Genomic DNA, 57,671 nt, shown 5'->3' on the forward strand with positions numbered 1-57,671 from the left:
CAGTGCCGTTTCCCTACAATATTATTTTGGGTAGGGAAACGGCACTGCCGTGTCCTCGGTATCATGTCTGAGTGCAGCCGGAATTGAGATTACACGAATATGAAACTATCAGGGGTAAAGGCGCCTTGAATTACTGCTATTTGGTCAGATGTACCAGCTAAATTGATGGAGTTACCAACAATATTGTAGTTGGAAATACTCCCATGTAACTGAATGCGATCGATTCCCTGTTGGAAATCCTGAATGAGTGCAACTCCTGTTCCTTGATAGTAGCTAATTGCGGCATCACCGAGAACAAAAACATCTCTACCCCTACCACCAATCAGTAAATCTGTTTCATTACTCCCTGGTGTAGCACTCGATGGATTGACTCCAATCAGCGTATCATTGCCACGTCCACCCGAAAGTGTGTCGTTACCCGCTCCTCCTATTAAATAATTGTCTAGGTTATTGCCGGTAATCACATCTACATTGGGCGTGCCCGTGACATTCGCGAAATTCTCTACAGTAAAATTCAGAGTGCCGATACCGGGTAAATTGTTAACTGCTAAACTATTCTGCGACAAATTTGCATTAATAGAAGCTGTGCCGCTACCTGTGGAAGCATCGATGGTGTTAATCTGCCCCAAAGGAGCAATAATTTGCTCGATGCTTTGAAGGCTGTCTGTGCCGGCTGCGCCTTTGTCTACAATGCCTTTAGCCTCAAGGGTAATGCCATTGCTGAGGGAAAGATAGCTGATTGTATCCGTGCCTAATCCTCCAAGGATGCTATCAGTGCCGCTACTCCCTAGGATGAAGTTGTCTAAACTATCTCCGGTAATATTGTCGTTTCCTGTTGTGGTGTTGATACTGTTGGCTGGCGGTGCGGGTGGAGTTGGGTTTTGGGGAGGTAGAGCAGAATTGGTAAGTTGTCCGCCTTGATTTGGAGGTGGAGGATTGCCCGGTGCGCCTTGATTTGGAGGTGGAGGATTGCCCGGTGCATTAATTGAATTAGGATTGGGAAATAGTGGTGGCATGGTGTAATTACCTCGATTATTTTTCTAAGTTGAAAGCAGTTGTCAGGCTCAAGAAATGAATTCTCGATCGCCTTTTGCTTTGGTCGCTACAATCATTAAGCTGGTTCAACATGACATTTATCTCTGTGCTGGGATTACAGTTTTGTAATCTGCAAAATTACCGTTTTTCTGAATTGTCAGGTATGTTACGATCGCCCGATGGACGCGGTGGAATGCCCAAAATTTTGATTAGCTGTGCTTCGGTGACTCCCAACTTTTTCGCTGCACCGGCAATATCTAAACGAGGAGGGGGCGGTGGGCCCGGCGGGCGATTATTTTCAGGTGGTTCGGGCGGTTTGGCTGGTAGCCCCAATGCTTCGATTAACTCGGCTTCGGTGATTCCTAATTGTTTCGCCGCAGCGGCAAAATCTATACGGGGCGGATGTCTGCGCTCTTGATTGGGTTCGGGCTGGCTCTGGGCTAGTACAGTATTAGAATTAGCTGTAGTTCGATCGGGAAAAGTCAAGCTGCTAAATCCCAGCAGCAAAGCTGTAGCGGGTAACGCGAGTAGTGAAGCAATTTTCATGAGAGTTACGATCGCCAATCCAAAAATGTTGACAGCTAAATTAAACTCCCAAAACATTACCTGCCACACTGTGGATGGATTACAGTTTTGTAATTTAGTTCAATCAATGATGACGGTATAATCACCACTGAAAAAGAAACTATGCCCAATCCCTCCGCTTCGCGCTCGCCCAATCCCTCCGCTTCGCTCCGCCCAATGCCCTGCGCGGGCCAATCCCTCCGCTTCGCTCCGCCCAATGCCCAACTCGATCTAAATCTATGAATGTTCTATACGTTGAAGATGAAGAAAAAATCGCTAATTTTGTTTGTATCGGCTTGAAAGAACAAGGCTTTGTTGTGGATTATTGCGATAATGGCAACGATGGCTACGGGCGGGCGATGGATAATCAGTACGATGCGATCGTGCTTGATATTGTTTTACCGGGAAAAGATGGATTGTCTATCCTCAAACTGCTGCGAAAAGCGGGGCGCAATGTACCTGTGATTTTATTGACGGCTCGCAATGAATTAGACGATCGCATTGAAGGCTTGCATCTCGGTGCTGATGATTATTTGGCTAAACCGTTTTTTGTTGAGGAGTTAGTTGCTCGGATTTATGCTGTTGTGCGGCGTGCTTCTGGAAGCGGGCAAAATATTTTGAGTGTTGGCCCAGTTAAGCTCGATCGCATTCTCCGAGAAGTTACTTGCGATTCCCATACAGTCGAACTGACAACCCGCGAGTTTAATCTGTTGGAATATCTGATGCGATCGCCTGGTAGGGTACTCACCCGCACGCAAATTCTCGAACATATCTGGGGCTATGATTTTAATCCAAATACGAATGTGGTAGATGTCTGTATTCAACGCATTCGCAAAAAACTTGAACCCATCGGCGGTACGGGATGGGTTGAGAGCGTGCGCGGTGTTGGCTATCGGTTTCGCAAACCAGATTCCCAATCATGAAATTGCAATCTTTTCGCTTTCGGATTACTCTATTCTCTGCTGTTCTGGCAAGTATTTCTATAATTGGCTTTAGTATTGTTTCGTGGTGGTTGATTTACGATGCTAAGGTAAAACGTCTTGATGCTGAAATTAAGAATCAGTTAATCCAATCTACTCGCCCGCAATCAGCTCAATGGGATAATTATGCTAATTCTTTGCCATCAGTTTTGGGCATGAATGATGGGGAAACAACCGCGGCTTTGCTGGTGAATGACAGAGATGGTAATTTGCTCTACCGATCGCGCCAGTGGCAAGATGGACTTGATCCTAATTCATTATGGCGATCGCTGCCCCAACCCCCTCCCGATCCTGCCAGAATACCTTTTGAATTAGAACCTCCCCCTCCACCACATTCACTCTATCCACCACCTCCCCATCAACCACCTCCCGATCGACCCGATTCATTCTTACCGAGAGAAAGAAGACCCCCGCGCGATCGGCCTCCTCAATTCGATCAACCGGATTTTCCTCGAGTTTTCAAAGCTAAGCTAGCAACCCAGCGTACTAGCACGGCTGTTTGGCGTGTAGGCGCGATTCATTCTCCTCAGACTCAAATAGCGATCGCTGTTAACTTACAAGCGATCGATCGGGAAATGGCATCGATTGGCAATATCTTTCTAATTTCTATTCCCGTAGTGCTGTTATTCGTAGGAGGTGGAGCGTGGTTGATATCGCGGAGTATTCTGTATCCCATTGGGCGACTCACGATGGCTATTCGCAATGTCACCGTACAAGGGCTCGATCGGCGCGTCCCTGTTGGTTCGACGGATATTGAATTTTTAGAATTAATTTCTGTGTTCAATCAGATGTTAGAACGTCTGGAACGGAGTTTTAAACAAGCTTCTCGTTTTAGTGGAGATGCGGCTCACGAATTAAAGACTCCGCTGGCAATTTTGCAAGGGCAAATAGAGCTTGCTTTGCATCAAGTTGAATCTGGTTCTCAAGTGCAGCAAACTCTGAGTAATTTATTGGATGAAGTGCACCGCTTGAGTGAAATTACCCGCAAACTTCTTTTACTTTCTCTAGCCGATGCCGGACGTATGGGTTTACATTTGGTTGAGGTGAATGTGTCGGCTTTGCTATCGGAAATTTCCGAAGATATGGAACTGTTAGCAACACATTTAGATGTGGAAATGGAAATTGCTCCCAAGTTATTTATACAGGGCGATCGCGATTTGCTGGTGCAGGTTTTGCAAAATCTAGTTGGGAATGCTATTAAATATAATTTACCGAAGGGTTGGCTCCGATTACAAGCCCAGCGTCACGAAAAAATAGTAATTGTGAAAATTGTCAATAGTTCTCAAGATATTTCTTTAAGCGAGCGCAAGCTAATTTTTGAGCGCTTCCATCGCGGTGACTCCAGTCAAATCCAAAAAATAGAAGGATCGGGATTGGGGCTGAGTTTAGCAAGGGAAATCGCACGGGCCCACGGCGGCGATATTCAACTAGATGCTGCCATACTTGGTCAAACAGGGTTTATACTGAGTTTACCTGTGGGCGATCGCGATTAACCCGATCGATAATATGGTTGCGGTTGTTTTGACTTGAACTGAGCGATCGGGTTAACTTAGAATTGAGAGTTTTTAGGAGTTGAAGTGGGAGCTATATTTGCGCGATCTCGCCACAGCAACAACGGAATGCTTAACGTTCCTAAAATCATCACAACTCCCGTCAGAATCCAAACTAGCACGCGATTAGGGCGATAATCACTTCGCTCGATTTGCCAGAAAACTCGATTGTAACGCCATGCTGCTAAGGCTATGACCGCAATGCCAAAAACGACTAAACTCAGCCCTAAAGTTTCGGAGTTGAAGAAGGGAGGGGAAGAAACTTCTTGTTGAGTCACTGTAGCTTGAAATTGACGGAGAAATAAACTGAACCGAGCGATCGCAAATCCAAAACCAATTAAAGCGAGTGAAGTTCGCAACCATGCAAGAAAGGTGCGTTCATTTGCCTGATGTTCGCGCTGTCGGTCTATTTTAGCACCCTTGTTCATCAACCCTACCTTTATAAAAAAATATTAAGCTTTCCCTCGTTGATTATTGTGTCATTTCTGGTTGCGGAGGGAAGTATCAGTATGGCGATCGCGATTCATCATTACCCAAAAATATACTATCAGTAAATCGACTAAAAAGCGATCGCCTCCTTCTCTACCAACACAAAAAAGCGGGACACAGCACTGCTGTGTCCCTACCAATACGGAATTTAAAAGCCTGTTTAAAAAGACTTAAACCCGCCTCCAGATTGAGTTTTTTTGCTCAGCCAATCGTGACCCAATCTGATTGTCACGTCCGACTGCAAAGAACCCGTACTCTCAACCAGCACATCTCCAAAACCCAAAGACTGTTGAATCGCTCGGGCACCTTTAATATCGCCGTCTTGAGCGACAATCGTAGTCTCTTCTAGCGGTTCTGGCCAAGCTTTATACACCTGAACATTCCGATAGCCGGCGCGAGTCAGAGTATTGACAAAATCTTCAACAGCCGATTGGTCGCCCGTACTGTCTTGAACCGCCACCTTCAGAAAAGTCGCATCAGCATTCTCAATTGTCCAAGTATTTTGACCGAAGTCAAAATGCTCTGCCACCATAGTTTCGATCGCATTTTGGTCTGGCAACCAAAAACTTGCCTTATAGTCTCTAGGATCGCTGAATTTGCCGGGAACCATCAACATTTGCACGCTGGCGCGATCGGTTTGAGTAGCAAAACCAGCCAAAGCTACCAATTCTTCTATACTCAAATTCGTGTCAATGTGAGACTGAATCACCGACAAAATCTTCGGCAAACGAGAAAGCAAACCTACATTAACTTCCTGTTCCACAAAAGCCCGCATCAACAATTGCTGGCGCTGCACCCGCCCAATATCGCCCAAATCGTCATGCCGGTAAAGCAAATATTGCACGATTTGTTCGCCGTTGAGAAGCTGCTTGCCAGCCTTTAAATCTATATATAAATGTTGGCTTTCATCGGTATACTTCATGTCTTTAGGGACATTAATAGTAATGCCGCCCAGTGCATCTACCAAGCTTTTGATGCCTTGAATATTGACTGTGACATAACGGTCAATTCCCACGCCTCCCAGGAGTCCGCTAACTGACTTAGCTGACGAAGCCGGGCCGCCGTAGTAATTAGCTTCGTTGATTTTCACTTCACCCCTACCTTCAACATAGGTGCGGGTGTCACGGGGAATCGAAAGCACGCTTAATCTTTTATTTTGAGGGTCAAACCTCACCAATAGCATGGTATCGGTTAACCCCTTAAAAGAGTTTTGCCAGACATCGTATCCCTGTTCCTTGTCGGGATGGCCGTCGAGGTCTGAACTCAGAACCTTAAGTCCTAAAACTAAAATATTAACTGGGCGAGTCAGTTCTGGCATCTTCATGTTGAGCTTTGCCATGTCGCCTTGAGAAAACACCGCCGCTTCTTCGGGAGTCAACTTTTGTTGCTGAAGCGGTGTTGTGGAAAGCGAGACGGCTAGCAGCGCTCCGGCGGTGGCTGAGAGCATGGCTACTCCAGCCAAACCAAAACCAAAGCCCAACCAACGGCCTCGATGCGGCTGGTTCGATTTTTTGGTTGCAGGTTGAGCGGTTGATTGTTGGATAGGGTCTTGATTAGGAGTTTTTTGAACTGGCACTGGCTTCCTCACAGACAACAAAAATAAAAAAACATCGCGGAAATATGTAGTATCAAGCGGAAACTGCACTCAATCAATAGGGTCGGGCTTCAAAGAACCCTAAATTATGATAAATGTTTGCCGACCACTTGCTCGGCTACGCGGCTTATTCCGGGCAACCATAGCGGTTGACGCTTCCACAGACGAACCATCAGTCCCAGAGAAACAATAAAATAACTGGTTGTTAGCAGGCTACTCATTAATAACATGGTAAGTGTCGGAGATTCCGCAGAAATCGCTGCACCTTCTAAAAGAATATGTCCTAGGAGCCAACTAACAGCAAGGGCAATTGCCAAGCGGCTGACGGCTTTGCGTTCGGGGGTTCCCTGACGCCGGTAAAGATTCCACAGGGCGGGGAAAAAGCCGATGACTGGGATCATTAATACAAACAGACTTGCCCGATCGAGTTCAGGATTGTCTAAGGGATGTGTATTTTTCATAATTTGCATTCAAAATTTACAGGAGGTCTAGTTTTGCACAAAATTTATTGGTTTGACAGAAAATTGAGCTCGCAGACCAAAATTCGCAGCAGGGCTGGTTTTGCACAAACGTTGTCTGTCAGAGGCAAAATTTTTCGGTGATTGCTGGCGGTCGATCGCCCGCGAGCAACTTTTCGACCCGGAGAGCCGTATTTTGATAAACTGGATACAGCACCGCAGACAGGAGAACAGACTTAGCCATGACCAAATCTCAAAAACCGATCGTTATTTCTCCATCAATATTATCAGCCGATTTTAGCCGTCTCGGAGAAGAGATTCAGGCGGTCGATCGAGCTGGGGCTGACTGGATTCACGTAGATGTGATGGACGGTCGCTTTGTTCCTAATATTACTATCGGGCCGATGATTGTCGAAGCAATTCGTCCCGTTACTACCAAGATAATAGATGTCCACCTGATGATTGTGGAGCCGGAGAAATACGTCGAAGACTTTGCTAAGGCTGGTGCGGACATTATTTCCGTTCACGCCGAGCACAATGCTTCGCCTCACTTGCACCGCACCCTAGGTCAAATTCGGGAATTGGGCAAGCAGGCTGGTGTGGTTCTGAATCCTTCGACACCCCTAGAGTTGATCGAGTACGTGCTGGAACTTTGCGATTTGGTGCTGATTATGAGCGTGAATCCGGGCTTTGGCGGTCAAAGTTTTATCCCGGCGGTGCTGCCGAAAATTCGCCAGTTGCGCCAAATGTGCGATGAGAAGGGCCTCGATCCTTGGATTGAGGTGGATGGCGGTTTGAAGACGAACAATACTTGGCAGGTTCTGGAAGCGGGCGCAAATGCGATCGTCGCGGGTTCTGCTGTGTTTAAGGCGAAGGATTACGCAAGCGCGATCGAGGGTATCCGCAACAGCAAGCGCCCGACTCCTGAGTTGGCTGCTGTTTAGTTGAAAATGCGATCGTTTCCGGCGAATTACCCAGAATAAAACTGGTTCGCAGTCAGGACTTTAGTCCTTAGTGGCTAAAAGATTTAAGAAAGGACTGAAGTCCTCACTACAAACTGTTGCATGACTTTTTAGCTAAACAGACGGGAATCCCCACACTATACCGATCGAGGTTAGTGTGGGATGAAAAGGGTTAAACTCAACGATATACACTCTGAATTAAAGAAACACTACGAGGCTGATGTAATTCTTCACCCAAATTCAGCATTCGGTTGCGCTCTAACAAAACTTCAATTCGTCGATCTGGTTGCCCATCTAAAATCAGATAACGTAATTTTTGATTGATTTCTAATGCAGAAATGAGCGCTTTTTTTCCCAAATTGCCAATTCCATTTCGACAAAGATTGAGTTTCAATAAGGTTTGGTTACGTGCGATCGAATGGGCGATCGCACTTGCACCGATATCTCCAATCTGATTGGGCTGCGATCCCAACACTCCTGTAGAAGGACTATAACCTAAATCCAGATTACTAAGTTTGGGATGGGTTGCCACTGCTGCTAATAATGGATTGCACCCTGCTACCCCAATTCCATTGCTAGCTAGTCCTAAATCAACCAGTGTTTTATTTTCTGCCAATCCATCCACTAAAACTGTAACACCTCGATCGCCAAGATGATTGACATTAAGAAATAAGCCAGTAATCACAGGATTATCAGCTAAAAGATTAGCCAGTAAAGCAGCATGGTTTTCCTGAATTTGATTGCCGCCCAAGTACAGCCGTTCAACAGTACGATTGGTGTAAGTCAAAACCTCTAAAATGGCGGCTAATCCCTCATCTCCTATTTGAGTATTGACCAAATCTAGCGTGCGGATACTTGTATTGTGACGCAACATTTCCGCTAGACTATCTGCACCTCCTACGCCAATCGGATTGCGTTTTAACCACAAACCAGTTATGGATTGATTCTGCGTCAGCGCTTCGGCAAGTGCAGCAATACCTGTCGATGAAATCGCATTGCAACCTAAATAGACAATCTCTAAACGGTTGTTACGTTGAATCAATCGCGCCACATCCTTAGCACCCCGATCGCCAATACCATTGGTTCCCAATAATAAGCTAGCGATCGCATCATTGTTTGCCAATGCTTCAGTCACTAAATGACATCCCATTACACCTAAATCTTGCTTGCACAAATCAAGTCGTCCATCGGGCATGACTGTGCCGCGCGGGAAGACTATTTTTTGAGCGATCGGTCGATCGGTTTGGAGATAATCGATTAACGATTTGAGTTCGATTACAACTTCGGAGGAAGACTCTATAGGATTGGGTAACGGACAGTGAAGAGCGGTATTTATCATCATTTGCTACCAGGGATAGGGGGCGTAGTCTTTAAGAAAATGACCGTAAATTGGAGGTTCGGGGTTTTCAATACCTTGAACGATCGGATCGTAAATTCTTGCCATCCCATCAATCGCATCTAATGGTGTGTAAAAGCCTTGTTCTCCTTGAACTCGTATTTTCTTAGGATCGGGATTTTCATTAGTAATCCAACCCGTATCGACGCTGTTCATGAAAATATTATATCGAGCATAATCAACCGCCGAGGTTCGCGTCATCATATTCAAAGCTGCTTTTGCCATATTGGTATGGGGATGATAGGGTGTTTTACTGTCGCGGTTGAATTGTCCTTCCATTGCTGAAACGTTGATGATAAATCGTCTTTCAAAGGATGAACGAAGTAGTAATGGTTTGAGTTGACTGTTAAGAATGAAGGGTGCGATCGCGTTCACCACCTGTACTTCAAGTAACTCAATCGTATTTACCTCATCCAGTTTTAGCAACCAGCTATTCTCGGGGCGAAGATCCAGTTGTTGTCCGTCAGCATCGAAGCAATCGCGCGGGAAGTAATCAGCGATCGCACCCGGTAGGCGAGCTTTGTAATTCGGTTGACTTTCGAGTAAAATAGATTGATGTCGAGGTAATTGCTCCTTTAATAGATTGCTATCGCTCGGGATTAATGCTTGCGCGTTGTTGCTGAGTATTTGTGATGCTTCTTCTTCTCGCTCTAAGAGATGCTGATAAAATGCCAATGGACGCTTGATAGTTTGAGCTGCATTGTTGATAATCAGATCGAGAGCTGATTCAGTATGGAATAAATCCCGTACAAATGTTTCTAATGCTGGAATATTTCGCAGATCAAGTCCGCGAATTTGCAGGCGATCGCGCCACTGCTCGAAATCGGGTTCTAGACTATAGCGATTAGCACAGTCATAGGGGAATCTTGTGGTGAGAATCACCCTAGCACCATCTTGTAACAGTCGCAATCCCATCTGATAGCCAATCTTGATGCGTCCGCCTGTCACTAATGCAGTTCGCCCAACTAAATGGGTTCGCTGTTGTCGTTTTTGGTAATTAAATTGAGCACATTTTGGGCAGAGTGAATGATAAAAAAAATGAATTTCTGTATAGCGTGTTTTGCAAATGTAACAAAGGATGGGCTTGTGCAAATGCTGCGATCGGGTTGTTGATTCTGGTAACGCAGCGCATGACTGTTGTTTGTGCTGATGCTGCACCATGACGGTTGATGCTTTGAGTTGGCTATCTTCAATTCGTCGTTGTTGTTGTTGAGTTTGACGCCAACCTTTGCGTCCCTGTTTGTAGATTTTGGCAATCAAACTTTTGAAGCGATCGTGTTCGCCAATGACCGCTGGATCTTCTGAAATTTGTTGCAGAACATTGAGGCAAATTTCTAATTGGTCTGGTGGGAGATTCATCTTGACCAACCCTTGAGAAATTGAGCGCGAAAACCCCTTCATATATCCAGATTTGATATTGATGGGTGGGGCTAAGAGGATTTGAACCTCTAACTTCTTTCCTGCAGAGAAAGCGCTCTTCCATTGAGCTATAGCCCCCAAAAAGGTGGAACTGAGGGAGACTCGAACTCCCAACCTCTGCGATGATGTCGCTAGTGCTCTTCCAATTGCGCTACCAGTCCCAAATCTTAGAAATCGCTGATACTACATTATAGTTATATCAATTCCGGTAGCATCGGAATAATTATTGACCGGAATGAGGAGACTATTGTTGTGCAACTCAAGCTGTTTTACGATCGCACCCGCAACGTCAGGCGCACTGTATCCCCAATAAAGTGAGGAATGCGCCAGCTAAAGAGCCATTTTTTAATCGTTTTCAGCAACTCCACATCCGCCAAAGTCGAAGCATCAGCATCCACAACTATGCGGCTGGCGCGCACCTTATCGAAAACAATTTCTAACACCAATTCGCCGTTGATACCGGGCGGCACAGTCAGAGTTTCCAAGTGTTCGTTTAAACTATCGATCGCCACTTCATCCAACCCCGCAGCGCTAACGACTTCTACAGGTGATGTGCCGTGTGGGCCTTTTGCGCGCCTTCTGCGCGCCTTTGACGGTGCACTTGGGGCGCTGCCGGGGGCTGGTGCGGACAATGGATATATTATCTCTTCCTCCATGCAGTCAAATGAGAAGCCGTGTGCACCCCCTGCGGGTTCTCCAAAGCAGGCCCGCAACCTCATAAACTCCGCAACAGGTTCGGAGCTTAGGCTATTCCTTGCCAGCAGCGTTTTGCCAAATACACCTCCATATTCCACCGCTTCCGGCATTTCTACAGGCACGTTCATCGCGATCGATTCCGTACCCGGTTCGACGCGCACATCATCGCTGACGGCGACAAAAGCCGTGTATTGCGACAGAAGCTGATAGGTTAGCGCCGTTTCTGTCACTGTTTCCACCTCCACCTTAGTTTCGTACTGCACCATCTGATTCATCAAATCTTTGATGCGGTGCCGCCCCCAAAGCTGGGCAACTGCCGGATTTCCAGGATCGGTAAAGTTCATTTCGTAGGTTTGGACGTACTGGTGTCCGCCTGCACTAACCCCTTTTATCTGAAGCGTTCCAGCTTCGCGATCGCCCTTTTTCCCAAACAGAACCAGCGGTTGTTCGGCAAATAAATCCGGCGCAACTGACGGATAAATTACCGGATTTTCGCCCTCTCCCTGCCAAGTAATTTCTAGATTTATTAACACCGGATTGTTGATTTGCCGGAAGAACTTTTCCACAAATTCGTTAACAGGTTCGTCGTGCCGGATAATCCGCGAGATTCCCCGCCCGATTTCGGCAATGCGATCGAGCAAAAAGCGATTGACGGAACTCCCCGCACCGAAACTGTACAGGCGATTCCCCGATTTGAGATGTTGCTGCACTTCGGCGAGAACTTGGTTTTCGTTGCCGATGTAACCGTCGCTGAGGAATACCACCGTTCGCAAGCGCCCGGATGGTGCGGGAAAATCGATCGCCGCCCGAATCCCGCCCAACATTTCCGTACTATTGTCAGCGCGCAGTTTGTTGATATATTCGATCGCCTGTTGTCGATTTTCTGCTGTATTCGGTAGCGGTTGTTGGGAAAGTCGCCGCACTTTGTCGGAAAAATCCAGAATCGAGAAAGTATCCGCTGGATTCAATCCGTTAATAAATTGCCGCAACAATGCCTGACATTGCTGCAAAGGCGCACCGGATTGCGAACCGGAAGTATCGACTAAAAATACGACATCTTTCGGCACAATTTCATCGGTTTTGTACTCGATCGCCGGAATCAAGTAAACTGCAAAATGCCCGCCGCGATCGTCCGAATGAGTTAATACCGTCGATTGAGTTTCTCGACCCGCAACTTGATAGCGCACAATCAAATCTTTGTTAGGAATTGTATCTTGATTTCCCAACTGAACGCGCACCCTTAGCCCGTTTTTCTGCTCGCTTGCTAAGGAAGTTTTAGGTGAGTCAAAATATTCAATTTGCAGTTGGTGGGATGGGGAATTGACATTGCGAATCGGTACGCCCGCCTCAATTTCCAGCGTCACGCCGATCTCGTGTCCCGATCGCATTCCCGGTGGCAAAATCGGGGCATTAAGCCGCGACGCATCGGGGACAATATCGGTAGACGAATTGACTGTCATTGGGGCTGGGGCGCTACCGCTAGCAGCCGTTTCATCCAGCGGCGTACCGGGAATATATCGCGGCCCGACAACCATCGGAAAAATGAATTCGTAATCGCCAGCTAAAAATTTCAAACTGTCAGTGTAGCGAATCGTGACATCGATTGATTCACCCGGTTTGATGTTGGCGAGGGACTGGGTGAAAATATTATCTCGCTCCTGTTCCAGCAAACCCGCAGTCCGCCCTTCTTGTTTGGCTTTTTCGTAAATTTGTTGTGCTTCTTCGCGTTTTTTGATGCTGCCTTTAATAGTGCGATCGCCAATTTTAATTTCCATCTCATCAACCGCTGCTTCGGCTGGTAGCGGAAAAATATAGACGGCTTCCAGCGGCTTGGTGAAAGGATTTTCAAATGTTTGCGAGACTTCAACTCGCGATAGATTTCCGGCTATTTGGGCTAGGACTTCTGTATGTTTCAGGGGAAAAACAAGTTGTTTTCCCTCTGGGGAACGCACGTATAATCCACTGGTTCGATCGGTTGGAGATATCAAGGGTGTCATGAGGTTGTTCCTCCATCACTGATATATAGCGGTTATCAAAAAAGTGAGGTGTGTCCTATGCCCTATGCCCGATCCCGGATAGTACCTCATCTTTCCGAGAAAGGCTATATTATAACATCATACAAACAGTAATGCTCAATTGCGATCGACTTAAACTGCCAGTCAAACCGCAGTATTAATGCTGGCTGGTGCGATCGTATAATTCCAATTTGCCAAATTCAATAGCAGCGTTTCTGTCAACTCCGGTTGCACTTTTTTGCGATATAGAGGAGACGGCAATGCCCTGTCCCTACTGAGATTAATTGTAGGGACACCGCAGGTGCAGTGTCCTCATTTCGGATAATATTAATTCCGATGCAACCGGAAATGAGATTGATTATTTCGAGACATTCGCGAGAATTTTTTCCATCTCAGAAAGCTCGACAGCCCCGGAGAAAGTTTGACCGTTCATGATAAAGAACGGAGTGCCTTCAATGCCAAGTTGTTTAGCCAGTTGCACGTCTTTCCCAATGGCGGCTTCGGCGGCGGGACTGTTGCGATCGGTGTTGAATTTATCTAATTTTAGATTGAGCTTTTGGGCGATCGATCCGTAAAATTCTTCGCCTAAGTCTTTCTGCCCTTCAAACAAAGCGTTGTAATATTCCCAGAATTTGCCCTGCTGCCCAGCAGCCCAAGCTGCTTTAGCCGCTGGCAGCGCTTGAGGGTGAATTGAAGTCAAGGGAAAATGTTTGTAAGCTAAAGTAACTTTGTCCTGGTGTTTTGCCATAAACTGCTTGATAGTCTCGTGAGCGCGGGCGCAAAACGGACATTGAAAGTCAGAGAATTCTAAAAGTACAATCTGCTGCGCCGCCGAGCCCGTGGTAGGAGCATCCCCGATCGCAGATTTGGGATTAGTTTTCATCGCCTGCAAAAAAGACTCCTGTGCAGCTTTGAGAGACTGCTGCTGCTCTTGCTGGTACGCTTGTACCGAATCTAAAATTGCTTGCGGGTTTTCGCGGATCACCTGCAAGACTTGCTCTTTAAACTTGGGATCGACTGAATTGCCAGCCGCTGACTGGGCGGGGGAACAACCGATAAATACCAGGCAACCTGCCAGCAGTGCAGCGAAGCAGAAGGCTTGCTGGCTGCGGAGTTTTCGCCAAATAGTGGATAAGTTCATCTTTTTTTTTCTGATTCAAGGCAACACTTAATCCTACATTCTATTTTGCGGAGTGTCAGGTGTACCTAAGTTTACTGCTGTGCAGCTATTTTTATATGTGAGGAATAATTAGTAATATCAATTCCGGTACCTGCATCGTAATTAATATTACCCGAAATCAGGACACGGCTGTGCCGTTTCCCTACAATTAATCGCGGTAGGGAAACGGCACTGCCGTGTCCTCTATATCATTCCGGCGCAGCCGGAATAGATATAATTGTCATCAAAAAGATTTGCAGTCAAGAGTGCAAGTGTTTGCTCGATTATTTCCGGTTGTTGAGCCATTTAGCAGCAACTATTCCCAAAATACCCACCACAACTGGATTCCCCAAAAACTTCATCAAACTAGGTTCTTGGGCGAGCACATCTCGGAAAATATCCGGGTGATTGTGATAGGTAAACGAGGCCAGCTTGGTAACATCGTCAGCAGTCATGCGGCTGGCGTGGTGAGTAGAAAGTCCTAATTGCTTTTCCAATTGGCGATCGTTCAATCCTCTCTTGTCCAACTGCTTGAGGAATTCGCGGGCCACGCTATCGAGTTCCTTTGGCTTAATTTGGGCGATCGCCTTTTGCAATTCTGGTTCCAACTGCGCCGGCGGTAGCGAGTCGTGATTCAGAGAACGCCCGAATAATTGTTTGCGCTGATCCGGCGAAGTTCTCTGAGCAAAATCGTCAAAATTTTCGTACTCTTCACCGGTTGTTTCCGGCATCACTTCTTTATTCCCCTGAGCCAAATCCTTCATGATTTGACTCTTATAATTATCGCTGCTACTCATGGTATTTTTTTCCAAATCTACACAACTGTTATGTTTCAAATTTCGATGATTTCGCCAGCCAAAAATTACAAAATGTTATTAAAGCTACGCGCTCATTCAAACTTTGTTGCCAAATCAAGAATTGTATTCAATTTGATTTGATTGCTGGTCGTACTTCGCCGTCAAAATTAGCTTTTTATCAGGAGCATAAATCAAAACACTTACATCCTGTTTGGGAAAATTGCGGTGAAAACCTTGAGCTAAAGACTTCGCCAAATCTTTCACTTCGTTAGGGCGGACTTGCGGAGTAATTACAACTCCCAACTTATTATTGTCACGCACGTAAGCATCCTGAACTAAGCCTTGAGCAGTCTTTGTTACCCATTGACCAAAATCTTGACCTGCAGCAGTATTGCCGCGTTCTAGCTGCGCGTAATAACCCTGACTGCCGCCAATTGCTACAGGTACATTAGTCGGCTTTTGGGCGGAAACGCTGGGGGCGCAGGAAGTCGTAACAACTAGCATTAAAACCAAGAGTACGCCCGCAATTATTTTTCGACTCTGCTGCAATAAACTCACCTTTTTTCCTCCGGTATGAAAACAGTTTTAATATTTGAGAGGGTCAGCTTTATAGACCCTCTCAATTAGTATTAGAATCAGTCTAATTTCTTTTTGACTTCATCTTTCACATCTTCGACTGCGTGACGAGCTTGTGCTTCTGCTTGCTTCGCTTTGCCTTCAGCTTTGTCCTTGGGGTCGCCAGTAACATTGCCTAGGGCTTCTTGAGCTTTGCCTTCGATGTTTTTGCCAGTTGCCTTTGCTTTATCTTCAAGACTCATTTGTTTTTCCTTATCTGTATCTAGTTTTACACTTTCTACTTATTATCATAGGGAACAAGAAGTTCAGTTGCACTCTACCTGTAGGAAGAAAGTTTGGTGTACTCGGAGTGTACAGAATCTCATGGAGGTCAGGAATAGGGAATAGGGAATTAGGAATAGGGAATTAGGAAAAATTATTCTTGAATTGAGGATAGACTGCGACTTTGCTGCTGACAGTTTTTTGACCTAAATTGCGAGCTGCAACAAGCGAAGTGTAGTGTCGCACAAAAAGCTCGGTGCTAACCTATTTGTACACCGAGAACAGGATTTTTTTTAACTCAAAAAATGGAAAGTTTTAAATTTATCTTGAATTGTACCGACTTTTATCTAACTTCAAAAAGCGGGTGCGGGCAAGACCGTATCTTACCCACACCCTCTAAATATTGGCATTAGTTTTAATCGGGCGTATGGTGACATTCTGTATCTATTTTGTGCTGCAGTTCTTCTTTTAACTGTTCGACAGCGCGCATAGTTTCAGCATTGTGTTGTTTCTGCTCGCCGAGGGCTTTTTCTGTTTCCTCGCCGAGCAATGTTTCTCTGGATTTTGGTAGCGTGACTTGTAGGTCGCTGACCCTGTTGGTTGCGTTTGGTTCAATATTCATTAGTTTTCACCCAACTATTTGCAAAATTTATTTTTAATAAGGCTACTTAAGGGTTAACCTTAGATTTATCCTAAGCGCGATCGCAGAGACTTTCCTCTGCCTGAAGGGAGATTAGGGCTGGGGAATAGTTTTTAGTTTTTATTTCTTAATCTAATAGTTAGACAAATCAGGGAAACTTGAATCTGCCGGAAGAGAGATATAGCCTTTCGAGTTCTCCTCTGAGGTACTATCCGGCATAGGGTAAACCTCACCACGCTTGAAAACCGCGATATAGCAGTTAGAACTCTCATAGGAGGTATCGAAAATCGCCCAATTGCCCAATCTCCTAATCTATAATCTAAAATCTAAAACTCGTACTGAGCGACTTGTGAGCCAGCGTAGCCGAAGCAAGCCGAAGTATCTAAAATCGATCGCTCTTCACCTTTTTGAGAAAGGCTATAGGGGAAGGGGAATAGTGCTTGAGTGCGTGAGATTGCTTAGTGCCGGGAGTGTGGGGGAGTGCGGGGGAGTGCGGGAAGAATTTTTGGGGTATGGCGCATTTATGGACTTGTGTCGTTTGTTTGATGAGGCGGTTTCGACATCGGTACAAAATGAAGAGAGAAATAGGCGACAGATTGGTGCAGACTGAGGTCAAGGCGATCGAGTTTGACCGTTAAAATCAACAGGGTGCGGCAATTCCCAAGTTTTGTGGCGATCGCCCGAACAAATCTGCTAAACAGGAGTTAGCATCAAGGCTGACTTCCAGCAGGATCGAACTAAAATTTCTGTTATTAGTAAAAAGTATCTAAAACCCTATGGGAGCAAGCAGCAGTAACCCTCTCGAAGCAGCAGGCCTAATTCGTGAGCCGATAAAAATAGGCGTGCTGCATTCGCTCACGGGCACGATGTCCATCAGCGAAATTTCTGTTAAAGACGCGACGCTGTTGGCCGTTGAGGAAATTAACGCTGCTGGAGGAGTGCTCGGACGCCCCTTGGAAGCGGTGATAGAAGATGGAGCCAGCGATTTGCAAACTTTTGCTCAAAAAGCTAAGCAATTGCTCCTAGAAGCGCAGGTGGCGGTGGTATTTGGCTGTTGGACTTCGGCGAGTCGGAAAGCTGTACTGCCGGCTTTTGAGCAATATGGCGGGTTGCTGTTTTATCCAGTGCAGTATGAAGGGCTAGAACAGTGTCCGAATGTTTTTTATACTGGTGCTGCGCCAAACCAACAGATTGTACCTGGGGTGAATTACTTACTCGCACAGGGGAAGCGGAAAATTTTTCTGTTGGGTTCGGATTATATATTTCCCCGCACGGCAAATATGATTGTGAAAGCTCAACTGGCGGCACTCGGGGGAGAGTTGGCGGGGGAAGTGTATCTGCCGCTTGGTTCGAGGAAGGTGGATGAGGCGATCGCACATATCTTAGCAGTGAAACCGGATGCGATTCTCAATACTCTTAACGGCGACAGCAATGTGGCTTTTTTCCAAAAGTTGCGGGAAGCTGGCTTGAAACCAGAAAACTTGCTGGTGATGTCGGCGAGCATAGCAGAAGAGGAAGTGCGGGCGATTGGGTATCAAAATATTGCCGGACATTTGGTAGTTTGGAATTATTTTCAAACCGTAGATACACCCAAAAATCAGCAATTTGTCAAGGCTTATAAAGCTCGATACGGAAAAAATAGAGTGACGGACGATCCGATAGAAGCGGCTTATTTTGGCGTTTATCTCTGGAAACAAGCAGTAGAAAAAGCTGGTTCGATAGATGCAGTTAAAGTCAGGGAGGCTGCTAAAAATATTGAGTTTGCCGCGCCTTCGGGCAAGGTAAAAATAGATGCCAAAACTCAGCATACCTGGAAAACTGCTCGGATTGGCAAGGTGCGATCGGACGGTCAAATTGAGGAAATTTGGAATTCCGGCGCGCCGCTGATGCCCGATCCTTTTCTGAAAGACTATCCTTGGGCAGCGGCCCTTGCTCCGAGGCGGATTTCTGTGGGAACTCGGGCTTCTTTGATCGGACTGTTTGCGATCTTGGTGCTGATAACTTGGATGGCGGCGGGAGTCGGGTGGATGGGGGCCGTGCAGATGAAGAACTATCTGGTGGTAATAGAGGCTGCCTCAGTAGAGGCGGCGGGGGTTTCCCCAGCAGCAATGGCGGTGCTGGTAGAGCAAACTCTGTTGGTGGCGAGCCGCACTCAGCACTGGCTGCTGGGGACTTTGGTTTTGAGTTCGATCGCGGGGATAGCTGCTTGTGTGTCGGTGTCGGGGATTATTCGGAATCTGGGCTTGCTCCGGAAAACTGCCCAACTGATGGCGAGCGGTGATTTGACGGCTCGATCGCCTGTGGTGTCTAATGATGCGATCGGGGTGCTATCTTCTACTCTCAATACAATGGCTCAGCAAATTAACAGTTTGCTCAAAGGTTTGGAGGTGCGGCAGCGGCAGCTAGAGGAGCGATCGCGCGAATTGGAAGTTGCTAAGAACGCTGCGGAAGCTGCCAACCGGGCGAAAAGCACATTTTTAGCAAATATGACTCACGAGTTGCGGACGCCTTTGAATGCGATTATTGGCTACAGCGAGCTGCTGCAAGAAGAGGCGATCGAACTAGGCGAAGAAGAGTTTGTGATGGATTTGGCAAGCATTAATCTTGCAGGCAAACAGTTGCTAAATATTATTAGCGATATCCTTGATATTTCTAAAATTGAAGCAGGAAAGATGACTCTTTTTCTGGAAACTTTCGATGTGTGGAAGTTGATCGAGCAGGTTGTGACTACGGTTCAACCGCTGGTGGGGAAAAATGGCAACACTTTGATCGTCAATTGCGATCGCGATATTGGCACGATATATTCTGATTCCTCGAAGCTGCGACAAGCGCTGTTGAATTTGACGAGCAATGCTGCTAAGTTTACCGATCGAGGGAAAATTACGATTAATGTTTGGAAGGAAGAAGAATGGGAAGTTTTGCCTCCTGATAATTCTGAAGGACTTTCTATCGTGAACTCTGGGTGTCAAAATTCTGCGATCGTGTTTCAAGTCACCGATACTGGCATCGGGCTGACTGACGATCAGTTGTCGAGGCTGTTCGGGGCTTTCTCCCAAGCCGATGATTCTACTACTCGCAGGTACGGTGGCACCGGTTTGGGGCTGACTATTAGCCAGAGGTTTTGCCAGATGATGGGCGGCGACATTACGGTTGAGAGCGAGTTTGATTGCGGTTCTACTTTTACAATCCGGTTGCCCGTTGCGGTTAAAAGTCAGAAAGAAGCCCAAGGCGATGAATCGCTGCCGGAAACAACGGACAAATTGGGGCCGCAACCCTTGGAATTGCCAGATGCTGCTATGGTGTTGGTGATTGACGACGATCCCGACGCCCGGGATTTAATCACTCGCTGTTTGTCGAAAGAGGGATTTGAGGTGCGATCGTCAGCTAGCGGTGAAGCTGGGCTTGAGTTGGCAAAGGAGTTGCTACCGGATGCGATTACTCTGGACGTAATGATGCCGAGTATGGACGGCTGGGCGGTGCTGTCTGCATTAAAAGCAGATCCGGATTTAGCGGATATTCCGGTGATTATGTTGACTTTTTTGGACGACAAAAATCAGGGTTTGGAATTAGGAGCGGCGGAGTATTTAAGGAAGCCTGTAGATTACAAGCACTTTGCTGATTTGTTGAACAAATATCAACGTCCGTGAAATTAGCGAGCGGTCAATCGATTTTAGATTTTAGATTTTAGATTGAAGCATTGACCCCACGGATAAATTCGGGGGGCAAGTTTCATCGGATACAGGTTTTTTATTTCTCCACGGATGAATGCGGGGGCTTGTATCCTGGATGCTTTCGGTCATATCATGCCTGATGGATTACCATAATAAAAACGGTTCGCAGTGCGGACTTGCACAGGCTCCAATTTGCGGACTCCAGAACGCCATCACAAAAACCGTTGAACCTGAATTATCACAGTTAATCGATCGGAAAACGAGAAATTAAAGATATGACTGATAGAACTGCATTGCTTAAAAGGATTACTCAAACACCTGGTAAATGTGGCGGTCGCCCCTGTATTCGCGGCATGAGAATTCGCGTTAGCGACATTTTAGAAACTCTAGCAGATAATGTAACAGCTAGCGAGATTCTAGCTGATTTCCCCGATTTGGAACCAGAAGACATTCAAGCGTGTCTGCTTTTTGCATCTCTCAGCATAGATTTCCCCAGGATCGCAGTATGATTTTCTGGTTAAATGCTCAATTCCCTCCAAGTTTGGCGAAATGGTTAACCCAAACATTCGGTGTTAACGCTGTTACATTGCAAGAGCTCGGGCTGCAGGATGCTCAGGATATTGAGATATTTAATGCGGCTCGTACCAACGGCTTAGGTACAGTTATCATAACTAAGGATCGAGATTTTGTGGATTTATTAATTCGCCTTGGTAGTCCACCACAAATTCTTTGGCTAACCTGCGGTAACATTACGAATAGAGATTTGCAACGCATTTTCACTGGTGCTTTTCCTGATGCAGTCGATCTACTTAAAAATGGCGAAAATATTGTGGAAATTTGCCGGGTTAAATAAATCATTTTCGATGATTTAATTGCTCAATAGCGATCGCGCTCAATTTCCCTACAAATGTTTTATTAGTCATTAGTTAACAGTAAAAAACCAATGACCAATAACTAATGACTAATGACTGATTAATCTAAGAAGCCCATTAAAGTCGAGCTGTCGTCAATTTCATTTGAAGCAATGGGGCGGTCTCCTCCCATTGTAGAGTAAATTTCGTCAATGTGCAGAGTACCTACTCCAATTGGGCGAGCACCGGACATACTGAACATTTCGCTGACTTGAATGGCGCTGGAGCCGATCGGGCGTCTCCCCATTGTACCAACTACTTCCAAGTCGCTGGCTTCCACCGGGCGATTGCCTACAATGCCGTAGGTTTCGCTGATGTGCAGGGTGCTGGTGCCGATCGGGCGATTCCCCGAGATCGAGACTGTCTCGCTGATGGTAAAATCGTCAGGGCCGACGGGGCGGTTATCATGCATGAGTTGCGGGCGATAAAGTTGGATGCCCGCTGATTGACCTTCGCTGGTGGCTGGTAGGGCCTTGGTAGTGCCTTTGTTGCGGGCGCTCGCTTTGACTTTATCTTTGGGTGTGAGAGCCATAATTTTTTTCCTTGCTAATTGCTGGGGGTTGATTGCTGGGTTCGGACAACTGCTTTTCTGGGCTTTCTGCTTTCTATTGCGGCCGATGATTAAAATAGTATTACAAAGTCTAACTATTTTCTGAACGAAATTGCAGAATCCCTATATTTTTGTTAAGATTTATTGGTAATAGCTACATTTTCCTATGGTAACTGCGGCAGCATCTTTTCAATTGCAAGCGCCCTTCCAGCCCACAGGCGACCAACCGCTAGCGATCGAGCAACTCGTCAAAGGCATCCAAGCGGGCGATCGATTTCAAACCTTACTCGGTGCTACAGGTACCGGCAAAACCTTCTCCATTGCTTCGGTTATTCAAAAAATCGGCAGGCCAACCTTAGTTCTAGCACACAACAAAACCTTGGCAGCTCAACTGTGCAACGAACTCCGCAATTTTTTTCCCAACAATGCAGTCGAATATTTTGTCAGTTATTACGACTACTACCAACCTGAAGCATACATCGCCGTCACCGATACATTCATAGAAAAAACCGCAGCAATTAACGATGAAATCGATATGCTGCGACACTCCGCCACGCGATCGCTCTTTGAACGCCGCGACGTAATTGTCGTAGCATCAATTAGCTGCATCTACGGTTTGGGAATGCCCGCCGAATACCTAAAAGCTGCTATTCCTTTGCAAGTAGGAATGGAAGTCAACCAGCGGCAAGTTTTGCGCGATTTAGTCAACGTCCAATACAGTCGCAACGACATCGATTTAGGCAGAGGCAAATTTCGCGTCAAAGGCGACGTTGTAGAAATCGGCCCCGCCTACGAAGATAGAATTATTCGCGTCGAATTCTTCGGCGACGAAATCGATGCCATTCGCTATGTTGACCCCGTAACTGGTAAAATCCTGGCAAGTACAACCGCTTTAAATATTTATCCAGCCCGCCACTTTGTGACTGCTGATGATAAATTAGAAGCTGCTTGTCAAGGAATAGAACTCGAATTAGAAGACCGACTGGCAGAATTTGAAAAAGAGGGTAAACTATTAGAAGCTCAGCGAATAGAACAGCGCACTCGCTACGATTTGGAAATGCTGCGCGAGGTAGGATACTGCAACGGAGTTGAGAATTATTCGCGGCATTTAGCAGGCAGAAATGCGGGGGAACCGCCAGAATGTTTGATTGATTATTTCCCTAAAGATTGGATGTTGGTGATAGATGAATCCCACGTTACAGTCCCGCAAATCCGGGGGATGTACAACGGCGATCAAGCGCGGAAAAAAGTGTTGATCGAACACGGTTTTAGGTTGCCCAGCGCGGCCGATAACCGCCCTTTGAAAGCTGAGGAATTCTGGGCAAAAGAGAATCAGTGCATTTTTGTTTCTGCTACGCCTGGTGATTGGGAAATGGAAAGATCGGAAGGCAGGGTTGCGGAGCAAGTTATTCGCCCTACGGGAGTAATCGATCCGACTATTTTCGTGCGTCCGACGGAAGGACAAATTGATGATTTGTTGGGGGAAATTAAGGAGAGAGTCACTAGGGACGAGCGAGTTTTGGTGACGACTTTAACGAAGCGGATGGCGGAAGATTTAACCGAATATTTGCAGGAAAGGGGAATTAGAGTGCGGTATTTGCACTCGGAAATTCAGTCGATTCAACGCATTGAAATTATCCAAGATTTGCAGGATGGTAAGTTTGATGTATTGATTGGTGTGAACTTGCTGCGGGAAGGTTTGGATTTGCCGGAAGTGTCGCTGGTGGTGATTTTGGATGCGGATAAGGAGGGGTTTTTGCGTTCGGGACGTTCGTTGATTCAAACGATTGGAAGGGCGGCGCGGCACGTACAGGGACAGGCTATTTTGTATGCGGATAATTTGACTGACAGCATGGTTAAGGCGATCGATGAAACCGATCGCCGCCGGGGGATTCAGCTAGCGTACAATAAGATGCACGGGATTACGCCGCAGCCGATCGCGAAAAAGCGATCGACTAATGCGATTTTGGCGTTTCTGGATGTGTCGCGCAAGCTGAACTCCCAGCAGTTGGAGGAGGTTTACGAACAGGTAAACGAGTTATCTTTGGATGAGATTCCTCAGTTAATCGGGCGGCTGGAAGCGCAGATGAAGGCGGCGGCGAAGAAGTTGGAGTTTGAGGAGGCTGGTAAGTTGCGCGATCGGATTAAGCATTTGCGGGATAAGCTATTGGGACATTAAGCTTTTTGTCAGGGCATTGAGGGGAGTTTTTAACCGCAGATGCACGCAGATAAACGCTGATGAATTGCAGAAGTCGGGGACTTTGCAGAGTTTTTGCAGGAAAAACAGCAAAAAGTGCGATCGCCCCAAACACCTGCAAGATAAACTGCTAGGACATGAGGATTGAAACTGAGTAAGTTACTAATTTCAACCTCCCTGTCCGGGACGGCGTGCCCGAGCTATAACTTTCGGACGCCCAGCAGCCGTTAGCGAAAATCCCAATCCCCAACGGAAAATCTCTGGCATATAATACTCATCCTTTTCACGAATAACTACGCCATTATCTTCCAAAATTTTCATTTCTTCCAGTGATAATTGGATTGTATCCCGTATGAACGGGATTTTTCGGTTTGCTTCTGGTAAGTCACGCAACTTAGCAAATACATTTTTCAAGCTAGTGTTTTCATTTTCTATTTCTTGTATTTTCTCGTGGCTGCATTCAGGCAATGCCCCCTTAATGGCAGGCGGGACAAGTATTCTGTCTGGGAAACGGGTATCATTGACAGACCCTTGGGCAGCTAAATGTAGGAGACGTACTAAGTCTCTTGCTTGAATTTGTCCTCGGAAATCTGACAGCGCTGCCAGCGTAAATCTCGCAGAACCTGCTTCTTTAGAGCGCTCACTTCCCAGTCTTTTACCCCATAAAGGTATTAAAGCTTCAGTAAGCTCGACTTCACTCATATCATGAAGTTGTGTAATGTTAATGCTGGGAAGTATTGTCGCTAAATTAGCTACCCAAGCAACCAGTCTGAGAGCTTCTTCCCGATCCCACTTCAAGGCATAAGGTTCATATCTAGCCATCATTTGAGCAGCATTTTGGCGCACAGTCGCAAGCACCATATCGCGTCGCACAAAAATGATAATACCTAATGGCAGACCGGGTTGTTGTCCCAGCCACTCTGGTACATCCTGAAGTAAAGCTCTCAGAGCTATTTGTTGACTTTCCTCAATTGCCAAGTTTTGGAAAAGGTCTTCTAGGCCGTCAATGACAACAATCAGTTGGTTTTTGGTTTTTACCAGATGTTCAGTTAGTTTTCTACCTGCACCTTCTACTTTAGATGTTTCTGTTTTGGAGTCTTTGTTTTGAGGTGCGAAACCAATACCCAAAGCTATTACATCTAGCCAACGATCGCGCCACTGCCCTGCGTGCAAATTGAGCTGACAACCATCTCTAATATAATCCTGGATAGCTACGCTATTTTCCGATATCCCAAAACCCAGTACCTTTGCTGCTTGCATTCGCACTTCTTGAACTCTCTTTTTAGCAGATGCCTGAAGGTTACTTGACTCCAAAAGCGGGCAAATAACAGCATTAGATTCAATTTCTCCGACACCCGCATCTCGTACAAAAATTTGCCAATTTTCTCGATAAACAATCTGAAGAAAAGTATAAGTCTTTCCTGAACCTTTCGCCCCAACTATCACCACAATGGGGAGGCGATGCCGATTATCCGAAGCCAATTTCCGCAAGGGATTGGTAGCTAAAAACTCCTCGACTTCTGCATTCTCTGCATATACCGATTGTTTAGCTCTATCTTGGAGTTGTTGTCTTTGAGACTTTAAGTCCGTAAGGCTTGTTGCAATCTTTTGTGCTTGCTCACCGGGCAACCACTCCACTAAGGGACGTACAGCATCGACAATTCCCGATCGCTGAAGGCGATTGATGACATCTTCCCACGCCGGAGGCAAAACTAGCAAACTATCAGCGAATGGTGTAATTACTCTTAAAAGTTCGCGGTCTTCTCCTATAATTTTTCTCGAAGCTTCAAGCAGTTTATTGTCTGCTTCCAATACTAGATCGCTGCCTTGTTCATTTTCAGGAACCTGGGTAATAATCAGTGTGGGTAATGGGTCAGTATCGCGGGTCGAAGGTGATTTTTCTCCCAGCAGCTCTAGAAGTCGAATTGTTCCTGAAATAGACTGTCCGCTCAAGGTAGTAACAAAGATCCGGTACACTCGCGGATCTAAAATCAAACCTGCGGCAAGTTCGGAAATTCCAGCCCGTAGGTCTACTATCACAACATTTACACCTAAAGCTTTCCCAATATTTGCGAGGAGATTGGTCACAATAAAAGGGTTTTTTGCACCTACAATTAGATGCTCTGGTCTAATTTCTATAGAAGAAAATTTTTCATTAGAACGGAATGAAGGTAAGACAAAAATACCATCAGTCACAGAACTCAAAAGTCTGTCGGCAACTAATTGAATCGCCTCCACCGCTTCAGGAGATGGATCGCCATGAGCAAGAGCAAGAAGATCGGCAAAAGATACAGGTGAATTAGGCAACCTCCGCTCAAAAACCCAACTGATTCCAGGTGCTTCCATATCCCCATCTACAAGCAGAACTTTCTGGTTTTTAGAAGTTAGAGCCTGTGCCAAAGCAAGAGCATGGGTTGTACGTCCAACGCCACCTTTAAACGAATGGAAAGCTACTACTGGGGGTAAATCAGGTGGTAAAATATCTGGATATTCAATATCTTCGCTAGGGTGCCAAATCACTGCTGGTCTGGACAAACTGGGGGTTAGTCTAGGAGTAGATGGTTCTTCTTCTGTCTCCTCAAAGAAAACTGGGAGAGTACGTTCATGGTTGCGGAGACTTTCTAAAACAATCAAACCCTCTACCATCTCTTGCTCTGGATTAATTCGGAACCGAGGATCATAGACCTGGTACAACCAATCCTTTGCTTGTACTTGAGTGCCGGGGCGAATTCCCATAGTTAGCTCGTCCCAGTAAGCTCTTGCCCATACCAGCCATTCTGGCCACTGTTGCATTCGCAGTAGGACTTCTTCTACGTCAACCCAAGTGTAAAGACGAATATCTGACGGAATCATCGCTATATTACCTCTTTAATCCAGTTGTAGATTTTTTCCAGCCACTCAACTAGCTCCTTTTCCTTAGCGGGGTTCATCCCAATTCCATATCGCCATACTTGATGAGCTTTGGCTACTTCTAAGTCAGCTCCACTATAAGCCAAGCTTAAAGCAGGCGCATTACCAATGCTAGCAGAAATTTTGAGTTCTTTTTTCCATCTATTTAAATTATGACCATCTGGAGATAAAAGTGTTGAGTCGGCAATATCATTTGTCGTTTTGAGATTATTCTGTTTTAACCACACACACTTCATGCCGCATTCAGCAGCATAAAAGAGTAACAAGTAAGAGGAAATGCCTTGCGTTTGTTGAGATGCGGCCTTATGAGCATTAAAGGCTTTCTTCAATCCCCTCACATCAGCAGGAACCTTAGAGCCTTGCTTTTTTTTTTGACCTTTGATTTGGACTAGATAATTTTTTAGCTTATATAAATAAGTGAGAGCCTCAGACTTTTGTCCTGGGTCGATTAGCAATTCGATGTAATTCAATAACTGCTCGATAGCATTCAGTGTTTGCCGATCGATATTCAGTTTAGAAAAGTCTAGGTTTTGTAGAGAGTCTGGCATAGTAACTTTGAATGTATTCTTCTTATATTATAGCTGAGCTATCAACACCTAACTACCTAAAAATTAGTGGATGCTTGGCAAGATAAACTGTTGCCGATTTTTGGCTTTAGGAGGGCAGGAAAGCTTCCTGGCGCGCTTAGCCTGCCCCATAATATCCAGACTTAAGACCAGTTGTCAACTAGGGTGTCGGATTCGGATACTTAGCGTGCACCGCATCGATTTCCGCTATGATATCCTTATCCAAATTCACCTCCAAACTGCCGAGATTTTCCTCCAACTGTTCGAGACTGGTTGCACCGATAATAGTGCTAGTTACAAACCAGCGCGATCGCACATAGGCCAAAGCCATCTGCGCCGGAGTCAAACCGTGTTTGCGCGCAATCTCAATATACGCTTTTACCGCATCATTCAGATTAGTTTTATCGTAACGCTGACCGAATCCAGCAAACAAAGCCAGCCGCGAATTTTCCGGGATTCCCTTCAAGTATTTACCCGTTAAAATTCCGAAAGCCAAAGGACTGTAAGCCATCAATCCCACATTTTTAAAACGGCAAGTTTCTGCCAAATTCATGTGAAAAGTCCGATTGCTCAAACTAAAAGCATTCTGAATCGAAACAACTTTCGGCAAACTGTATTTTTCGGCCAATTCGCAAAACTCGCAAACTCCCCAAGGCGTTTCATTGCTCAAACCCAAATAGCGGATTTTGCCAGCTTTAATTAAGTCAGCAAACACCTCTAACTGTTCCAAAATTGGTACAGTTTCGTGTTCTTGAGTAATATCGTAATCTGGCGCGCCAAATAGCGGTACGTAGCGGTCTGGCCAGTGGATCTGATAGAGGTCGATGTACTCAGTTTGCAAGCGCTTCAGGCTATCGTTCAGGGCTTTTTCGACATTTGGGCGATCGATCTGATTTTTCCCTTCCCGAATCCACTTTAACCGAGTGCTTCTGCCCGCCACTTTCGTCGCTATAATAAGCTTATCCCGCTGCTGTTTCGCCAACCATTCCCCGATATATTCCTCAGTTTTTCCCTGAGTTTCCGGTTTTCCCGGCACCGGATACATTTCGGCCGTATCGATAAAGTTGACACCTTTGGAAATTGCCAAATCGAGCTGTTGGGCCGCTTCTGCAACGGTGTTCTGCTGGCCGTAAGTCATCGTACCCAAACAAATTTCAGATACTGATAAATCGCTGTCGCCGAGTTTTTTGTATTCCATGATTTCGATTGCTGCAAAATTATCTCATTCTATATTACCGAAAAACCTTGATTTAATTGACAACTCCCAAAAACTGCGCTCGGCTTTCTCCTCTCTTCCTCTGCGCTCTCTGCGCCCTCTGCGGTTAAAAATTTAAAAAAAATATCCGCACTTAAATGTTAATATAAATAATTAGTATCCCTGTGGTGTATGAGTAGTCGCCCGCCCAAAGTTCCATTTGTCAACCTCTCCCTGCAACATCAACCAATTCACCCCCAAATAGTAGCAGAAATTGGAAAAATTATCGAGCAAGGAGACTTTATTTTAGGTCAAGCACTGGCAGAATTTGAAACAGCATTTGCAGCAGCTTCGGGAGTAAAATACGGCGTAGGAGTGGCTTGCGGAACAGATGCGATCGCCCTGGGACTCCAAGCTTGCGGCATTAATCCGGGCGACGAGATTATCGTACCCGCCAACACATTTATCGCCACCATCATCGCGGTCATTCAAGCCAAAGCAATACCTATCCTGGTAGATTGTGACCCGGAAACCGCCCTAATTGACCTCACAGCAGCCGAAACAGCAATTACCTCGAAAACTAAAGCAATTATCCCCGTACATCTCTACGGTCAAATGGTATCGCCCAGTCAGCTTTTATATTTTGCTAACCGCCACAACTTAATAATTTTTGAAGATGCCGCCCAAGCACACTTAGCCGAAAGAGAAGGATACCGCGCGGGTTCCATTGGCCAAGCAGCAGCATTTAGCTTTTATCCCAGCAAAAACCTCGGCTGTTTTGGCGACGGCGGGATGTTAATTACTAACGATGCAGAGCTCGCAAAAAAAATGCGAACTCTCCGCAATTACGGAGCACCCAGTAAATATTTGCACACAGAAATCGGTACCAACAGCCGCCTCGACAATTTGCAAGCGGCCATACTCAACATTAAATTGCCATACTTAGAAAAATGGAATCGCGATCGCAACTTAGCCGCCCAACATTACAATACTTTATTAGAGCCGCTCAAAGACAAAGGCATTGTACCGATCGCCAATCACAGCAGTTTAGGTCACATTTATCACATCTATGCGATTAAAATTACTGAGAAAAGCCCCATCGACCGCAATACCCTCCAGCAAAAACTCGCCCAAGAAGGCATTGAAACAGGCATCCACTATCCCGTACCCTGCCACCTGCAACCAGCCTACCAAAACTTAGGCAATCCGGGCGACTTCCCCCACGCAGAAACCCTGTGCCAACAAATTTTATCATTGCCAATGTATCCCGGATTGAGCAATACTCAGATCGAACAGGTTGTACGGGCGATCGGGCGATCGTTGAATTGCTAATTGTTAATATCAAGTTATGCTAAAAGTGTTTACAGCAGTAGAGTGCAGTTATCAAAGCATTCAAGATCAAAATCAACTCACATCCGGTACCAACCAATATCAAAAATCCGTACCTTTTTGAGAAAAGCTATATTAGTGTCCGATGTCAAAAATTAACAAATATTTAACTCACACTTACCAACCGCTTTCCCATTGCCAACCCAGCGCGGCAATATCAAAACCTCTCAAATTATGCACATCCAGCGCAGAATTCAGATTATTTTCAAGCGATACCTTTTGGGCGAAGAAATCGCGATCCTCCTAGTGCTGCTGTACGCCCCCCTGTTAGTACACTGGTACGACGGTTGGTTCAACAAAAACATCAACATCGAACACGAATATTTCAGCCACGGAATAATTGGTTTGCCCTACGCAGCTTATATTGCTTGGACGAACCGAAAATGCTGGCTGCGCTTGCCCAACACCCCGCATCCTTTAGGAAGCTTTTTGCTGGTACTAGCGACACTTTTTTATCTGAGTCGCTTAAGCGATTTAGTGAATTTATCACTCCCATTAATGCTGGCCGGGATTTGCCTGTGCTTAAAAGGAATCCCCGGCTTAAAATTGCAGGGAATGCCACTTTTATTCGTATTTCTGGCATCACCCAACCATATTCCTTACCTCATAGAACCCTACGCATTGCCGCTGCAACACTTCATTGCTGAGGCATCAGGTTTAATCTTAATTAAAGTAGGTCTCAACGTCAGAGTAGAAGAAATTTATCTCTACGTCAACAATCGCATTGTAGAAGTGGCACCCCACTGTGCCGGCTTAAAAATGCTGTTTACCAGTCTTTACGTCAGCTTAATTCTGCTAGATTGGACAGGAGTTTGGAGTTCCTACAAAAAAAGCCTTTTGTTTTTAGTAGCTACCTCTATCATTAGCATCACTTCGAACATTCTCCGCAACACATTGCTAACTTACTTTCACGGAACCGAGAGAGAGACGCTTTTTAATTGGCTGCACGCCGGATGGGGCGGAGACTTGTACTCTGCTTGTATACTAGGTTTATTGGTACTTCTCCTCAACGGCATGGAAAAGTATTCCCCAAACCAGTATGGCAATTGATGAAACAAATAATTTCAGCACAGAAACTACTGCAGCGTTACCAATTATCAAAAATTGTGGTACTGGTATTTTTGTTGGTACTGGTTGGGGCGGTAGCAATTCCCGGCTACCTGACAGGAAATTGGCCTTGGACAAACCAACCAATTCTTGGAAACCTCAAGCAATTAAAAAGTTTGCGCCAAAACGGGATGACACTTCCCGGCTGGAAAGAGACCCGCCTCCAGAAGAACGTCGTAATTGGCGGTAACAGGTGGTTAGTTCAAGAAATTAAAAATCATCAAACAATAGCTATTTTATTGCTGTTGCCTCAAAACGACCCCAAAAACCAGCCCCAAGTAGAATGGCTAGATATCGATGGATTTCACCGATGGCAAACAGACTCTCATCGCACTTTGAGGTTTAAAGTTAAATTAGCCGCAACACCCGACAAGCCGCCGGCTACCATCGAGGCCCGGTTTTTCCGAAGCTGGACTCCCCAACAAACTTTTGCGGTCGTGCAGTGGTACGCTTGGCCTAACGGAGGTTCTCCAGCAACCAGCCGCTGGTTTTGGGAAGACAGTATGGCGAGACTGTCGAACCGCCGCGCCTCTTGGGTTGCTGTCAGTATCATCCTTCCCATTGAAGCGCAAAGCGAGATTAAGATAGTTGAACCGCTGCTGGAATCTCTGAGTCAAACTGTTCAAGCTCAATTAATGGCAGAAACTTTCTGAGTTTAATCAAGAGTGCGATTGAAATCGCTTAAGCTGTTGCTCATATAGATTGTGTATGGCGATTGAGGGTCCGATGGGGATCAGGGGAGAGGGGGAGAGAATTTGACGATTTTTGATTGTCATCAAAATATACAATGTTTATTTGCACAACAGCTTATATACAAACAAACACCGCCTCTGCGGGCTAGAAGAATCAAGCAAATTAAATGGATTTGGTATCAAGAAAAAAGATTTTTAGTTGAGATTTGCCAAACCAAAATGAAATTTAAAAAACAACTAATTATATCATCTCCGATCGCTTACCATAACAAAAACAGTAGGATCGCGCCTGCGTCAGTCAGTGTCAGCGACCGGATTGCGGACTAAACCGCACTACGAACTAATTTTAGATCGACCGGACAGGATATTATTCCAAATAATACGAGATTTTATCTGCCAATAAAAATGCGGGAAAAATTTACAATTAAAAATCGCGTTGCTTTTTCCTTGGCTGGTCTGCACTCAACAGCTTGGACTCTATCTTTTGCTGCTGTATTCTGGGGCTTTAACGGCAAAATTTTTCCCGAAACGGCTTTAGCTCAATCCGTTGTTCCTAGTGCAGAACAGTTGGTGCCGTCGCCACCACTGCGCGTACCGCCGCCGCCAGCCAACTTCAACCGGCAAATTAACCCAGCTTTTCGGAATCGGCCTTACCGCCTAGGCCCTGGAGACCAGATTTCGGTTCAAGTTCAGCGCTTCCCAGAGCTGAATTTTACAGGTGCTATCAGCCCTGAAGGGATAATTGTACTGCCACTGATTGGATCGGTAAATTTGCGCGGTCTGACTGTCGAAGAATCACAGCAGCGACTCCGCGAGCGCTTTGCCCAATTTATCAAAAATCCTCAAGTATCGAGTGCTTTGCTGGTTCAGCGCCCGGTAGTGGTGACGGTGACGGGGGAAGTGGCGAGACCTGGTTTTTATCCGCTGCAAACCCCGCAACTTCCGGCGGCTTTGGCGGCTGCTGCGGGGACTAATCCTACGGCCGAACTGCGGGCGGTGCGGGTGCGGCGGACTCTGCCGGGGGGGGAAGTGGCGGAGCAAGTTGTTGATATTTTGACACCGCTGCAAACTGGTATTGCTCCGCCGGATTTGCGTTTGGAAGATGGAGATGCGATCGTCGTACCGTATAAACAGATTACAACCGATCGCAAGTCCGATCGAGATTTAGCATCCAGGTACAGCCTAGCCGCTGCCGCCCTCCCCGTCCAAATCACCGTCACCGGAGAAGTCAGCAAACCTGGTTTTTACACGCTTCCGGCTGGTTCCGGTCGAATTTCCGCTGCTTTGGTGATTGCGGGGGGAGTCACGGGAAAAGCCGATTTGCGCGAGGTGCGAGTGCGGCGGACGCTGGTGGACGGCTCCTCAGTGGATGAACCCATCGACCTCTACACTCCCCTAGCCAACGCTCAGGATTTGTTCGATTTTCCTTTAGCCTCGGGAGATGTAATTGTCATCCCGGAATTGGACGCTAGTACCAAAAACCTAGACTACGACAAAGCTCTGGTGGCGCGGTCTACCTTGATTAAGCCCAGAATCTACGTTCGAGTTTTGAGTTACGCTAGTGGTAGTTTGACTTCGTTCTACCTAGAAAATGGCAGCAAGTTTTTGGATGCTATCAACAACTTACCTGTAAATTTAGCTGACTTGCGGAAAATGGCTTTGATTCGGTTCGACCAAAAACAAGGTAGAGCTATCAACCGCAAGATAGATGCTAAAGCTGCTTTGGAGGGCAACGTTTCTGAGAACCCGATGCTCGAAGATAATGATGTGATCGTAATCGGTAGGAATCTGGTAGAGCGCGTTGGTTATGTAATCAATACTTTTACTCGACCGTTCCGCGATATTTTGGGTTTTATTCTGTTCTTCGATCAGTTAAGAAATGGGGTAACAAATCTATTCGGCCCATCACCTAATAATAGGTAGTCATTGGCCAAACAGGGCCCAGCGAAGCGGAGGGATTGGGCATTGATTGGCCAAACAGGGCCCAGCGAAGCGGAGGGATTGGGCGGAGCGAAGCGGAGGGATTGGGCAAACAGGGCATTGGGCATAGGGCATAGGGCATGGGGCTCTAGCGTTGCGGAGGGATTGGGCATTGATTGGGCATAGGGCATTGGGCATACCTCACTTTTGTGAGAACCGCTATATTAGTGATGGTTATTAGTTATTAGTTATGATTTACTCAAAACAAACAGTTAACAGTTAACAGTCAACAGTCAACAGTCAACAGTCAACAGTCAACAATCAGCAGTTAGGATCGAAAACTTAATAACTGAAACATCTCCTACAGTCCTCTCTCCTGTAAGTTGCCTTCCTCAAAGGAGGCTCTTCCTCGCCTATCTGCATTACCAAGCAGGGCGAAAGTAACGAGCAATTGCGTAAGTTATTAATAAATTTTAATTCCTAACAGTCAACAGTCAGCAGTTAACAGTCAACAATCAACAGTCAACAATCAACAGTCAACAGTCAACAGTCAACAGTCAACAGTCAACAGTCAACAATCATTATGACTTTATCCGTTGTAAAACGTTATTTAATTGCTTTCGACCAATACAAGTGGGTGGGACTGGCTACTCTGGCGACGACTGTGGGCGTGTCGGGAGTAGTGGCTTTGCAGCCAACTCCCGCGCCGGTTTACGTTGCTTCCGGTACGCTGGCATACCGCAGGCCGAGCGTGATTTTTTCATCGACTACTACTAAAATTCAACAGGAAGGACAAGAAATAACTAAAGATATGCTGCTGGATCAAGAAAATGTGATTGAACCAGCAGCAGAAAAACTCATTAAAGCCCAACAAAAACCAAACACAAAAGTAGCAGCAATAGTCAATCCAAAAGAAACGGAAAAAAAAGTACAAATTTTGACTAAAAAGCTGGCAGACAAGGTGCAGATCAAAATGCCGACTAAGAATAATGACCCCAGCGCTTTGATTCAAGTATTGTACAAAAATGCCGATCGCACAACAGCAGAAGAGGTACTGGAGGTGCTGATGAACGCAATGGTGGAGCGCAGCCAAGATATTAATACTTCTAGATTGCGAGAAACGATCGCCCAAATTCAAGAACGCTTGCCGAAAGTAACTCAGGAACTCAGAGAGACGGAAGCAAAACTAGAAGCCTACGAAAAACGAGAAGGAACTTCAATTTTAGCAGCTCAGAACGGTACGCTGCCGCAAGCGATTACCGGCAGCCAACAGCTGCAGCGGCAACTCCGCGTGCAGTTGGGAGGAATTGAAGCTCAAATTAATAGTTTGCAGGATCGCTTGGGATTGAATGTGGAGCAAGCTTACGTCGCTCAAGCACTTTCTGCAGATCCAATTATTGCCCAACTGCGAGTGCAATTGTTTTCGATCGAATCTCAGCTCAAAATTCTCCGCAGCGACTTGCAGGAGGAACACCCGAAAATTGTAGAATTGCTCAAACAAAAACAAGCTTTTGACGAACAGTTGCAGCAGCGACAATCTGAGGTGCTCGGCGGTAACGGGGTGGCGGCACCGCTCAGAAGTGCCGATCGCATTCGGATAGACTCTTCTTTAGATCCGGCCAGACAACAGTTAGCTCAAAATTTGATTACTTTGCAAACCCAGCGGGAAATGGTGCAACAGCAAATCAAAGGAGTCGAAAAAACTGAACAACTATTGCGCTTAGAGCACGGCACAATTCCCAACAAGCAGTTAGAACAAGCGCGGCTGATCCAGCAAGTGGGGTTCAAAAAAGCTCTCTATGACAAGATGCAGTCAGCTTTGGTAGACGCTCAAGCGGCGGTAGCGGAGACAACGGGGAGTTTGAGAATCGCCCAGCTTCCCAAAACTGATGATGTTGACTCAAACAAGAGAGGTTTGCTGGTGATGTTGGCGGTGGGGGGATTTGTAGGATTGCTGCTGGGCGGTGGGTTGATATTTTTGTTGGGGATGCTCAACGGCAAGTTTTACAGTTGGGAAGAAGTGCGGGCGGCTTTGGTGGAAAAAGAGGTGCCGGTACTGGCAGTTTTGCCTGAAGCGATCGTGTTTGATTCCTACGAGGATGATATGCCTCTGGCTTTGGAACCCAATTCGCCCTATTTGGAGTTTTACGAGCGGTTGCGGACTAATTTGCGTCGAATTGGCGAAAGTCCGGTGAAGGTGGTGTTGTTGACTTCTGCGGCTCCTTTGGAGGGGAAGAGTTTTAGTGCTTACAATTTGGCAATTGCCTCGGCTCGATCGGGCAAACGGACTTTATTAATTGAAGCAGATTTGCGATCGGCTTCCAACGTAGAATCCTTGAGAATCGCTACAGATCCTCTAGCGGCGGTGGAACCTTTGCACTATTACGGCAATATGAGCGAGTGCGTCCATTTGGTTCCAGATGTGGAAAACCTGTATGTTGTGCCGAGTCCGGGATGTTTGCGGCAGGCTTCGGCGGTACTCGAATCGAGTGAAATGCGGAGATTGTTCGAGGATGTTCGCAATCGCTTTGATTTTGTGGTTGTGGATTCTCCGGCGTTGAGCGAGTGCAATGATGCGTTGACGCTGGAACCGTACACGGACGGTATAATTTTGGTGGCGCGGGCTGGTTATACTCTGGCTAGTATGTTGTCTGAAGCTGCGGATCAGTTGCTGGAATTTGACGACGAGGATTCGCATAAATCGGGGCCGCGGCTGTTGGGGGCGATTATCAACGGTGCTGATATTCCGGTGAAGAAGTTCCGCAACGATATTGATGAGTTGGAGTGGCCTTTGAGTGATGGGGGCGATCGAGCTATTGAAGTGCGATCGAGGCAATTACCGCACCAGTCTAAGCCAAAAAACAAAGTTATTCATAATAAATTTAACTGATTTACGGGGCTTGATGGGACGAGCAATTGCATTCATTCATTCATTCATTCATCAACTATTTTCAAATTATCTGCGTTCAGCAACGTTCATCAGCGGTTTTCCTGTAAATCAAAAATTCATACAAGAGTTGTTTAGTCTCAACTCCAAATATCAATATCAAGCGAGGATGAGGCAGCATTTAAATCTGTCTGCCTCTCCCACTTGACATTGGTGACAACTTTAGAAGTTATCACCAATGATTAAAACCCACTAACGCAAATCGCTAGTCAAAAAACGCACTGAGCAAATTGGTTAAAGGCGACCAAACTAGCATCTAAGCCAGCAATAGATTCGGGGCACTGCTGCCCATAATCGGCTCTTTGGGTAAATTCAACCAATTATCTGTGGTACCGAAATTGCCGATCGAGTTAGTGGAATTAATCCCGACGTCAGAGGAATTTCCTGGGCTTGCCATCGCCATTCGGCCCAAAGAGTTGGTGAAATTGCTCATCCAATCCCCGTTCTGAATATCGGTACTGCCCTGCAAGGGAATCGCATTTTGCCCGCCATTGCTAACTTGGTTGTTCGCATTAGCTGCAGCAAAGTTAGTAATTGGATCGTCGAAGACAAGGCTAGATGCAGTTAAGGTACCAGCGATCGGAGCAGGAGCAGGAACAGGTGCAGTATCATTGTCTATGATGCTCAAAACGGTGCTGCTTTGGTTTCCAATTGTGGCACCTATAGGGCTAACCAAAGTTAAACCGAGAGTTTCGTCACCCTCAAATAAAGTGTCATCGATAATGGGAATGGTGATGGTTTTGGGTACTAAATCCCCATTGCCAAAATTGACAGCGATCAAACCATTAGTGTAATCAGGGCCGGCTGTAGCAGTACCATCGGACAAGCTCACCGTCGCTGAGACTGCACCGACAGCACTACCAGTACGAGTGACTGTCACTGCTGAAACAGGCGTTCCATTTTCGTTGACACTGAAGAACGGGGCGCTGAATTGCAGGGTGCTGTCATTGTCTACGATCGTCGTAACGGCGGTACCTTGGGTTCCAATCGTGGCATTGCCGGTCGGGTTAACCAAACTTAAATTGACAGTTTCGTTACCCTCCACCAAAGTGTCATCGATAATGGGAATATTGACTATCTTGGGTGCAGAATCCCCTGCGGCAAAATTGACAGGGATGGCAGTATTGTCGTAGTCAGCAGGGGCTGTAGCACTACCATTGGTGAGGTTCACGGTAGCTGAAACTGCACCGGTACTACTGCCAGTGCGAGTGACTGTCACGGCTGCAACGGCCGTTCCATTTTCTCTGATCCTGAAGGTAGGAGCGCTAAATTGCAGGGTGCTGTCATTGTCTATGATGTCCAAAGTGGCGCTACTTTGGGTTCCAATCGAGGCATTCCCTGTCGGGCTGCCCAAACTTAAATTGACAGTTTCGTTACTCTCCAACAAAGTATCGTTGACGATCGGAATATTGACCGTCTTGGGTGCAGAATCGCCAGGGGCAAAATTAACAACGATCGCATTAGCATTGTAGTCAGCAGGGGCTGTAGCAGTACCATCGGTTAAGCTGACGGTGGCTGAGACTGTACCAGAGGTTACACCAGTGCGAGTGACTGTCACGGCTGCGATCGGCGTTCCATCTTCGTTGACACTAAAGGTAGGGGAACTAAATTGCAGGGTGCTGTCATTGTCTACGATGGTCGTAACGGCGGTACTTTGGGTTCCAATCGTGGCATTACCTGTGGGGTTAATCAAACTTAAATTGACAGTTTCGTTACCCTCGAACAAAGTATCGTTGACGATCGGAATATCGATCGTTTTGGGTGTAGAATCACCAGCGGCAAAATTGACAACGATCGGACTATTGGCGTAGTCAGCAGGGGCTGTAGCAGTACCATCGGCCAAGCTCACCGTCGCTGAGACAGCAGCCACACTACTGCCAGTACGAGTGACTGTTACGGCTGAAACGGCGGTTCCATCTTCTCTGATTCTGAAGGTGGGGGCGCTAAATTGCAGGGTGCTGGTCGGGACAGCAGCGTCATTGTCTACGATGTTCAAAGTGGCGGTACTTTGCGTTCCAATCGTGGCACCTGTCGGATTGGTCAAGCTTAAGTTGACGGTTTCGTTACCTTCCACCAAAGCGTCATCGACAATAGGAACGACGATCGTCTTGGGTGTAGAATCCCCTGCGGCAAAATTGACAGGGATGGCAGTATTGGCGTAATCAGCAGGGGCTGTAGCAGTACCATTGGTGAGGTTCACGGTAGCTGAGGCGGCAGCGGTGCTGCTACCTGTGCGAGTGACTGTCACGGCTGCAACGGGCGTTCCATCTTCGTTGACGCTGAATGTGGGGGCGCTAAATTGCAGGGTGCCGACAGGGAGAGTGTCATTATCTACGATGTTCAAAGTGGCGGTACTTTGCGTTCCCAAGCTGACACGGCTGGTGCCGGTGGGATTGGTCAAGCTTAAGTTGACGGTTTCGTTACCTTCCACCAAAGCGTCATCGACAATAGGAACGACGATCGTCTTGGGTGTAGAATCCCCTGCGGCAAAATTGACAGGGATGGCAGTATTGGCGTAATCAGCAGGGGCTGTAGCAGTACCATTGGTGAGGTTCACGGTAGCTGAGGCGGTGCCGGCGCTGCTACCTGTGCGAGTGACTGTCACGGCTGCAACGGGCGTTCCATCTTCGTTGACGCTGAAGGTTGGGGCGCTAAACTGAAGGCTAACCGGATCTTGAGTCCCTTGATATTCAATGTTCCGCAGCAGGTAGTCGGAACTATCGTCTTTGAAGGAGGTGGCGGTGTAGGCAGCGGTGGGGCTATCGTAGGCTTTGGCTGAGAACCGCAGTTCGTCAAAACTAATGTTGCTCAGAGGGTTTGCTTCTATTTTGAATTTGAAATTGCCATCGGTGCGATCGCCCGTGAATGTCACTCCATCTGAACCCACAGTAATGGGTTTTACGACTGCGGGAGAGTTTAGACGAGTAATCGTAAAATTGCTGGCAGGTACCAGAGTCCCGTTATTAAAGATTTGCAGCAAACCAACTTCATTACCTTGATCGCCGAGTCCGGGGTTAGTTTTGGGACTCAATGCGCTGAGGTCGATCGTCGCGCTATTAATATTTTGGTCTTCTGCCCATTTCAGCTTCAGTACCTGAGATTGACTGGTGTTCGGATCGTAATTAATTTCCGCCCGATTTTTATTAGGATCGGTGAACCAACCATTATAAGAGGATGGCACACCAATACCAGGGGTGCTGCCGTAACTCAACCAACTTTTAGGGTTTTCATTCGTTGGTAAAGTGAGATTGGCGATCGCGGTAGGGTTGAGGTAGTCAGTTTCCACCCCATCAAAAGCTACCCCAGACAGTTTAATGCCTTGATTCTGGGCAGCAGTAGGCCATTTTGTGATTAGGTCATTGACGTTGGTGAAATTATTGGTTTGACCCAAAGAACCATTGAAAGAAGTAGGCATAGCTTTTCTTTTGCTAGTAATTAAGGATTGGAAGTGACTGAAAACCAAACAAAGCTTTGGGCTTTTTTATAGTTCTCGGTCACGGTAAGAAACGTTTCAACATCAATAACTTCTATCCGGAAAAACTTCCGATATTTTTTTCAGCCCTAGCCGCATCCCGACAAATAAACCGGGTTTTTTGGCTTATTTACGGGTCACAGGAAGTATTCTCGCAAAAACCCTGTTTCTGGCCGCTGGTGCGTAAGAAACCGGGTTTTTTAGCTTATTTACCTGTCACAACGTGTCTTTTTGCAAAAACCCGGTTTCCGGCCACCCGTGCGTAAGTCCTAATTTTTTGAAGCCTGTAAACAGCGGGTTTTCCACATCCGTAGAGGAGAGCTTAAATAATTGTCACAGTCCGTAAGTTTACTTAGAATAATTGTCAAAATATGTGAAGGTGCAGTTGCTGGCTAGCAGCGGTGTTTTCTCTGCAGCTTAAAGCTTTGAGGCGTTGCAGAGTAGAGCGATCGATTCAGGAGGGACAGGAAAATTCCTAAATTTGAGATGGTGAAGTAACAATCGAATAGAGTGCTTCTACATTTCCTCTGATTTAAAATGAACAGGTTTTGTGTAATTTTGACCTCGTTACTCGCCGGATTTATCTCCCATTTAGCTGTCATCAGTTAAAAATCTCAGCGATGGTCGGTTCTCAAAGAGTTTGAGTTTTAAATGTTATTGATGAAGGGATTGCTAAATCTATTAATGCTATGAATAATGATGAAAAGGCTGGAAAATATTTTCATCCTTGCGGTCTATTTTTAGAATTAGTTAGAGAGTTAAATTTTTTATAAGATTCGATCGCAAATAGCTGTAAACTACTAATTCAGATCCTGTCCGATCGACCGGGATTAAAAGCCGGGGCGGGTTTTTGAGATTGTCAATTGTTGGCAGATATTTTTGGTAAGCCATCGCCTACGGTATGAGGGGCGATCGACCGGACGCGAGATGACCGAGCAAGTTACCCAAACTCTTGCCGTTGCTTCGCCTAAATCGCCTATCCAAACAATTTACAGACAAAGACTAACCACAGTATAACCGCTGGCCCGATCGCACTCGGCACGGCAAAATCCAACCGGGGCGATCGCCCGCCAGCTTCTATCATCGGTCATTTATCGGATGTGATTGCTTAAAAATTTTGAGCGCTATTGATTAGATTCCGGGCGTTTCTGGCGTTTTTGCTGCACAAACTGTTCCAAATCCGCGATCGCATCTTCAAAATCCGACAAATTAATTTTCGCAGGTTTAGCCTTCTTCGGCGGACTCGAAGGCTGACTCGCAGACTTAGCTTGAGGAGGCGGAGACGGAGGCTGCGCCGCTTCAGTGTTGGCAGTTTCTATATAGTCGAACAATTCATCCAGAGACTGAAAAAAAGATTGAGCCGAGGCCCGGCGTGAATCTTTGCGATCGTCGTCATCCATCATAAGCTACTCCATAGACTCTAAAACTTGCCGAGAAACTGCGCCCCCCGGCGCGTACAGATATTGGAAATCAAAACCCCAATCAGCTAAAACCCTTGAGAAATTTTACTTTGAGCCGAGGCCAGATCCACCTCGCATCCCCCTTAAGAAGGGTGACTTTGACCGCCTCTTGTTCCCTCCTTTTTAAGGGGGGCTAGGGAGGATCGGGCTTCTTAAGGGAAGTAGGGCTTGACTTCGATCGCCTCTTCCCCCTTCTTCAGGGGCTGCGAGGGCGATCGGGACTATAGGATCAAACACTAAACCCGCACTGCATTTGACGTGGTTGTTGACATCAACCGGCATTGTCAGCCCTCAAAGTCTATCTAACTTTACCCGCCCAGTCAGTGATTTGAAACTTGGGGCGCACCGAGATCGCAATCATTGACCCTAAAAAAATCTCAGTTACTGTCTAATTAACCCTAGTCTAGTCGAGAATAAGGACACAGGACTTATCAGAAAATTGGGTTGAAAACCCCGTCCTTTGAGGACGGCTTTTTTGCATTGTTAAGTAAAATAACAAATCCATCTTCACAAATGAATATGGTAGAATAACTAAATCAGACAAGATGTAAAAACCTACCTCCGGACTGGGGGAAAGTCTACGCCCAAAACATTTTTGAGGAGATATGACTGTGCACGTAACGTGCAAATGCGGTCAGCCTGGGAACCCTAGCAATAGGGATATTAAGACACAAATGTCTTAAGAATCCCCGTGCCTTAAGGCCGGGGAGTGTCAAATAAAATACCCTGAAAACCCTGTGATTTTAGTCCAGGGATGAAAGGGCATGGCAGGATTTATCCTGCCTATCAGATCTAAGAATTGCACAAATGTCTGGCTAGTGTGCTATCGTCAACAAAGTCGAAAGTTGCGAATTTTGAGAAATCAAGTATCTAGCTGTTCAGCAGTACGGATGCTCAAAATAATTAATCACAACCAATACTAAAGTTCTGAACCGATTAAATCGTCTAAATCGTCAGTAAAAGACGTTAAAACCTACCTCCGGACTGGAGGAAAGTCACGACTGAGGAGCTAGTTGTAAGACTAGGATAGCAGACCGCCATGTGGCAAAAGGATTGCGCCCGGAAACCCTGACAATAGGGATATTAAGGCTGGAAAGTCTTAAGAATCCCCGTCGCTTGAGCGCGGGGAGTGTCAAGCAACTATTGCCGCTGTTCTAAGGTTGCGATCGCAACCTACAAGCTTAAAATGACGGACAGACGGTGTTTTTTGCTTGAGTCCTAAGATTTCAAAGGCATTAGGAGATTTTAAGGTGACTCAGGGATTTGATTACGATTTAGCAATTATCGGCGCTGGCGTGGGCGGACACGGGGCGGCCATACACGCGGTTAGCTGCGGGCTGAAAGTGGCAATTATCGAAGCGGGCGATATGGGCGGAACTTGCGTCAATCGCGGCTGCATTCCCTCTAAGGCGCTGTTGGCCGCTTCCGGGCGAGTGCGGGATTTGCGAAATGCCCACCACCTCAAGATGTTGGGTATTCAGTTGGGAAACGTGGATTTCGATCGCTCTTCGATCGCCAATCACGCTAACACTATTGTTAGCAAACTTCGCGGTGACTTAACCAACAGCCTCAAACGTTTGAACGTCGATATCATCCAAGGTTGGGGCAAAATCGCCGCCGCTCAAAAAATTACTGTCGAAACAGATAAAGGCGAGAAAACTATTACCGCCAAGGATATTATTCTCGCCCCCGGTTCGATTCCTTTCGTTCCCCCAGGGATAGAAATTGACGGCAAAACTGTATTTACCAGCGATGATGCTGTCAGATTGGAATCACTACCAAAGTGGATCGCAATTATTGGTAGCGGTTACATCGGTTTAGAGTTTTCGGATATTTACACAGCATTAGGCTGCGAAATTACGATGATTGAAGCTCTAGATCAATTGATGCCGACTTTTGACCCAGATATTGCTAAATTGGCCGAACGAGTGTTAATTACACCCCGCGATATTGAAACAAAAGTGGGATTGTTGGCTAAGAAGATTATTCCCGGTTCCCCGGTAATTATTGAATTAGCTGATTTCAAAACGAAGGAAGTTGTTGAAGTTTTGGAAGTTGACGCTTGTTTGGTAGCAACTGGGCGAGTTCCGGTAAGCAAGAATTTGGGGTTAGAAACTGTTGGCGTGGAAACGATGCGCGGTTATATCCCAGTTAACGATAAGATGCAGGTTTTGGTGGCTGGAGAACCGATCGCGAATTTGTGGGCGATCGGCGATGTTAATGGCAAAATGATGTTAGCGCACGCTGCATCGGCCCAGGGAATTGCGGCTGTCGAAAATATCTGCGGGCGCGCCAGGGAAATTGACTATTTGAGTATCCCGGCGGCGGCGTTTACTCACCCGGAAATTAGCTATGTGGGAATGACTGAACCTGCGGCCAAAGAGTTAGGAAAAACTGAAGGGTTTGAGGTAGCTTCTGTCAAGAGTTATTTTAAGGGAAATTCTAAAGCTATTGCGGAGGGTGAAACCGACGGTATGGCTAAGGTGATTTACCGGAAAGATACTGGGGAATTGTTGGGAGTTCACATTTTTGGTTTGCACGCTTCGGATTTGATTCAGGAGGCGGCAAATGCGATCGCCCAACGGGATTCTGTCAACACTTTAGCGTTCCGAGTTCACACGCACCCGACGCTTTCGGAAGTGCTGGATGAGGCTTTCAAGCGGGCGGCTGGAGCGGGTAGTCATTAATCTGTAGGGGCTGTTTTCTTGTTTTATATCCCCGACTTGTTGAATAAGTCGGGGATTTCGGTATTCTGTTTTAGGGCGGCGGTAGAGAAAGTTAAAGGAGATGAAAGTGTTCGCAATTGCAACTTTTAGAGAGAAACTGGTTTCTGAGATTTACGCAAGGGCCGAGAAACCGGGTATTCTTGGAGTTTTTGATTGGGTGACGAGAAATATAGAGAGAAACCGGTTTCTGAAATTTACGCAGAATAGATATCAAATGGGTTCTATAGCGGTTCGATCGCGTTGTGAGGTATGCCCTATGCCCGGTTTGGCCTATGCCCGACATTACCTCCTATGAGAGTTCGAAATGCTATACACAACAACTTAACTAATTCAGTAGTCGAAATATTCAAACTTCCGGTAGTCCTCAATCCTGCTCTATAGCTTTCAATGCTGCTAAATATCGCTCTTTAATATCTTTGCGATCTAATTCATCGAAATTTGCCTGCTGGCTGGCGCGATCGGTCAAATCTGCGTGTCGCTTGAGTGCTGTTCGGTGTGTGGTTCGATTGGTGAAACGGGCCACAACCGCGATCGCCTCTAGCAACCGCATCGTGATAGCTACATTCGATTTTCCATTCTGTCGAATTTGGTTAAAGGCTGCATCGAGCACGTCTGCAAAGGCGATCGGTTCTGCAATCATCCGCAACTGGTTGCTGTCGTCGTAGCGGTAGGGAGAGGGAATCTCTCTTTGGGTTAAACGACAAAGGGCCGCACTCAGTTGGTCAATACAGCGGATAGCCGTAAACGGATCGTTGATTCCTGGGGAAAGAGCGCGTACTGCAATCTCAACCAGTTGGTCGATCGAAAACTCTACATCCTGCCGCTCCGTGCGCTGCGAGCCAATCAGAAAAGCACCGTTAATCTTGGATGTAAGTTCATCGTTTACTTGTTTTCCAGGAAAGACTTGTACAAGTTCACTTCCTTCGACAGTAAAGCGACCGGGACGCTGTTGAATTTGTAACAGCAGGTTATGCTCGCTAGCAATTTGCATTAGTTGGTCATTATTAATGGCTTGAATGTAGCCACCATTCTTTGCTGAAACTGGACGGGCATCTTGCTCAAAATTAGCTGGAATCTCGGCGGAAATATCCGATGGATTGTCTTGCTGCTTGTTTTTAGCTTTACTGGTTCCCATACTTTCTGGAAACAGTCGATCGATCGCATTATCAAGTTCCTCACCAACTAATTTAATCACATGATCGACCTGAATTGATAAGGCAGAATGATGAATGAAATAAATCAATACGCCAATGCTGGCGATCGCCAAACCAATGCCACAAGTTACTGCTAGGTGGGGGACAAACTCATGTTCTTCTAACCCGTTGATTGTTCGCAGCACCATCAAGCTATACACAAAGGTGGAAATGAACGTTCCCAGCACAATTTGGTTGCCCTTATCTTGCATAAAGTTACGCAGCAAGCGAGGGCCAAACTGCGAAGATGCAAGTTGAAGCGCAACGATTGTAATTGAAAAAGCTGTAGTAGCAACGCTCATCATTGAACTGGCGATCGCCGAAAGAATCGCGCGCGAACCGCTCGGGCCTAGAGTATAGGCCCAACCCAATTCTCCAATCAGCTTAGTTTTTTGATTTTGGTCAATCCCGATGGTGACAAACGAAAGTGCGATCGCCAAAAAAACCATGACGCTTGGAACAAACCAGAAACTCGAATTTAAGGACTCCCACAAGTTGCTCAATTTCGTATTTTTCACCGATCTTTCCCCTCAGTATGTTTGTTGTTGGAAATTACTTTGCCATCCTCAGATTTAGTGCGTTGAAACTCTGTTGCGGCTAGTTGTCTGAGGGCGCGGCTGATACTGCGCGATTTGGGAACTTCAGCTTGTCCGGCGGGCCAGCCTTCGCGCTGACGTTTGCGATCGCCGTCTGTGTCTTCTGTCTGATCGTGGAACAAAATCTGCTGAGTTGGGAAGGGCAGATCGATCCCATTTGCTACTAGCTTGTTTTTAATATTAGTTAATACGCGGTCTTGAAAATCTAAGAGTTCGGCACGGCGAGGAGGCTGCACCCACCAGCGAGCGCGAATGTTAACACTGCTACCGGCCAATTCTACGACGATCGCATCGGGAGCTGGATTTTTTAGCACCCCATCAATTTCATGAATTGCCTCTAAAATTAATTTTTTGGCAGTATCAATATCATCTCCGTAGCCAATGCCGATGTCATACTGCAAACGGCGATTGTCAAACGCTGTGTTCACGATGACTGAGTTGGTGAATAGTTCTGAGTTGGGAATTACTATGCGCCTACCATCATAGGTTTTGATTATTGTCGCCCGCGTTTGAATGTTTTCTACAGTTCCTTCAAAGTTTTTGAAGACAATTTGGTCATCAATTTGGAAGGGTTCAGTTAGCAGGATCAAAACACCCGCCAGAAAATTTTGCAGGATATCGCGAAACGCAAACCCGATCGCCACACCGCTAATCCCCAATAGCTGAATGAGATCGTTTGCTTTGATGGACGGAATGACGATCGACAAAGCAATAAACAATCCTGTAAGAATGGTTACTCCTTGTGCTAATCGCCCCAGCACCAATCCCAAATTGCGAGCTTGACGGTGAGCGCTGGTTAGTTTTCTAACCGCTCGTTTCAATGTTTTGCCAATAAAAAAGAAAATTGCGAAGACAATCAGCGCCAGTACAATATTTGGTAATAAAATCAGAAATTCGTTTCCCATTGCCTGGATTTTACTCCAAACATCGGTGATTTTTTCTGTTGTATTCACAAGAGTTTTAGTCAATAGGTCAAGTCAGATTCTATGCCTAAGCGATGGAATCGGCATCTACCAAAGGTTAGGAATTTGCGGAAGTGGAGCGCCCTGAATGCCTGCTATCTTGGTTGGGGCGCTGGTAGATGGGCGGCGGTTAAGGTTTAAGTTAAAGTGCAATTCCCGACGGGATAGCTACGCTAGGGGAACGCGAAAGCGAACGCTGGTGCGTACTTTTAGTAATTCAGTTAAGATGAGATATTTGTGAGGAACCGCTGTTAAGAATCACGTCAGCTATGTCTTGGCGTGTAGCACCAAAGGTAAGCAAGGTGCGAATCAGGAGATCGAGGGAAGCGGAAGGATCGCCAGCTTCTATTTTAGCAACTCTTGATTGGCTGGACTTAATTCTTTGAGCAAGTTCGTGCTGCGTCATCTGTTGGTTAATCCGGTTTTGTTTGATGGCTTTACTCAGTGCAAGTTTCATTTCTATGAAGGCTGTTTCTTCTGCTGAAAGTCCTAGAAATTCCTCTGCTGTTCCGATAGTCCATCCTGCTGCTTGTAGGCGTTGGCGTTTAGCTGTGTCCATAAAAATACCTTCCTGATATCAATTCAAATTTGGTCGTATTGTTTCAACCGTTTTTTACATTTTTCAATGATAAAATCCGGTGTTTTGTTCGTAGTTTTGTTAAAGACATCGAGTATAATGATAGCATCTACGTCTATTCGATAAATGATGCGCCAATCCTTGCTTGTCCCTGAATCGGCTAGACGGATCTCGTGACAATGAGCTCCGATGCTTGGCATAGGGCGAGAGAAAGGCATGGATAGGCTTTCGCCATCCTGTAGCTTTCGCAGGAAAAATCCGGCTTGAATACGCGCCTCAGTAGAAAAAGGCGGTGTTTTTACTTCCCCACTAAGCCAGACAAGGGGTTTGCTTTCCGAATCTACCATCTATATTTTAGGTTTTTTTAGATGATATGTCAAATCAGACATATTAGCAAACTAGCTTGTCTGCTGCAAATCCGGCTGACTTTTGGCAACAACAAAAGGAGATTCGACATCAATTAGCCAGTTTTCATCAATAACTGTCTGATTCGTATCTAAAATCAGAGTTAGTTCGCCAATTTCCTCATCGTCATCATCGCTAACTAGGTTGTTTTTGCTAGCAGATAAATCTGCTTTGAGTAAAAATTTAAGCTTAATCCAGTCAGAAGTCGGATGATTGTTGATAATGTTTGTGCCGATCGATCGACCTATTAACTCAGCACAGATTGGATGAATAAAAGCTATTTATTCATAAAAATTATTGTTATGCCAATAACCGCGTATTTTTTCATTGCAGGATTCTAGATGTTTCTCGATGAGGTGATTTAGGGCTAGGAGTGCTAATAGTTTAGCAAGTTCATCCCAAATTTTGTGATTTGTCACAGTTACTGCATTCAAGAGATTCCATTGGCTTGTCTGCGATCGGGATTCTTTGATTATCCAAAAGAGCGATCGCACTTCAATCCCTTTTAGCTCTTTTCAGCATTTCGTTTTCCAGTAATTCTCTCATTGTGAGGCGGGAACGGCCAGGTGGCATGACTTACCTATAATTTAATCTCTCTTGCCTTTCGGCTTTGTTGATGGAATTATCTTCTGTCCACAATGGTTCTGGCTGTAAGTCGGGAATTTTATCAAACTGCCTTAAAACTGATTCGTTACCTGTAAATGTATAAATCAGTTGAGCTATCACTTTGCAGCAACTTTCAGGATAAAGAAATACCTGTCTTTCGCTAAAACGAATTACATACCAGTCATGCTTTTGAAAAAAGTAGTTACGGTTATCGTCTTGACCTATACAATGAGTGGGTTTCAACGGAGAATTGTTAGGATATTGGCGTGGGGTGTATGGTTCATCTATTTCAATATCTATTGAAAACCAGTTGTTTTCAGGATCAACATAGGCAAAATCTGGTGTGTAATGCACTACCCTTTTTAAGATGAATATTTTATCATCACCAAAATAGTTTCTGAGCAGGTTAGGAAATCGAGAATTGTCAGGGAATTCTGTGAATCCTCTTCTGTCTTCTGCTGGTTCTATGTCAAAATCTTGGGGGTTAAGTGATGAAAATTCTTTTTTGCAAGATTCCATCCTCCAATCACTGACTTTTTGGGGAGTTCGTAAGTTTTCAACTTCCTCTTGGTAGATTCTTTCTAAGTTTTGCTTTTGACGTTCCCCTTCAGCAAGCAACTCATTATGTTTAATTGTCTCTTGATGTATGGATTGTTCCCAGTCTTTAATAATTTTAGGATAACTATTGCGTTTTTTCTGGTAAGCTGCTAGTTCTTCCCGATATTTGCTAATTCTGATAGGATAGCTTTTAACCTGGGTATAACCAAACCCAAACACTCCTAATGTTAACATTATAAAAAAAGTCCATCCGGCTCCCATGCTATTACTAGCACTACCAACTAAGGCACTGATTATAGATACTCCTAGTTCAGAAAGAAATAATGGAATTAATTTTATCCTGACAGGAGGTGATTCAATAAAAACTTCTGGTTCTTCTGGCTTAGGTAGTAGTTGAAGTATTGGCGGAGGGAAAACTTTAGGTGGTTCTGGTACTGGAGGTAAGCTTGCCAAAGCTTTCTCAATAGAAAGTGGATACAAAATCACTGGGTAAGTATTCATAAATGTTAGAAGTTTAACTAAACTAAAGCTATAGCAATCATCTGAAGAAAGATTATTTTTGTTGAAATAATCTATATACCAGTCGAACAAGGTAGGCTAATATCGAGAATAAGCCAGCTTTTAAGGACATATAAACGTTCAATTAAGTATTAGAATTGATGGTTATTCTTGATTGCTATGATTTGTAGGGTTTTTACCTTTAACTTTAGAACAATAGAAGATCCAGCCACCACTACTAGCGATAGCTAGAAATATAAATAGGAGATCTAACTTTTCTATTAAATTGTCGTTTTGCTCGTAAGCATACATTTGAGAATTTATATTGTTTGCCCATTGCTGCCGATTTGACTCAAGCTGTCGCTGGTAAAGCATATCTTTTTCCAAAGGATGATCGAACGGGTTGTACCCTGATGGGGGAAGCAACTGCTCCTGAGAATTGAAGTTTATAGGAGGAAGGTTTAGCTGCGCCCTAACATATCCTCTGATGTTAATAACGAGAAAAAAAATAGTAATTACTCCCGAAATTACTTTGATTTTAGGGGTGGTTCTTTTTTTTACCATGTTAGCTTTTTACTTCTATTTTCTAAGCAGAAACTTCTCCGAACCTTGACTGTAAATGAAAAATAATGAGAACTAATAGCGAAGGTTAAAGTAGACAGGATTTACCGTCTTAGCTATTACTACCTATTGACAACCCTATAGGTGTTGCTTATGGTTTTTTAACAGCAGCGGCTATACCACCTCCTACTATTCCTATTCCCATCCAGAATAACCCGCTATTTTGACGTTCTTGATTATTATTAGATGTCATGTACTGACGCATACCGTTGCGACCAACTGAATTCCAGCCAGCTTTCGATGGCTTGACGTTACACAACAACACCATACCAATCGTTACTGGTAGGCAAAGCCCCAAAATTAATAGCCTTACTTTCATGTTATTTATGTTGAAATAAACTTAATGAATGCCTAATGTAAATATTATTGTTTCGTGATTCTTCCGTTTTGTACAGTCGGTAAAAGTCGGAACAAGTAGGGAATTTTAATTTTCTTTTAGCTTATTAAGTCGGATAAAGCCGGATAAAGTAGGTCAGACCAGAAAAAGTCGGATAAAGTAGGATAAAGTAGGTAAAACTCCTACACCACCGACCTATGGATGTTCAAGAAATATTAAAAATTGCCGACGACCTAGTTTTTGTCAATACGGGAAAACACTTAGACGATTTGCAAGAGGTGATACTGCGGGGAACTTTACAAGGTCAGAAATACTCCAAAATAGCAGATGAATCTCACTGTAGTGAAGGTCACATTAAAGATATTGCCTCTGAACTATGGCAGCTACTATCAGAAGTATTAGGCGAAGAAGTCAATAAATCAAATTTTAGAGTCACATTCGAGCGAATAAAATTCTCAAGTTTCGGGAACTTCTATAAAGATTTTGTACACATTGGTAACGTCAACTTCTGTGAAAATAATTCACAGTCCCCAAAAGTCCCTAATTCACCAACCGATGAAGAACCTCTAAACAAAGGCAATACTGAACCCAAAGTGCGTCAATTCTTAGCTGAAATGCCTAAGTCTGGCATTTTCTACGATCGCACATCCGAACTCACCACCCTCAAACAGTGGATTCTCCACGAAAACACCCGCCTACTCGCCATACACGGCATAGTCGGCATTGGCAAAACCGCACTCGCCGCACAACTTGTCCAACAAATCAAACATGAATTTGATTTCGTCATCTGGCGAAGTCTCGCCACATCTCCACCCCTGCCAATACTTCAAACAAGTATAATTGAATGTTTCAGTAGGGGCGGTGCCCCCGTGCCCGCCCCCTCCCCAGAAGAAGGGGCAACCACGGGGGGATTGCCCCTACTGGAATACTTGCAAAAATACCGCTGTCTGTTGATACTCGATGACGTACAAATGGTAAATAGCAGCGGACAACTAGCTGGTGATTACAAACCTGGATACGAAGATTACGGCACGCTATTTCGACAAGTAGCAGAATTATCTCATAACAGTTGCTTAGTGTTGCTCAGTTGGGAAACACCCAGAGAAATTGCCGTATTAGAAGGCAAAAACCAACCAGTGCGATCGTTACAACTGAATGGTTTAGGTGGTGAAGCGGGGGAAATCCTCAGAGAAAAAGGTTTAGCGGAACATGAAAAATGGTCAGAACTAATTGAACTATACAGAGGCAATCCCTTGTGGTTAAAAATAGTGGCGACAATGATTCAAGATTTATTTAACGGCAGCCTCTCGGAATTTTTGTCTGACGATCCACTATTTTTAGGGGATTTAGAATCTTTACTGCATCAGCCATTTAATCGCTTATCCGAGTCAGAAAAACAGGTAATGTCATGGCTAGCTAGTGAAACCGCGCCAGTTTCCCTCTCAAAAGTGCCAGAGAATCTGCAATTGTCTCGATCGCAATTTTTGAAAGTAATGCAATCCTTGGGACGGCGTTCATTTGTTGAAAAAATCCCGGAGGGCGATCGCACATTCTTCAGCCTTGGGCCGGTACTAAAAGAGTATGTCAAAACTAACTATTCCCGCCCAAACATAGAAAAAGAAGCCCGATCACCCTTTTAGTAAAATTGGGGTTTTAGCCCTTTGCACTTAAATTTGATAGAATTAGGTATCTGCAAAACATCTGACCGATCGCTCAATGCACGTTATCAGTCGCAAAAAATTAAGAGACTACTGCCAAAATCATGCTGATTCCTGCGAAGCCCTCGATGATTGGTACAAGATTGCCAGTCAAGCCAACTGGACTAAACTTATTGAAGTTCAAACTATTTATCCTCAAGCTGAAGCAGTTGGAAATTTTACAATTTTCAATGTCAAAGGAAATAAATATCGCTTAATTGTAAGTCTTAACTATCAAAAGCAGATTGTTTATATCAAGTACATTTTGACTCATGCAGAATATGACAAAAACAACTGGAAAAATGACCCTTACTTTTGACTCCGACAGGTACAGCAGCCTGCTATCTCAATATCAACCTCGCATTATCAAAAATGAAGATGAAAACGAAATATTTTTAGAAATAGTTGAAAGCTTGCTTTCTCGGAACAATCTAACCCCCGAAGAAGATACCCTCCTAGAACTATTAGTCAAACTAATTGAAGATTTTGAAGAAACGCATTATCAAATAAATGCTTCAACGCCCCACTCAAGACTTCTTCATTTGATGGATGCTAGAAATCTAGAGCCAGCGGATTTAGTAGAAATTATGGACACACTTGAGATAGTAACTCAAATCATTAATAACCAGCTAGAAATTACCAAAAAACAAGCTGAGGCTTTGGGAAAGTTTTTTGATGTCAATCCGAGTTTGTTTATATTTAATTAATTACAATCTTTCATATTTCTTAGTCCGCCCAAGCAAACTTCGTTTGTTTATACGCGATTTCAATCGCCGAATAATCTATCGACTTAGGCCGATCGCACAACAGCAGATTCAGCAACAATTCCTTCATCTTTACCACTCAAGCCAGTTCCGAATTCAGTATATTGCCGCACTTGAGGATGCCTAAAACCGAGTACAATATCTTCTTTAGGAACACCTGCTGCTAGTAAATCGGTAGCCACTCCTTCTTCCGTATCATCATATTGAATCCAGATTTTATCGCCAATTAAATTGATGTGAATTGGTGTAGCGTGAAGGTACTTGTTCTCATTCCAACCAATATCCAAGACTAAGTAGCCTCCTCGTTCATCATCAAATAAAATTTGAGACTGATAGCCGTCAGGTATAGTATTGCGAAAGTTAGCGTGTTCCCGAAGTATGGTTTTGATGATTTCTTGGTATCTCAATCGGCTATCCATTGAAGTATTGCCTCACTTTTTTTATCAAAAACAAGCAGTTTAATAATTTGATTTCTTAATAACACTTCCCCTACTTCTATGGTAAATACTATCTTAAAAATTGGTTGAGAAATTGCCAGATAAAGACTTCTATTATATAATAGTTGTAAACTTGTCGCGATCGCCCTTTATCCCCCTTACCATGCTTCCAATCCGCCGCCGTCCCCCCAGCACCTCAGTCTCCGTACTCTACCTCAGCTACGAAATCGCCGTACCCGACTCCGAACCCCGCCACATCCTCGAAGAAATCGTCTGGCAAAAAGAGGCAGAAGTGGCCCAAAAGCGCGATCGCACGCCCTTAGCCGAACTTCACAAAAAACTCCCCTTCGCACCACCAACCCGCGACTTTCTTGCCGCCCTCAAAAATGGCAAAACCAAACCCGCTATCATCGCCGAAGTCAAAAAAGCTTCCCCCAGCAAAGGCGTAATTCGCGAAGATTTCGATCCAGTGGCGATCGCCCTAGCATACCAACAAAACGGCGCTAGCTGCATCTCCGTACTCACCGATGAAAAGTTCTTTCAAGGTAGCTTCGACAACCTCGCTAAAATCCGTGCCGCCGTCGAATTGCCGCTACTTTGCAAAGAGTTTATCATCTATCCCTACCAAATCTATCTCGCCCGCATTCACGGCGCAGATGCCGTACTTTTAATCGCCAGCATTCTATCTGACAAAGACTTACAATACTTTGTAAAAATTGTCAAGACTTTGGGCATGACAGCTTTAATCGAAGTTCACACACTCGAAGAACTCGATCGAGTATTAACCCTACAAGGTGTCGAATTAATCGGCATCAACAACCGCAACCTAGAAAACTTTTCCGTCAGCCTAGAAACCACCGGTCAACTATTAGCCGATCGCCAAACCGACATCCAAGCAAAAAACATCCTCACCGTCAGCGAGTCAGGAATCCACACAGCAGACGACCTCAACCGAGTGGCCAGCGCCGGAGTCCAAGCCGTCCTCATCGGCGAGTCCCTAGTCAAACAGCCCGATCCTGGCGCTGCTTTAGCCTCCCTGGTTAAGGCTCATCCGCACGTCACCAAAGGCGAGACTGCTTGACAAACACCCCCGAATTCTGATAAAAATTGATTAACTGGGTAAATAATCAGAATTTCTAGCCTGCATCGACTCAAGCGCTTAACTGAAAAAAAAATAGCACTTAAAGCTGTATTGCGTAGAAATATTTTGCCGAAAAGCAATTAAATCTATTCGCTCTCGCTAGTCGATCGCGAAATTTAGCGCTGACAACGCACCCAGCCCCGAAAAATCGATCGGCAAAGCTGGGGTTTTTGTACGGTTAGAAAACAAATAAAAAATCAGGCATCTAATGTCCACTTGTGATGCCCCATGCAATTGCAATTGCAATGGGGTGTCTGTTCGCTGAGGTATGTTAGCTTTCATGGAGCCAATTCCCCTGCCTTCGTACATTCATTATGAATTGCTACTTCAATTGTTAGAACGCAAAACAATGTTTGCTGTCAGTCCACAATCGCCGCAGCAGCAACAAGTTCACCAACTTATTATTACACTGCGTAAAGCCCTTGCCATTCAAAAGCAATTAGAACAAAGCTGCCAGCGATCGAACTTAGCGGTAGAATACCGCTGGTCTCTAAATGAAACTAACTCTACGGGAGTTAAAAATTAAAAGTTAAAAAACTTAGAGTGCAGACTTTAAAGTTTCAATTTTTGATTTATTCTATATAGCTAACCTAAATCATTTCTGCAAATCCGTAGGGGTAGTGCCCCGTTCGGCTACGCTCGCGTCGAGCCGTCTCTACCCCAGCACAAGGCGGGCTATCACGGGGGGAAAGCCCCTACAAGAGTTACACAATTCATTTAGGCTAGCTATATAACTCCCACAGAAAAAGTTAGGACAGGATTATGGACAACAAATTAATGCTGATGATTCCCGGCCCGACGCCGGTGCCCGAAGCGGCTTTGCTGGCGATGGCAAAACACCCGATGGGCCACCGCAGCAAGGAATTTGACGCGATTTTTGCAGAATGTACCGAAAACCTCAAATGGCTGCACCAAACAAAAAGTGACGTGCTGAGTTTGACCGTTTCCGGTACCGGCGCGATGGAAGCTGGGATAATTAATTTCTTGAGTGCGGGCGATCGAGTTTTGGTCGGCACCAACGGTAAATTTGGCGAACGCTGGGCCGAAGTCGCAGAAGCCTACGGTTTAAATGTCGAAATCATCAAAGCCGAGTGGGGCCAACAATTAGACCCCGAAAATTTCCGCGAAAAACTGGAAGCTGATACAGAAAAGCAAATCAAAGCTGTCATCATCACCCACTCGGAAACCTCCACCGGCGTTCTCAACGACCTCGAAACCATCAATCGCCACGTCAAAGCCCACGGCGAAGCTTTAATTATGGTCGATGCTGTCACCAGTTTAGGTGCTGCCAACGTACCGATGGACGCTTGGGGAATTGACGTGATTGCTTCTGGTTCTCAGAAAGCTTACATGATTCCCCCAGGTTTGGGTTTTGTGGCTGTTAGTCCGAAAGCTTGGAAAGCTTACAAAACTGCGACGCTGCCCCGCTATTATTTGGATTTGGGCAAATATAGCAAAGATGCTGCCAAAAATACCACTCCTTTTACTCCGCCGGTCAATATGTTTTTTGGACTGCAAGTAACATTGCAGATGATGAAAGCCGAAGGGTTAGAAAACGTTTTCGCGCGGCACAAACGGTTGATGACAACTACTCGCGCTGCTGTAAAAGCTTTAGGTTTGCCGTTGTTCGCGGCTGACGGTGCAGCCAGCCCTGCGATTACTTCGGTGATGCCGCCTGAATCTGTAGATGCTCAAAAAGTGCGGACTTTGATGAGAAAGAGATTTGATATTGCTCTAGCCGACGGACAAGACCATTTGAAAGGTAAAATCTTCCGAATCGGTCATTTGGGCTTTGTGTGCGATCGCGATATTCTAGCAGCTATTTCCGCCTTGGAAGTCGTATTGCAAGAATTGGGCCATGAAGGCTATACTCCTGGTGCCGGCGTTGCCGCTGCTGCGAAACTTTTGGCAGAATCTTAATCTAAGTTATTAAAGGATTTTGGATTTGGGATTTTATTATCTAAAATCTAAAATCCTTTTAATATGCTTGCGCCAACCAATCAAAGATTTTATCCAACTGGTCGAGAGTGACTAAACCGTACTGCCACAGAACCATCGGCAACGAATTCGGGTCTTTGTCGCGCTGCCGCTGTTTGTCGCCGCGACGTTCGGCTACGGCTATTGAAGCGGGAGAAATCGCCAAATCTTCTTGTAAAAATCGAATTAATTTAGTGTAAGTAGCGGGTGCCATGTCATTTTGCCTCCAAGTATAGGACACCATTTTCTGATGTGAACCTGATGTTTGTGATTAGTAATAAGCCAGTTTTAAATCTGTCTTTTAACCGTAGCTTAGCTGTTTTAACAGTATTAGCGGTTGTTGAAAATGTGAAACTTAGTGCTGGGTGGGAGTTGAAAGCCAACCTTTCCCAAAAACCAAAAGATTTTGTACTTTTGCGGATAGCCCGATCGCTCAATAGATCGCGATCAAAACCTAAACTGAATACCTCGGCATCTGTGAAGCACGAATCTGAAATAAATTCTGCTACTGAAAACTAATAAACCAGGTTCAGAGTCTAGCTTCATCTGCGAAAATGCAGAATCCGCAAATTTACTGCCGCAATATTGGTCAGATATTTTGCTCTAACCCGAATCTGCTACCTGAGATCAACTTTGCCAATTAATTTAGCGCGTCGCATCTTACTTCAGATAGGTTTAGTAGATTGAGGTCGATCGCCTGAAGTTACAGAAAATTGCCTTTCGCGATCGAGGTTTTGGAGATCGCTACCGTCTCTCAGGATTGGTAACGAGTCGCTGACTCGTCTCATACCTGCTACCCATAATCTACAGCTTCCACAAACAAGCTCAAGTCTAGACTGACTGAGATTGACATCGTAGCAAATCTTTTCCTATTTGTGCTGAATCTTACATTAATAATCTAACAAATTTTGTAAATTTTTGTAAACTTTATAAATTTTTGCTGGTTATATAAAGCCGAACTCAGCCGGAGCTGAACGGAGAGTGATATCAATTCCGGT

51 protein-coding genes and 2 tRNA genes are annotated in these 57,671 nt (G+C 45.4%); 19 read left to right on the plus strand and 34 right to left on the minus strand.

Annotated features, from left to right (window positions below; genetic code table 11):
* Positions 1–89: 89 nt before the first annotated feature.
* Together QUA97_RS03230 and QUA97_RS03235 are read right to left on the minus strand one after the other, a co-directional pair.
* Positions 90–1,016 carry a calcium-binding protein gene (locus QUA97_RS03230; RefSeq protein ID WP_333192994.1) on the minus strand — a complete coding sequence of 309 codons (927 nt, stop codon included), beginning with the start codon at positions 1,014–1,016 and terminating at the stop codon, positions 90–92.
* A 157-nt stretch (positions 1,017–1,173) separates the two neighbouring features.
* The gene (locus QUA97_RS03235; protein WP_228050105.1) at positions 1,174–1,638 is read right to left on the minus strand and encodes a hypothetical protein; all 465 of its coding nucleotides are present in this window, start codon (positions 1,636–1,638) and stop codon (positions 1,174–1,176) included.
* Between the two features lie 200 nt (positions 1,639–1,838).
* Here QUA97_RS03235 and QUA97_RS03240 point away from each other — a divergent pair, with 200 nt between their 5' ends.
* A complete protein-coding gene (locus tag QUA97_RS03240) occupies positions 1,839–2,522 on the plus strand; it encodes a response regulator transcription factor (RefSeq protein WP_333192997.1) in 684 nt (227 codons plus the stop codon).
* Positions 2,519–4,072, plus strand: a complete 1,554-nt coding sequence (locus QUA97_RS03245) for an ATP-binding protein (RefSeq protein WP_333192999.1) — start codon at positions 2,519–2,521, stop codon at positions 4,070–4,072. The genes QUA97_RS03240 and QUA97_RS03245 overlap by 4 nt, the downstream gene beginning before the upstream one ends.
* A gap of 56 nt (positions 4,073–4,128) precedes the next feature.
* Here QUA97_RS03245 and QUA97_RS03250 read toward each other — a convergent pair whose 3' ends face one another.
* The 4 genes from QUA97_RS03250 to QUA97_RS03265 form a co-directional block, all read right to left on the minus strand.
* Entirely contained in the window at positions 4,129–4,557 is a 429-nt protein-coding gene (locus tag QUA97_RS03250) for a YidH family protein (protein WP_333090893.1), read from the minus strand.
* A 221-nt stretch (positions 4,558–4,778) separates the two neighbouring features.
* Positions 4,779–6,194: an LCP family protein gene (locus tag QUA97_RS03255; protein ID WP_194068431.1), complete on the minus strand. Its 1,416-nt coding sequence runs from the start codon at positions 6,192–6,194 to the stop codon at positions 4,779–4,781.
* A 104-nt stretch (positions 6,195–6,298) separates the two neighbouring features.
* The gene (locus tag QUA97_RS03260) at positions 6,299–6,673 is read right to left on the minus strand and encodes a hypothetical protein (protein ID WP_194068433.1); all 375 of its coding nucleotides are present in this window, start codon (positions 6,671–6,673) and stop codon (positions 6,299–6,301) included.
* 118 nt (positions 6,674–6,791) lie between these two features.
* Positions 6,792–6,914 (minus strand): hypothetical protein, encoded by a 123-nt coding sequence (locus QUA97_RS03265; RefSeq protein WP_255515891.1) that lies wholly within the window; start codon positions 6,912–6,914, stop codon positions 6,792–6,794.
* Here QUA97_RS03265 and rpe point away from each other — a divergent pair.
* On the plus strand, positions 6,913–7,614 hold the full coding sequence (gene rpe, locus QUA97_RS03270) for a ribulose-phosphate 3-epimerase (RefSeq protein ID WP_194009673.1): 702 nt from the start codon (positions 6,913–6,915) through the stop codon (positions 7,612–7,614). The two genes, QUA97_RS03265 and rpe, sit on opposite strands and share 2 nt — an antisense overlap.
* Before the next feature lie 196 nt (positions 7,615–7,810).
* Here the strand turns inward: rpe and QUA97_RS03275 are convergent, their stop codons facing one another.
* The 10 genes from QUA97_RS03275 to QUA97_RS03320 form a co-directional block, all read right to left on the minus strand.
* Positions 7,811–8,974, minus strand: a complete 1,164-nt coding sequence (locus QUA97_RS03275) for a ribonuclease inhibitor (RefSeq protein WP_194068435.1) — start codon at positions 8,972–8,974, stop codon at positions 7,811–7,813.
* Between the two features lie 3 nt (positions 8,975–8,977).
* Positions 8,978–10,387 carry an SDR family NAD(P)-dependent oxidoreductase gene (locus QUA97_RS03280; protein WP_194068437.1) on the minus strand — a complete coding sequence of 470 codons (1,410 nt, stop codon included), beginning with the start codon at positions 10,385–10,387 and terminating at the stop codon, positions 8,978–8,980.
* Between the two features lie 66 nt (positions 10,388–10,453).
* Positions 10,454–10,525, minus strand: a tRNA-Ala gene (locus QUA97_RS03285).
* Between the two features lie 8 nt (positions 10,526–10,533).
* Positions 10,534–10,609: transfer RNA gene (locus QUA97_RS03290), tRNA-Asp, on the minus strand.
* A 107-nt stretch (positions 10,610–10,716) separates the two neighbouring features.
* Positions 10,717–13,140, minus strand: coding sequence for a VIT domain-containing protein (locus QUA97_RS03295; RefSeq protein ID WP_333193008.1), 2,424 nt, complete (start codon positions 13,138–13,140; stop codon positions 10,717–10,719).
* A 376-nt stretch (positions 13,141–13,516) separates the two neighbouring features.
* On the minus strand, positions 13,517–14,299 hold the full coding sequence (locus QUA97_RS03300; RefSeq protein ID WP_333193011.1) for a DsbA family protein: 783 nt from the start codon (positions 14,297–14,299) through the stop codon (positions 13,517–13,519).
* Positions 14,300–14,601: 302 nt separating this feature from the next.
* Complete coding sequence (locus tag QUA97_RS03305; protein ID WP_333193015.1) at positions 14,602–15,114, minus strand: hypothetical protein; 513 nt, start codon at positions 15,112–15,114, stop codon at positions 14,602–14,604.
* Positions 15,115–15,228: 114 nt separating this feature from the next.
* Positions 15,229–15,672, minus strand: a complete 444-nt coding sequence (locus QUA97_RS03310; RefSeq protein WP_194068445.1) for a hypothetical protein — start codon at positions 15,670–15,672, stop codon at positions 15,229–15,231.
* Between the two features lie 77 nt (positions 15,673–15,749).
* Entirely contained in the window at positions 15,750–15,932 is a 183-nt protein-coding gene (locus QUA97_RS03315; RefSeq protein WP_194068447.1) for a CsbD family protein, read from the minus strand.
* Between the two features lie 434 nt (positions 15,933–16,366).
* Positions 16,367–16,573 carry a hypothetical protein gene (locus tag QUA97_RS03320; protein WP_194068449.1) on the minus strand — a complete coding sequence of 69 codons (207 nt, stop codon included), beginning with the start codon at positions 16,571–16,573 and terminating at the stop codon, positions 16,367–16,369.
* Between the two features lie 794 nt (positions 16,574–17,367).
* On the opposite strand from QUA97_RS03320, the gene urtA reads away from it, so the two are divergent.
* The 3 genes from urtA (at position 17,368) to QUA97_RS03335 (ending at position 21,115) form a co-directional block, all read left to right on the plus strand.
* Entirely contained in the window at positions 17,368–20,238 is a 2,871-nt protein-coding gene (gene urtA, locus QUA97_RS03325) for an urea ABC transporter substrate-binding protein (protein ID WP_333193021.1), read from the plus strand.
* A 299-nt stretch (positions 20,239–20,537) separates the two neighbouring features.
* Positions 20,538–20,771, plus strand: a complete 234-nt coding sequence (locus QUA97_RS03330) for a DUF433 domain-containing protein (protein WP_333090912.1) — start codon at positions 20,538–20,540, stop codon at positions 20,769–20,771.
* Complete coding sequence (locus tag QUA97_RS03335; protein ID WP_194068457.1) at positions 20,768–21,115, plus strand: DUF5615 family PIN-like protein; 348 nt, start codon at positions 20,768–20,770, stop codon at positions 21,113–21,115. The genes QUA97_RS03330 and QUA97_RS03335 overlap by 4 nt, the downstream gene beginning before the upstream one ends.
* A gap of 119 nt (positions 21,116–21,234) precedes the next feature.
* Here the strand turns inward: QUA97_RS03335 and QUA97_RS03340 are convergent, their stop codons facing one another.
* Entirely contained in the window at positions 21,235–21,705 is a 471-nt protein-coding gene (locus tag QUA97_RS03340) for a hypothetical protein (RefSeq protein ID WP_194009683.1), read from the minus strand.
* 184 nt (positions 21,706–21,889) lie between these two features.
* Between QUA97_RS03340 and uvrB the strand changes: the two genes are divergently transcribed.
* Positions 21,890–23,902, plus strand: coding sequence for an excinuclease ABC subunit UvrB (uvrB, locus tag QUA97_RS03345; RefSeq protein ID WP_333193027.1), 2,013 nt, complete (start codon positions 21,890–21,892; stop codon positions 23,900–23,902).
* 186 nt (positions 23,903–24,088) lie between these two features.
* Here the strand turns inward: uvrB and QUA97_RS03350 are convergent, their stop codons facing one another.
* From QUA97_RS03350 to QUA97_RS03360, 3 genes are all read right to left on the minus strand, one after another.
* A complete protein-coding gene (locus QUA97_RS03350) occupies positions 24,089–26,773 on the minus strand; it encodes a KGGVGR-motif variant AAA ATPase (RefSeq protein ID WP_333193030.1) in 2,685 nt (894 codons plus the stop codon).
* A gap of 2 nt (positions 26,774–26,775) precedes the next feature.
* Complete coding sequence (locus QUA97_RS03355) at positions 26,776–27,378, minus strand: hypothetical protein (RefSeq protein WP_333193033.1); 603 nt, start codon at positions 27,376–27,378, stop codon at positions 26,776–26,778.
* Positions 27,379–27,556: 178 nt separating this feature from the next.
* Positions 27,557–28,594, minus strand: coding sequence for an NADP(H)-dependent aldo-keto reductase (locus QUA97_RS03360; RefSeq protein ID WP_194068466.1), 1,038 nt, complete (start codon positions 28,592–28,594; stop codon positions 27,557–27,559).
* Positions 28,595–28,783: 189 nt separating this feature from the next.
* Between QUA97_RS03360 and QUA97_RS03365 the strand changes: the two genes are divergently transcribed.
* The 5 genes from QUA97_RS03365 to QUA97_RS03385 all read left to right on the plus strand — a co-directional run bounded on the left by QUA97_RS03365 (position 28,784) and on the right by QUA97_RS03385 (position 36,589).
* Positions 28,784–29,923 carry a DegT/DnrJ/EryC1/StrS family aminotransferase gene (locus tag QUA97_RS03365; RefSeq protein WP_333193035.1) on the plus strand — a complete coding sequence of 380 codons (1,140 nt, stop codon included), beginning with the start codon at positions 28,784–28,786 and terminating at the stop codon, positions 29,921–29,923.
* A gap of 231 nt (positions 29,924–30,154) precedes the next feature.
* On the plus strand, positions 30,155–31,030 hold the full coding sequence (crtB, locus tag QUA97_RS03370; protein WP_333090960.1) for a cyanoexosortase B: 876 nt from the start codon (positions 30,155–30,157) through the stop codon (positions 31,028–31,030).
* Positions 31,030–31,740: a cyanoexosortase B system-associated protein gene (locus tag QUA97_RS03375; protein WP_194068470.1), complete on the plus strand. Its 711-nt coding sequence runs from the start codon at positions 31,030–31,032 to the stop codon at positions 31,738–31,740. The genes crtB and QUA97_RS03375 overlap by 1 nt, the downstream gene beginning before the upstream one ends.
* A gap of 444 nt (positions 31,741–32,184) precedes the next feature.
* Entirely contained in the window at positions 32,185–33,702 is a 1,518-nt protein-coding gene (locus QUA97_RS03380; protein ID WP_333193038.1) for a polysaccharide biosynthesis/export family protein, read from the plus strand.
* A gap of 580 nt (positions 33,703–34,282) precedes the next feature.
* Complete coding sequence (locus tag QUA97_RS03385) at positions 34,283–36,589, plus strand: GumC family protein (RefSeq protein WP_194070071.1); 2,307 nt, start codon at positions 34,283–34,285, stop codon at positions 36,587–36,589.
* Between the two features lie 313 nt (positions 36,590–36,902).
* On the opposite strand, the gene QUA97_RS03390 is transcribed toward QUA97_RS03385, so the two are convergent.
* The 3 genes from QUA97_RS03390 to QUA97_RS03400 all read right to left on the minus strand — a co-directional run bounded on the left by QUA97_RS03390 (position 36,903) and on the right by QUA97_RS03400 (position 41,860).
* Complete coding sequence (locus QUA97_RS03390; RefSeq protein WP_333193040.1) at positions 36,903–40,061, minus strand: Calx-beta domain-containing protein; 3,159 nt, start codon at positions 40,059–40,061, stop codon at positions 36,903–36,905.
* A gap of 1,181 nt (positions 40,062–41,242) precedes the next feature.
* Positions 41,243–41,521 carry a hypothetical protein gene (locus QUA97_RS03395; RefSeq protein ID WP_194070075.1) on the minus strand — a complete coding sequence of 93 codons (279 nt, stop codon included), beginning with the start codon at positions 41,519–41,521 and terminating at the stop codon, positions 41,243–41,245.
* Between the two features lie 180 nt (positions 41,522–41,701).
* Entirely contained in the window at positions 41,702–41,860 is a 159-nt protein-coding gene (locus QUA97_RS03400) for a hypothetical protein (protein ID WP_333193045.1), read from the minus strand.
* Positions 41,861–42,828: 968 nt separating this feature from the next.
* Here QUA97_RS03400 and lpdA point away from each other — a divergent pair.
* Positions 42,829–44,265 carry a dihydrolipoyl dehydrogenase gene (lpdA, locus tag QUA97_RS03405; protein WP_194070079.1) on the plus strand — a complete coding sequence of 479 codons (1,437 nt, stop codon included), beginning with the start codon at positions 42,829–42,831 and terminating at the stop codon, positions 44,263–44,265.
* A gap of 403 nt (positions 44,266–44,668) precedes the next feature.
* Here the strand turns inward: lpdA and QUA97_RS03410 are convergent, their stop codons facing one another.
* From QUA97_RS03410 to QUA97_RS03440, 7 genes are all read right to left on the minus strand, one after another.
* Positions 44,669–46,015, minus strand: coding sequence for a DUF2254 domain-containing protein (locus QUA97_RS03410; RefSeq protein WP_333193049.1), 1,347 nt, complete (start codon positions 46,013–46,015; stop codon positions 44,669–44,671).
* Positions 46,012–47,046, minus strand: a complete 1,035-nt coding sequence (locus tag QUA97_RS03415; RefSeq protein WP_333193052.1) for a mechanosensitive ion channel family protein — start codon at positions 47,044–47,046, stop codon at positions 46,012–46,014. The genes QUA97_RS03410 and QUA97_RS03415 overlap by 4 nt, the downstream gene beginning before the upstream one ends.
* A gap of 226 nt (positions 47,047–47,272) precedes the next feature.
* Positions 47,273–47,614, minus strand: coding sequence for a helix-turn-helix transcriptional regulator (locus tag QUA97_RS03420; RefSeq protein ID WP_194070083.1), 342 nt, complete (start codon positions 47,612–47,614; stop codon positions 47,273–47,275).
* 23 nt (positions 47,615–47,637) lie between these two features.
* The gene (locus tag QUA97_RS03425; protein ID WP_333090944.1) at positions 47,638–47,979 is read right to left on the minus strand and encodes a type II toxin-antitoxin system RelE/ParE family toxin; all 342 of its coding nucleotides are present in this window, start codon (positions 47,977–47,979) and stop codon (positions 47,638–47,640) included.
* A gap of 634 nt (positions 47,980–48,613) precedes the next feature.
* Complete coding sequence (locus QUA97_RS03430) at positions 48,614–49,702, minus strand: hypothetical protein (protein ID WP_333193056.1); 1,089 nt, start codon at positions 49,700–49,702, stop codon at positions 48,614–48,616.
* 162 nt (positions 49,703–49,864) lie between these two features.
* Positions 49,865–50,263, minus strand: a complete 399-nt coding sequence (locus QUA97_RS03435) for a hypothetical protein (protein WP_333193058.1) — start codon at positions 50,261–50,263, stop codon at positions 49,865–49,867.
* A gap of 148 nt (positions 50,264–50,411) precedes the next feature.
* The gene (locus QUA97_RS03440; protein WP_333193060.1) at positions 50,412–50,639 is read right to left on the minus strand and encodes a hypothetical protein; all 228 of its coding nucleotides are present in this window, start codon (positions 50,637–50,639) and stop codon (positions 50,412–50,414) included.
* A 215-nt stretch (positions 50,640–50,854) separates the two neighbouring features.
* Here QUA97_RS03440 and QUA97_RS03445 point away from each other — a divergent pair, with 215 nt between their 5' ends.
* The 3 genes from QUA97_RS03445 (at position 50,855) to QUA97_RS03455 (ending at position 53,061) form a co-directional block, all read left to right on the plus strand.
* Complete coding sequence (locus QUA97_RS03445) at positions 50,855–52,297, plus strand: NB-ARC domain-containing protein (protein ID WP_333193063.1); 1,443 nt, start codon at positions 50,855–50,857, stop codon at positions 52,295–52,297.
* 76 nt (positions 52,298–52,373) lie between these two features.
* On the plus strand, positions 52,374–52,673 hold the full coding sequence (locus tag QUA97_RS03450; RefSeq protein WP_333193065.1) for a type II toxin-antitoxin system HigB family toxin: 300 nt from the start codon (positions 52,374–52,376) through the stop codon (positions 52,671–52,673).
* Positions 52,657–53,061: a helix-turn-helix domain-containing protein gene (locus QUA97_RS03455; protein WP_194012177.1), complete on the plus strand. Its 405-nt coding sequence runs from the start codon at positions 52,657–52,659 to the stop codon at positions 53,059–53,061. The genes QUA97_RS03450 and QUA97_RS03455 overlap by 17 nt, the downstream gene beginning before the upstream one ends.
* A gap of 83 nt (positions 53,062–53,144) precedes the next feature.
* Here the strand turns inward: QUA97_RS03455 and QUA97_RS03460 are convergent, their stop codons facing one another.
* The gene (locus tag QUA97_RS03460) at positions 53,145–53,537 is read right to left on the minus strand and encodes a XisI protein (RefSeq protein WP_333193068.1); all 393 of its coding nucleotides are present in this window, start codon (positions 53,535–53,537) and stop codon (positions 53,145–53,147) included.
* The gene (locus QUA97_RS03465; protein ID WP_333193205.1) at positions 53,522–53,698 is read right to left on the minus strand and encodes an element excision factor XisH family protein; all 177 of its coding nucleotides are present in this window, start codon (positions 53,696–53,698) and stop codon (positions 53,522–53,524) included. Before QUA97_RS03465 ends, QUA97_RS03460 begins: the two co-directional genes overlap by 16 nt.
* A gap of 20 nt (positions 53,699–53,718) precedes the next feature.
* On the opposite strand from QUA97_RS03465, the gene trpC reads away from it, so the two are divergent.
* The 3 genes from trpC to QUA97_RS03480 all read left to right on the plus strand — a co-directional run bounded on the left by trpC (position 53,719) and on the right by QUA97_RS03480 (position 56,616).
* Complete coding sequence (trpC, locus tag QUA97_RS03470; protein ID WP_333193207.1) at positions 53,719–54,636, plus strand: indole-3-glycerol phosphate synthase TrpC; 918 nt, start codon at positions 53,719–53,721, stop codon at positions 54,634–54,636.
* A 340-nt stretch (positions 54,637–54,976) separates the two neighbouring features.
* A complete protein-coding gene (locus QUA97_RS03475; protein WP_106333603.1) occupies positions 54,977–55,222 on the plus strand; it encodes a DUF5340 domain-containing protein in 246 nt (81 codons plus the stop codon).
* A 236-nt stretch (positions 55,223–55,458) separates the two neighbouring features.
* Complete coding sequence (locus tag QUA97_RS03480; RefSeq protein ID WP_194070099.1) at positions 55,459–56,616, plus strand: pyridoxal-phosphate-dependent aminotransferase family protein; 1,158 nt, start codon at positions 55,459–55,461, stop codon at positions 56,614–56,616.
* A gap of 58 nt (positions 56,617–56,674) precedes the next feature.
* On the opposite strand, the gene QUA97_RS03485 is transcribed toward QUA97_RS03480, so the two are convergent.
* Positions 56,675–56,887 (minus strand): DUF2949 domain-containing protein, encoded by a 213-nt coding sequence (locus tag QUA97_RS03485; RefSeq protein WP_194012183.1) that lies wholly within the window; start codon positions 56,885–56,887, stop codon positions 56,675–56,677.
* A gap of 451 nt (positions 56,888–57,338) precedes the next feature.
* Positions 57,339–57,461: a hypothetical protein gene (locus QUA97_RS03490; protein WP_255515915.1), complete on the minus strand. Its 123-nt coding sequence runs from the start codon at positions 57,459–57,461 to the stop codon at positions 57,339–57,341.
* Between the last annotated feature and the right edge of the window lie 210 nt (positions 57,462–57,671).

This window comes from Microcoleus sp. CZ3-B2 (genome assembly GCF_036705055.1).
In the GTDB taxonomy this organism is placed as follows: Bacteria; Cyanobacteriota; Cyanobacteriia; order Cyanobacteriales; family Microcoleaceae; genus Microcoleus.

Bases quoted from the DNA above. Each gene is read 5' to 3' on its own strand.
- QUA97_RS03315 (WP_194068447.1), bottom strand. From the start codon at position 15,932: ATGAGTCTTGAAGATAAAGCAAAGGCAACTGGCAAAAACATCGAAGGC.
- trpC (WP_333193207.1), top strand. From the start codon at position 53,719: ATGCTTCCAATCCGCCGCCGTCCCCCCAGCACCTCAGTCTCCGTACTC.
- QUA97_RS03485 (WP_194012183.1), bottom strand. From the start codon at position 56,887: ATGGCACCCGCTACTTACACTAAATTAATTCGATTTTTACAAGAAGAT.
- QUA97_RS03295 (WP_333193008.1), bottom strand. From the start codon at position 13,140: ATGACACCCTTGATATCTCCAACCGATCGAACCAGTGGATTATACGTG.
- QUA97_RS03240 (WP_333192997.1), top strand. From the start codon at position 1,839: ATGAATGTTCTATACGTTGAAGATGAAGAAAAAATCGCTAATTTTGTT.
- QUA97_RS03280 (WP_194068437.1), bottom strand. From the start codon at position 10,387: ATGAATCTCCCACCAGACCAATTAGAAATTTGCCTCAATGTTCTGCAA.
- crtB (WP_333090960.1), top strand. From the start codon at position 30,155: ATGCACATCCAGCGCAGAATTCAGATTATTTTCAAGCGATACCTTTTG.
- QUA97_RS03265 (WP_255515891.1), bottom strand. From the start codon at position 6,914: ATGGCTAAGTCTGTTCTCCTGTCTGCGGTGCTGTATCCAGTTTATCAA.
- QUA97_RS03450 (WP_333193065.1), top strand. From the start codon at position 52,374: ATGCACGTTATCAGTCGCAAAAAATTAAGAGACTACTGCCAAAATCAT.
- QUA97_RS03335 (WP_194068457.1), top strand. From the start codon at position 20,768: ATGATTTTCTGGTTAAATGCTCAATTCCCTCCAAGTTTGGCGAAATGG.
- QUA97_RS03385 (WP_194070071.1), top strand. From the start codon at position 34,283: ATGACTTTATCCGTTGTAAAACGTTATTTAATTGCTTTCGACCAATAC.
- QUA97_RS03320 (WP_194068449.1), bottom strand. From the start codon at position 16,573: ATGAATATTGAACCAAACGCAACCAACAGGGTCAGCGACCTACAAGTC.
- QUA97_RS03490 (WP_255515915.1), bottom strand. From the start codon at position 57,461: ATGAGACGAGTCAGCGACTCGTTACCAATCCTGAGAGACGGTAGCGAT.
- QUA97_RS03480 (WP_194070099.1), top strand. From the start codon at position 55,459: ATGGACAACAAATTAATGCTGATGATTCCCGGCCCGACGCCGGTGCCC.
- QUA97_RS03260 (WP_194068433.1), bottom strand. From the start codon at position 6,673: ATGAAAAATACACATCCCTTAGACAATCCTGAACTCGATCGGGCAAGT.
- QUA97_RS03235 (WP_228050105.1), bottom strand. From the start codon at position 1,638: ATGTTTTGGGAGTTTAATTTAGCTGTCAACATTTTTGGATTGGCGATC.
- QUA97_RS03455 (WP_194012177.1), top strand. From the start codon at position 52,657: ATGACCCTTACTTTTGACTCCGACAGGTACAGCAGCCTGCTATCTCAA.
- QUA97_RS03425 (WP_333090944.1), bottom strand. From the start codon at position 47,979: ATGGTAGATTCGGAAAGCAAACCCCTTGTCTGGCTTAGTGGGGAAGTA.
- QUA97_RS03245 (WP_333192999.1), top strand. From the start codon at position 2,519: ATGAAATTGCAATCTTTTCGCTTTCGGATTACTCTATTCTCTGCTGTT.
- QUA97_RS03445 (WP_333193063.1), top strand. From the start codon at position 50,855: ATGGATGTTCAAGAAATATTAAAAATTGCCGACGACCTAGTTTTTGTC.
- QUA97_RS03275 (WP_194068435.1), bottom strand. From the start codon at position 8,974: ATGATGATAAATACCGCTCTTCACTGTCCGTTACCCAATCCTATAGAG.
- QUA97_RS03340 (WP_194009683.1), bottom strand. From the start codon at position 21,705: ATGGCTCTCACACCCAAAGATAAAGTCAAAGCGAGCGCCCGCAACAAA.
- QUA97_RS03360 (WP_194068466.1), bottom strand. From the start codon at position 28,594: ATGGAATACAAAAAACTCGGCGACAGCGATTTATCAGTATCTGAAATT.
- QUA97_RS03460 (WP_333193068.1), bottom strand. From the start codon at position 53,537: ATGGATAGCCGATTGAGATACCAAGAAATCATCAAAACCATACTTCGG.
- uvrB (WP_333193027.1), top strand. From the start codon at position 21,890: ATGGTAACTGCGGCAGCATCTTTTCAATTGCAAGCGCCCTTCCAGCCC.
- QUA97_RS03305 (WP_333193015.1), bottom strand. From the start codon at position 15,114: ATGAGTAGCAGCGATAATTATAAGAGTCAAATCATGAAGGATTTGGCT.
- QUA97_RS03330 (WP_333090912.1), top strand. From the start codon at position 20,538: ATGACTGATAGAACTGCATTGCTTAAAAGGATTACTCAAACACCTGGT.
- QUA97_RS03375 (WP_194068470.1), top strand. From the start codon at position 31,030: ATGAAACAAATAATTTCAGCACAGAAACTACTGCAGCGTTACCAATTA.
- QUA97_RS03350 (WP_333193030.1), bottom strand. From the start codon at position 26,773: ATGATTCCGTCAGATATTCGTCTTTACACTTGGGTTGACGTAGAAGAA.
- QUA97_RS03435 (WP_333193058.1), bottom strand. From the start codon at position 50,263: ATGGTAAAAAAAAGAACCACCCCTAAAATCAAAGTAATTTCGGGAGTA.
- QUA97_RS03475 (WP_106333603.1), top strand. From the start codon at position 54,977: ATGGAGCCAATTCCCCTGCCTTCGTACATTCATTATGAATTGCTACTT.
- QUA97_RS03400 (WP_333193045.1), bottom strand. From the start codon at position 41,860: ATGCCGGTTGATGTCAACAACCACGTCAAATGCAGTGCGGGTTTAGTG.
- QUA97_RS03230 (WP_333192994.1), bottom strand. From the start codon at position 1,016: ATGCCACCACTATTTCCCAATCCTAATTCAATTAATGCACCGGGCAAT.
- QUA97_RS03390 (WP_333193040.1), bottom strand. From the start codon at position 40,061: ATGCCTACTTCTTTCAATGGTTCTTTGGGTCAAACCAATAATTTCACC.
- QUA97_RS03250 (WP_333090893.1), bottom strand. From the start codon at position 4,557: ATGAACAAGGGTGCTAAAATAGACCGACAGCGCGAACATCAGGCAAAT.
- QUA97_RS03420 (WP_194070083.1), bottom strand. From the start codon at position 47,614: ATGGACACAGCTAAACGCCAACGCCTACAAGCAGCAGGATGGACTATC.
- QUA97_RS03365 (WP_333193035.1), top strand. From the start codon at position 28,784: ATGAGTAGTCGCCCGCCCAAAGTTCCATTTGTCAACCTCTCCCTGCAA.
- QUA97_RS03355 (WP_333193033.1), bottom strand. From the start codon at position 27,378: ATGCCAGACTCTCTACAAAACCTAGACTTTTCTAAACTGAATATCGAT.
- urtA (WP_333193021.1), top strand. From the start codon at position 17,368: ATGGGAGCAAGCAGCAGTAACCCTCTCGAAGCAGCAGGCCTAATTCGT.
- QUA97_RS03300 (WP_333193011.1), bottom strand. From the start codon at position 14,299: ATGAACTTATCCACTATTTGGCGAAAACTCCGCAGCCAGCAAGCCTTC.
- QUA97_RS03395 (WP_194070075.1), bottom strand. From the start codon at position 41,521: ATGATGGATGACGACGATCGCAAAGATTCACGCCGGGCCTCGGCTCAA.
- QUA97_RS03440 (WP_333193060.1), bottom strand. From the start codon at position 50,639: ATGAAAGTAAGGCTATTAATTTTGGGGCTTTGCCTACCAGTAACGATT.
- QUA97_RS03430 (WP_333193056.1), bottom strand. From the start codon at position 49,702: ATGAATACTTACCCAGTGATTTTGTATCCACTTTCTATTGAGAAAGCT.
- rpe (WP_194009673.1), top strand. From the start codon at position 6,913: ATGACCAAATCTCAAAAACCGATCGTTATTTCTCCATCAATATTATCA.
- QUA97_RS03380 (WP_333193038.1), top strand. From the start codon at position 32,185: ATGCGGGAAAAATTTACAATTAAAAATCGCGTTGCTTTTTCCTTGGCT.